This is a genomic window from Paralimibaculum aggregatum, assembly GCF_030270585.1.
In the GTDB taxonomy this organism is placed as follows: domain Bacteria; phylum Pseudomonadota; class Alphaproteobacteria; order Rhodobacterales; family Rhodobacteraceae; genus Thermohalobaculum; species Thermohalobaculum aggregatum.
This window is the reverse complement of record NZ_BSYI01000041.1, coordinates 1-49,757: the sequence shown is the minus strand read 5'-3', so window position 1 is coordinate 49,757 and position 49,757 is coordinate 1. Positions and strand designations below refer to the sequence as shown.

Annotated in this window: 37 protein-coding genes; 9 read left to right on the top strand and 28 right to left on the bottom strand. The window is 73.9% G+C overall.

All coding sequences use genetic code 11. From position 1 onward, the window contains the following. Positions 1-1,463 (bottom strand): hypothetical protein (locus QSJ97_RS19630; protein WP_285673827.1); only part of this gene is annotated, 1,463 nt, incomplete at its 3' end. A gap of 234 nt (positions 1,464-1,697) precedes the next feature. Between QSJ97_RS19630 and QSJ97_RS19625 the strand changes: the two genes are divergently transcribed. Beyond that, positions 1,698-5,165 carry a pyruvate carboxylase gene (locus QSJ97_RS19625; protein ID WP_285673825.1) on the top strand — a complete coding sequence of 1,156 codons (3,468 nt, stop codon included), beginning with the start codon at positions 1,698-1,700 and terminating at the stop codon, positions 5,163-5,165. Between the two features lie 21 nt (positions 5,166-5,186). Here QSJ97_RS19625 and QSJ97_RS19620 read toward each other — a convergent pair whose 3' ends face one another. The 6 genes from QSJ97_RS19620 to QSJ97_RS19595 all read right to left on the bottom strand — a co-directional run bounded on the left by QSJ97_RS19620 (position 5,187) and on the right by QSJ97_RS19595 (position 12,057). Beyond that, complete coding sequence (locus tag QSJ97_RS19620) at positions 5,187-6,479, bottom strand: MFS transporter (protein ID WP_285673824.1); 1,293 nt, start codon at positions 6,477-6,479, stop codon at positions 5,187-5,189. 63 nt (positions 6,480-6,542) lie between these two features. Next, a complete protein-coding gene (locus QSJ97_RS19615) occupies positions 6,543-7,043 on the bottom strand; it encodes a hypothetical protein (RefSeq protein ID WP_285673823.1) in 501 nt (166 codons plus the stop codon). An 83-nt stretch (positions 7,044-7,126) separates the two neighbouring features. Further along, positions 7,127-8,335 carry an SAM-dependent methyltransferase gene (locus tag QSJ97_RS19610; protein ID WP_285673822.1) on the bottom strand — a complete coding sequence of 403 codons (1,209 nt, stop codon included), beginning with the start codon at positions 8,333-8,335 and terminating at the stop codon, positions 7,127-7,129. A 51-nt stretch (positions 8,336-8,386) separates the two neighbouring features. Then, the gene (locus QSJ97_RS19605; RefSeq protein ID WP_285673820.1) at positions 8,387-9,238 is read right to left on the bottom strand and encodes a DUF1365 domain-containing protein; all 852 of its coding nucleotides are present in this window, start codon (positions 9,236-9,238) and stop codon (positions 8,387-8,389) included. Further along, the gene (locus QSJ97_RS19600) at positions 9,228-10,535 is read right to left on the bottom strand and encodes an NAD(P)/FAD-dependent oxidoreductase (protein WP_285673818.1); all 1,308 of its coding nucleotides are present in this window, start codon (positions 10,533-10,535) and stop codon (positions 9,228-9,230) included. Before QSJ97_RS19600 ends, QSJ97_RS19605 begins: the two co-directional genes overlap by 11 nt. Positions 10,536-10,620: 85 nt before the next feature. Next, positions 10,621-12,057, bottom strand: a complete 1,437-nt coding sequence (locus QSJ97_RS19595) for a cryptochrome/photolyase family protein (protein WP_285673816.1) — start codon at positions 12,055-12,057, stop codon at positions 10,621-10,623. A gap of 205 nt (positions 12,058-12,262) precedes the next feature. Between QSJ97_RS19595 and QSJ97_RS19590 the strand changes: the two genes are divergently transcribed. Continuing rightward, positions 12,263-13,693, top strand: a complete 1,431-nt coding sequence (locus tag QSJ97_RS19590; RefSeq protein WP_285673815.1) for a Glu/Leu/Phe/Val family dehydrogenase — start codon at positions 12,263-12,265, stop codon at positions 13,691-13,693. Positions 13,694-13,739: 46 nt separating this feature from the next. On the opposite strand, the gene QSJ97_RS19585 is transcribed toward QSJ97_RS19590, so the two are convergent. The 8 genes from QSJ97_RS19585 to QSJ97_RS19550 form a co-directional block, all read right to left on the bottom strand. Then, positions 13,740-14,930: a pyridoxal phosphate-dependent aminotransferase gene (locus QSJ97_RS19585; RefSeq protein WP_285673814.1), complete on the bottom strand. Its 1,191-nt coding sequence runs from the start codon at positions 14,928-14,930 to the stop codon at positions 13,740-13,742. 89 nt (positions 14,931-15,019) lie between these two features. After that, complete coding sequence (locus QSJ97_RS19580) at positions 15,020-16,501, bottom strand: DegQ family serine endoprotease (RefSeq protein WP_285673813.1); 1,482 nt, start codon at positions 16,499-16,501, stop codon at positions 15,020-15,022. A gap of 37 nt (positions 16,502-16,538) precedes the next feature. Next, on the bottom strand, positions 16,539-16,739 hold the full coding sequence (locus tag QSJ97_RS19575; protein ID WP_285673812.1) for a DUF2065 family protein: 201 nt from the start codon (positions 16,737-16,739) through the stop codon (positions 16,539-16,541). Positions 16,740-16,760: 21 nt separating this feature from the next. Next, positions 16,761-18,221 carry a protease modulator HflC gene (gene hflC, locus QSJ97_RS25180; protein ID WP_434220940.1) on the bottom strand — a complete coding sequence of 487 codons (1,461 nt, stop codon included), beginning with the start codon at positions 18,219-18,221 and terminating at the stop codon, positions 16,761-16,763. Next, a complete protein-coding gene (hflK, locus tag QSJ97_RS19565) occupies positions 18,221-19,408 on the bottom strand; it encodes an FtsH protease activity modulator HflK (RefSeq protein ID WP_285673811.1) in 1,188 nt (395 codons plus the stop codon). Before hflK ends, hflC begins: the two co-directional genes overlap by 1 nt. Positions 19,409-19,563: 155 nt before the next feature. Then, on the bottom strand, positions 19,564-20,958 hold the full coding sequence (gene gor / locus QSJ97_RS19560; protein ID WP_285673810.1) for a glutathione-disulfide reductase: 1,395 nt from the start codon (positions 20,956-20,958) through the stop codon (positions 19,564-19,566). A 192-nt stretch (positions 20,959-21,150) separates the two neighbouring features. Beyond that, positions 21,151-21,849, bottom strand: a complete 699-nt coding sequence (gene rpiA / locus QSJ97_RS19555) for a ribose-5-phosphate isomerase RpiA (protein ID WP_285673809.1) — start codon at positions 21,847-21,849, stop codon at positions 21,151-21,153. Beyond that, a complete protein-coding gene (locus QSJ97_RS19550) occupies positions 21,846-22,478 on the bottom strand; it encodes a class I SAM-dependent DNA methyltransferase (protein ID WP_285673808.1) in 633 nt (210 codons plus the stop codon). Before QSJ97_RS19550 ends, rpiA begins: the two co-directional genes overlap by 4 nt. 54 nt (positions 22,479-22,532) lie before the next feature. Here QSJ97_RS19550 and QSJ97_RS19545 point away from each other — a divergent pair, with 54 nt between their 5' ends. Then, positions 22,533-23,930 carry an L-serine ammonia-lyase gene (locus tag QSJ97_RS19545; protein WP_285673807.1) on the top strand — a complete coding sequence of 466 codons (1,398 nt, stop codon included), beginning with the start codon at positions 22,533-22,535 and terminating at the stop codon, positions 23,928-23,930. A 2,525-nt stretch (positions 23,931-26,455) separates the two neighbouring features. On the opposite strand, the gene QSJ97_RS19540 is transcribed toward QSJ97_RS19545, so the two are convergent. Next, entirely contained in the window at positions 26,456-27,079 is a 624-nt protein-coding gene (locus QSJ97_RS19540) for a peptidoglycan-binding domain-containing protein (protein WP_285673806.1), read from the bottom strand. A 513-nt stretch (positions 27,080-27,592) separates the two neighbouring features. Then, positions 27,593-28,258 carry a thiamine diphosphokinase gene (locus QSJ97_RS19535; protein WP_285673804.1) on the bottom strand — a complete coding sequence of 222 codons (666 nt, stop codon included), beginning with the start codon at positions 28,256-28,258 and terminating at the stop codon, positions 27,593-27,595. 140 nt (positions 28,259-28,398) lie between these two features. Here QSJ97_RS19535 and QSJ97_RS19530 point away from each other — a divergent pair, with 140 nt between their 5' ends. Next, positions 28,399-30,939, top strand: coding sequence for a hypothetical protein (locus QSJ97_RS19530; protein WP_285673803.1), 2,541 nt, complete (start codon positions 28,399-28,401; stop codon positions 30,937-30,939). A 54-nt stretch (positions 30,940-30,993) separates the two neighbouring features. Here the strand turns inward: QSJ97_RS19530 and QSJ97_RS19525 are convergent, their stop codons facing one another. Together QSJ97_RS19525 and QSJ97_RS19520 are read right to left on the bottom strand one after the other, a co-directional pair. Further along, complete coding sequence (locus QSJ97_RS19525) at positions 30,994-31,251, bottom strand: DUF2842 domain-containing protein (RefSeq protein ID WP_285673802.1); 258 nt, start codon at positions 31,249-31,251, stop codon at positions 30,994-30,996. Between the two features lie 2,792 nt (positions 31,252-34,043). Beyond that, positions 34,044-35,336: an adenylosuccinate synthase gene (locus tag QSJ97_RS19520; RefSeq protein ID WP_285673801.1), complete on the bottom strand. Its 1,293-nt coding sequence runs from the start codon at positions 35,334-35,336 to the stop codon at positions 34,044-34,046. A gap of 1,464 nt (positions 35,337-36,800) precedes the next feature. On the opposite strand from QSJ97_RS19520, the gene QSJ97_RS19515 reads away from it, so the two are divergent. After that, positions 36,801-37,397 carry a hypothetical protein gene (locus QSJ97_RS19515; protein ID WP_285673800.1) on the top strand — a complete coding sequence of 199 codons (597 nt, stop codon included), beginning with the start codon at positions 36,801-36,803 and terminating at the stop codon, positions 37,395-37,397. A 121-nt stretch (positions 37,398-37,518) separates the two neighbouring features. Here QSJ97_RS19515 and QSJ97_RS19510 read toward each other — a convergent pair whose 3' ends face one another. After that, the gene (locus tag QSJ97_RS19510) at positions 37,519-37,770 is read right to left on the bottom strand and encodes a CDGSH iron-sulfur domain-containing protein (RefSeq protein WP_285673799.1); all 252 of its coding nucleotides are present in this window, start codon (positions 37,768-37,770) and stop codon (positions 37,519-37,521) included. A 366-nt stretch (positions 37,771-38,136) separates the two neighbouring features. Between QSJ97_RS19510 and QSJ97_RS19505 the strand changes: the two genes are divergently transcribed. Next, positions 38,137-38,418 (top strand): hypothetical protein, encoded by a 282-nt coding sequence (locus QSJ97_RS19505; protein ID WP_285673798.1) that lies wholly within the window; start codon positions 38,137-38,139, stop codon positions 38,416-38,418. 45 nt (positions 38,419-38,463) lie between these two features. On the opposite strand, the gene QSJ97_RS19500 is transcribed toward QSJ97_RS19505, so the two are convergent. The 4 genes from QSJ97_RS19500 to QSJ97_RS19485 form a co-directional block, all read right to left on the bottom strand. Further along, the gene (locus QSJ97_RS19500) at positions 38,464-38,673 is read right to left on the bottom strand and encodes a hypothetical protein (protein ID WP_285673797.1); all 210 of its coding nucleotides are present in this window, start codon (positions 38,671-38,673) and stop codon (positions 38,464-38,466) included. Positions 38,674-38,771: 98 nt separating this feature from the next. Then, positions 38,772-39,050, bottom strand: coding sequence for a hypothetical protein (locus tag QSJ97_RS19495; protein WP_285673796.1), 279 nt, complete (start codon positions 39,048-39,050; stop codon positions 38,772-38,774). 495 nt (positions 39,051-39,545) lie between these two features. After that, positions 39,546-41,132, bottom strand: a complete 1,587-nt coding sequence (serA, locus tag QSJ97_RS19490) for a phosphoglycerate dehydrogenase (protein WP_285673795.1) — start codon at positions 41,130-41,132, stop codon at positions 39,546-39,548. A 116-nt stretch (positions 41,133-41,248) separates the two neighbouring features. Further along, positions 41,249-42,436, bottom strand: a complete 1,188-nt coding sequence (locus QSJ97_RS19485) for a phosphoserine transaminase (RefSeq protein WP_285673794.1) — start codon at positions 42,434-42,436, stop codon at positions 41,249-41,251. 203 nt (positions 42,437-42,639) lie between these two features. Between QSJ97_RS19485 and QSJ97_RS19480 the strand changes: the two genes are divergently transcribed. After that, the gene (locus QSJ97_RS19480; protein ID WP_285673793.1) at positions 42,640-43,575 is read left to right on the top strand and encodes a DMT family transporter; all 936 of its coding nucleotides are present in this window, start codon (positions 42,640-42,642) and stop codon (positions 43,573-43,575) included. A 499-nt stretch (positions 43,576-44,074) separates the two neighbouring features. Here QSJ97_RS19480 and QSJ97_RS19475 read toward each other — a convergent pair whose 3' ends face one another. Together QSJ97_RS19475 and QSJ97_RS19470 are read right to left on the bottom strand one after the other, a co-directional pair. Beyond that, positions 44,075-44,617, bottom strand: coding sequence for a hypothetical protein (locus QSJ97_RS19475; protein WP_285673792.1), 543 nt, complete (start codon positions 44,615-44,617; stop codon positions 44,075-44,077). After that, the gene (locus QSJ97_RS19470; protein WP_285673791.1) at positions 44,614-45,342 is read right to left on the bottom strand and encodes a 16S rRNA (uracil(1498)-N(3))-methyltransferase; all 729 of its coding nucleotides are present in this window, start codon (positions 45,340-45,342) and stop codon (positions 44,614-44,616) included. The genes QSJ97_RS19475 and QSJ97_RS19470 overlap by 4 nt, the downstream gene beginning before the upstream one ends. A 30-nt stretch (positions 45,343-45,372) precedes the next feature. On the opposite strand from QSJ97_RS19470, the gene ubiA reads away from it, so the two are divergent. Beyond that, entirely contained in the window at positions 45,373-46,323 is a 951-nt protein-coding gene (ubiA, locus tag QSJ97_RS19465; protein ID WP_285673789.1) for a 4-hydroxybenzoate octaprenyltransferase, read from the top strand. Next, the gene (locus QSJ97_RS19460) at positions 46,310-47,080 is read left to right on the top strand and encodes a glycine-rich domain-containing protein (protein WP_285673788.1); all 771 of its coding nucleotides are present in this window, start codon (positions 46,310-46,312) and stop codon (positions 47,078-47,080) included. The genes ubiA and QSJ97_RS19460 overlap by 14 nt, the downstream gene beginning before the upstream one ends. Positions 47,081-47,102: 22 nt before the next feature. Here the strand turns inward: QSJ97_RS19460 and QSJ97_RS19455 are convergent, their stop codons facing one another. Both QSJ97_RS19455 and QSJ97_RS19450 read right to left on the bottom strand, forming a co-directional pair. After that, on the bottom strand, positions 47,103-48,416 hold the full coding sequence (locus tag QSJ97_RS19455; protein WP_285673787.1) for a DUF3422 family protein: 1,314 nt from the start codon (positions 48,414-48,416) through the stop codon (positions 47,103-47,105). A 47-nt stretch (positions 48,417-48,463) separates the two neighbouring features. Beyond that, positions 48,464-49,492 (bottom strand): histone deacetylase family protein, encoded by a 1,029-nt coding sequence (locus QSJ97_RS19450; RefSeq protein ID WP_285673786.1) that lies wholly within the window; start codon positions 49,490-49,492, stop codon positions 48,464-48,466. Positions 49,493-49,757 lie beyond the last annotated feature (265 nt).

Genomic DNA, 49,757 nt, shown 5'->3' with positions numbered 1-49,757 from the left:
GCCCGCGACAGCGCCTGGCGCAGCGGCAGGGTGGCGGCCGCGGCGATGGCGCCCTCGGGCAGCGGCGTCGCGGTCAGCTCGGGCAGGGTGGAGAGATCGAGCCGCACGAACTCGGCCCCGAGGCACGGCGCGTCGGCGACCTCGGTCAGCGCCGCGGTGCCGGCGCGCTTGGCGGCGGCGGCCATCTGCAGATCGGCCAGCGAGTCGAGCATCCGCCGCTCGGCATTGATCCGGTCGGCGAGGTGCTGCCCGCTCGGCACCGCGCGCTGCAGCGGCGCGCGCAGGGTCTCGGCGAGGTTGCCGACGGCGAGCGCCAGCAGCCGCTCGTATTCGCCGCGCACCGAGAAATGCCAGTCGAGATAGCGCTCGATGCCGGCCTCGGTTTGCGCGTCGAGGCGCGCCGCGAGGCGGGAGATCCGGGCCTCCTGCATCGCCGCGACGTCGCTCGCCGCGGTGTCGATCTCGACGCTTGCCCGGGTCGCGAGGCTCGCCGGGGTGATCGGCGCCTGCCCGCAGGGGTTCACATAGGTCGCGAGGGTGCGCAGGGTCGCGGCACGCCCGGCCGCGTCGCCGGCGATCTCGGCGGAGAGCCGCGGCAGCAGCGCCACCAGCAGCATCGCGGCGCCGGCCACCAGCGCCGCCGGCAGCATCGCCGGGCGGCCGGCGGCGCGGCCGTCGGCCAGCGCCAGCGCCCCGACCAGCAGCCGCGTGTAGATCAGCGCGACGATCCCGGCGCCGCCCAGCACCAGCGCCCAGGAGGCCGCCCGCAGCGCGCCCTCGGGCAGCGTCGGGATCAGCGTCTGCGAGAGGTGCCAGGCCAGCGCATCGGCCGCCGAGAGCCCGCCGATCAGCCAGGCGGCGAGCGCCGTCTCGGCACCCTCGCCGGCGGCGAAGGCGCGGGTCGCGACATCGGTCCAGGCCTCGCCGCGGGTGTCCGGGGCGCCGAGCAGCGCGTAGTCGACCACGAAGAAGCCGGCCGCCAGCACCGCGATGCCGACGATGTGCAGCGGCCAGCGGCGCATCAGCGGCCGCGCCATGCCGGGCTGCGCGAGCCGCCGCGAGAGCCGCGCCAGCGGCCCGGCGGCCAGCGCCACCAGCGCCGCGCCGGCGCCGAGCACCATCCAGTGCTCGGGCTGCATCAGGTTCGCCAGCGCCAGCAGCAGCAGCGCATAGACCCCGGCCACCAGCGCCTCGACGATGGCGACCAGGTGCCCCGGCCAGAGGATGCGGAACAGCCAGCTGCGGCGCGCCACCATGCCCTCGACCAGCAGCCGCCGGTCCATCTGCGCCGCCTCGACCCGCGCCACCCAGATCGGCCAGGCGATCGCGATGGTGACGACGGCGAGCGCGAACGGCGGCAGCGCCGGCAGGACCTGCGCGCCGGCCCAGAGCGCGGCCAGCGCCAGCGCCGATACGAGGAGGCGGACGAACGGACCCCGCGTGCTGTCCTCGGTGAGCTCCATAGACGATCTCCGGTCACTATGCGTCGCCATAGATGCCTGCATTCGACCGCATGGGGCAAGCGTCATGCCAGCGCATGCGCGCGAAGCTCCGGGGTTGCCGCCGCGGCGGGCCGGGCCGGCCGGCACCCGGCACCGGGCACCCGGCAAGTGGAATTTTCGTCCGGCCGTTTGGGTATTGCGAAAATGTTGCGCTGCCGCGATGTTAACCCGCCCTCGACCATGCCGGAGACCGAAATGCCCACTTTCCAGAAGATCCTCGTTGCAAACAGGGGCGAGATCGCCATCCGCGTGATGCGGGCGGCGAACGAGCTCGGCAAGCGCACCGTGGCGATCTATGCCGAGGAGGACAAGCTCGGCCTGCACCGCTTCAAGGCGGACGAGGCCTATCAGGTGGGCGCGGGGCGCGGTCCGGTGGCCGCCTATCTCGACATCGACGACATCATGCGCATCGCGCGCGAGAGCGGCGCCGACGCGCTGCATCCGGGCTATGGCCTGCTGTCGGAGAACCCCGACCTGGTCGATGCCTGCACCGCCGCCGGGATCGCCTTCATCGGCCCCTCGGCGGATACCATGCGGATGCTCGGCGACAAGGCCTCGGCCCGGCAGGCGGCGATCGCGGCGGGCGTGCCGGTGATCCCGGCCTCCGACGTGCTGCCGGATGTCGATGCGGCCAGCCCGGCCGAGCTCGAGGCGATCCGGGCGCGGGCCGAGGAGATCGGCTATCCGCTGATGCTCAAGGCCTCCTGGGGCGGCGGCGGCCGCGGCATGCGCCCGATCCAGGGGCCGGACGAGCTGGTCGCCAAGCTGCGCGAGGGCCGCTCCGAGGCGACGCAGGCCTTCGGCAAGGGCGACGGCTATCTCGAGAAGCTGATCCAGCGCGCGCGCCATGTCGAGGTGCAGATCCTCGGCGACCGGCAGGGCGAGATCTATCACCTCTGGGAGCGCGACTGCACCGTGCAGCGCCGCAACCAGAAGGTCGTGGAGCGCGCGCCGGCGCCCTATCTCACCCGGGAGCGCCGCGAGGAGCTCTGCGGGCTGGCGCTGAAGATCGCCCGCCATGCCGGCTATGCCTGCGCCGGCACCGTCGAGTTCCTGATGGACATGGACAGCGGCGCCTTCTACTTCATCGAGGTCAACCCGCGCATCCAGGTCGAGCACACCGTCACCGAGGAGGTGACCGGCATCGACATCGTGCGCGCGCAGATCCGCATCACCGAGGGCGCCTCGATCGCCGAGGCCACCGGCGCCGCCTCGCAGGCGGATGTGGTGCTCAAGGGCCATGCCATCCAGTGCCGCGTGACCACCGAGGACCCGACCAACAACTTCGTGCCGGATTACGGCCGCATCACCGCCTATCGCGGCGCCACCGGCTTCGGCATCCGGCTCGACGGCGGCACCGCCTATTCCGGCGCGGTGATCACCCGCTACTACGATTCGCTGCTGGAGAAGGTGACCGCCTGGGCGCCGACCCCGGAGCAGGCGGTGGCGCGGATGGACCGGGCGCTGCGCGAGTTCCGCATCCGCGGCGTCGCGACCAACATCGTCTTCGTCGAGAACCTGCTCAAGCACCCGTCCTTCATCGACCAGTCCTACACCACGCGCTTCATCGACACGACGCCGGAGCTGTTCGTGTTTCCCAAGCGCCGCGACCGGGCGACCAAGCTGCTGCGCTACATCGCCGAGGTCACGGTGAACGGCAACCCGGAGGTGGCCGGCCGGCCCCGGCTGCCGGCCCATGCCCGCCCGCCGGTGGCGCCGCATGCGCGGGTCACGCCGCCGCTGTCCGGCACCCGCGAGCTGCTGCTCGCCGAGGGGCCGAAGGGCGTCGCCGACTGGATGCTGAAGCAGGACCGGCTGCTGATCACCGACACCACGATGCGCGACAGCCACCAGTCGCTGCTCGCCACCCGGATGCGCTCGGTCGACATGCTGCGGGTGGCGCCGGCCTATGCCGGCAACCTGCCCGGGCTGTTCTCGATGGAGTGCTGGGGCGGCGCGACCTTCGACGTCGCCTACCGCTTCCTGCAGGAATGCCCCTGGCAGCGCCTGCGCGAGCTGCGCGAGCGGATGCCCAACCTGCTGACCCAGATGCTGCTGCGCGCCTCCAACGCGGTCGGCTACACCAACTACCCCGACAACGTGGTGCAGCACTTCATCGACCGCGCCGCCAAGACCGGGATCGACGTGTTCCGCATCTTCGACCCGCTCAACTGGGTCGAGAGCATGCGCGTCGCGATGGACCAAGTGATCGAGACCGGCAAGATCTGCGAGGCCTCGATCTGCTACACCGGCGACATCCACGACCCGGACCGGGCGAAATACTCGCTGGCCTATTATGTCGGGCTGGCCAAGGAGCTCGAGGCGGCCGGCGCGCATATCCTCTGCATCAAGGACATGGGCGGGCTGGTGAAGCCGGCCGCCGCCGAGGCGCTGGTGCGCGCGCTCAAGAACGAGACCTCGCTGCCGGTGCATTTCCACACCCATGACACCAGCGGCATCTCGGCGGCCTCGATCCTCGCGGCCTCGGCGGCCGGGGTCGATGCGGTGGACCTCGCGATGGACGCGCTCTCCGGCGTCACCTCGCAGCCGCCGCTCGGCTCGGTGGTCGCGGCGCTGCGCAACCAGCCGCGCGACACCGGGCTCGATGCCGGCGCGATCCGCGAGATCAGCGCCTACTGGGAGGGCGTGCGCCGGCTCTATGCGGGCTTCGAGTCGGAGATGCGCAGCGGCACCGCCGAGGTCTATTCCCACGAGATGCCGGGCGGACAGGTGACCAACCTGCGCGCCCAGGCCCGCTCGATGGGGCTCGAGGAGCGCTGGGACGAGGTCGCCGCCGCCTATGCCGATGTCAACCGGCTGTTCGGCGACGTCATCAAGGTGACGCCGATCGCCAAGACCGTGGGCGACATGGCGCTGACGCTGGTCGCCGGCGGGCACAAGGCCGAGGACCTGCTCGACCCTGACATGGACATCTCGGTGCCGGATTCGGTGCTGGCCTTCTTCCGCGGCGAGGTCGGCCAGCCCCATGGCGGCTTCCCCGAGGCGCTGCAGAAGCGGCTGCTGAAGGGCGCCGCGCCGCTCACCGTGCGCCCCGGCAGCCTGATGGAGCCGGTCGATCTCGAGGCCAGGCGCGCCGAGGCGATGGCCGAGATGGAGGGCCACACCGTCGATGACGAGGATCTCGCGAGCTACCTGATCTATCCCAAGGTCTATCTCGACTACATGGGCCGGCGGCGCGATTTCGGCCCGGTGCGGGTGCTGCCGACGCCGACCTTCTTCTACGGCATGGAGCCGCGCGAGGAGATCCATGTCGACCTGCGCCCCGGCGTCACGCTGGTGATCCGGCTGCAGGCGATCTCCGAGCCCGACGAGAAGGGCGAGGTGAAGCTGTTCTTCGAGCTCAACGGCCAGCCGCGCACGGTGCGCGTCGCCGACCGCCGCTTCGAGGCGACCGCGCGCCGGGCCGAGCAGGCCGAGCCGGGCAACCCGCTGCACCTGCCGGCGCCGATGCCGGGCGTCGTCGGCTCGGTCGCCGTCACCCAGGGCCAGACCGTGCATGCCGGCGACGTGCTGATGACGCTGGAGGCGATGAAGATGGAGACCGCGATCATCGCCGAGCGCGACGGGGTGATCGAGCGGGTGGTGGCCGCCGCCGGCACCCAGGTCGATGCCAAGGACCTGCTGCTGACCTTCGCCGGCTAGGGCCGGGCCGGGGGCCGGGGCTCAGGCCGGCTGGGCGGCGCGCAGCGCCTCCAGCCGGTCGCGGTCCAGCGGGAAGCGCCACATCAGCCCGATGGCCACCAGCTTGAGCGCGATCGGCACGCCGGCATAGAGCCAGGTGAGCGCCGCCATCGCCTCCGGCGGGCTGGCGCCGACCGCCGCCGTCGGCACGAAGCCGGCGGCGCCGAGCAGGATCAGCGCGGTGCCCGAGGAGAGCGCCAGCGCCGCCTTGGTCGCGACCTGCCAGAGCGCGAAGAACAGCCCGGCCCGCGCCGCCCCGGTGGCCAGCCGGTCGGTCTCCACCACATCCGCCTGGATCGAGGGCGGCAGCGCGAGATCGGCCCCCAGCGCCAGCCCGGTCAGCACCGAGATCACCGCGAAGCCGGCGACATCCCCCGGTTCGAGCCAGAACACGCTGGCGAACACCGCGCAGGCATAGATCATCCCCCAGGCCCAGGCGCGGTGCTTCGGCATCCGCCCGGCGATCCGGACCCAGAGCGGCACCCCGCCGACCGCCGCGGCGAAATAGGCCAGCAGCAGCGCGCCGACCGCCTCCGGCGCCTGCAGCCGGTGGCCGACGAAGAACACGAAGAGCGTCACCGGCAGCCCGTTCGCCGCGCCGTTGACGAACCAGGCCAGCAGCAGCCGGCGGAACGGCGCGTTGGCCGCCATCGCCCGCGCCCCCTCGGCGAGCGAGAGCCGCCGCGCCGGCCGCCGCGGCTCGCCGGCCATCAGGCAGGCCGCGGCCACCGTGACCGGCAGCGCCAGCACCACCAGCAGCGCCACCGCCGCCAGCCCGGCGCCGCCCTCGCCGCCGAGCACGTAGAGCAGCGTCGCCGCCAGCGTGCCGAGCAGCACCAGGGCCTCGCGCCAGGCGGTGACCCGGGTGCGCCCGTCATAGCTGTCCTCGAGCTCGGCGCCCCAGGCGACATAGGGCGTCTGCGCCATGGTCCATCCCAGCGTCAGCGCGGCGAGCCAGAGCACCGCATGGGCCAGCCCGGCGCTCTCCGGCGGCACGAAGACGGCCCAGGTCGCGGCCATGATCAGCGGCACCGCGGCGACCAGCCAGAGCCGCCGCGCCCAGGCCCCCGGCGTGCGGTCCGAGAGCCAGCCGATCGCCGGGTCGCTGACCGCGTCGAACAGGCGGATCAGGATCAGCGCGGTGCCGAGCGCGCCGAGCGCCACGTCGCGCTCGGCGGCATAGAACGGCACGATGTAGCTGAACACCGGCAGGTAGAGCGCGGCGAGCGGCAGCGCGGGCAGGGCATAGCCGATATGGGCGAGGCGGCGGGACATGCCGGGCGAGATGGCCCGCGGCCGCCCCGCTTCAAGCGGAGTTCACGTGGAACGCGCCGCGGCTCAGTACATCGAGGGGCGATGGGCGCGGCGGTCGTTGCGCTCCTTGAGGCCCTTGCGCTTGCGCAGCTTGACCAGCGCCCAGTGGATCACCTCGGTGACCAGCCCGACCACCGCCGAGGCGCCGATGCAGAGCACCAGCAGCGGGAACGAGGCGAGGTTGTCGACCACCTCGGCGACGCTCTCGGAGATGATCTTGAAGACGAAATCGGTGTCGGTGTCGCCGACGCGGGCGGTCGAATCCGCCGCCCGGGTGAAGACGAAGATCACGCTGGTGATGACGATCGACAGGAAGCCGGCCCACATCCCGTTGGCCACCGCCACGATGCCGCCCCAACCCTGCCGCCGGGCCAGGTTGACGAAGCCGACAAGGGCGCCCGCGAAGGGGGCGATGGCTGCGAATTCAGGGATCTCGTTGCGCAGCAGCTCCGCTTCCGGCCGCGAGAACGACCAGTTCATCGCCCAGGCGACGAAGAGGGCGCAGAGCGCGCGGTAGAGCAGCATCCAGCAGCCTCCCGTTCATGGTCCCCGCCGCCAGCGGCCGCGCGTTCCATCCCATCGGGCGATGCGACCCCTGCCGCGCGCCCTCACGTACCCCGCCGCAACGCCACCTGTGACACATCCGTCGTTCCGGCAGCGAAACACGCCGCGCAACTGGCGAGATAGAAGTTCCACATCCGCCGGAACCGACCATCGAACCCCAACGCCGCGATGTCCTGCCACGCCCCGTTGAACCGCTCCCGCCACTCGCGCAAGGTGCGCGAATAATCTTTACCAAACTCCATAGACCCTATCAGATCCAGACCGGATCTCTCCACCTCGGCACGAAAAATCTGAGGTGAGGGCAACATGCCACCCGGAAAGATGAACTTCTGGATGAAGTCCGTGCCCTTCCGATAACCTGCAAACAGATCGTCGGCAATGGTGATTACCTGCATCGCCGCGAGCGAGCCGGGCTTCAGGCGCTCGCGCAGCGTGCCGAAGAAGGTCGGCCAGTACTTCTCGCCGACCGCCTCGAACATCTCGATCGAGGCGACGCCGTCATAGCGCCCGCGCTCGTCGCGATAGTCCTGCAGCCGGATCTCGGCGCGCTCGGCCAGCCCCGCCTCGAAGAGCCGGGCCCGCGCGAAATCGGCCTGCTCGCGCGACAGCGTGAGGCCGGTGACGCGGGCGCCGCGCTCGGCGATGGCGTATTCCGCGAAGCCGCCCCAGCCGCAGCCGATCTCCAGCACCTCGTGATCGGGCGCGAGCTGCATCCGGTCGCAGATCGCGGCATACTTGTTGCGCTGCGCATCCGTCAGATCGTCGCGCCCCGGGGCGAACAGCGCCGAGGAATAGGTCATCGAGCGGTCGAGCCAGGCGGCGTAGAAGGCATTGCCGAGATCGTAATGCGCCGAGATGTTCCGCTTCGCGCCCCGGCGCGAATTGCCGCGCAGCTGGTGGCGCAGCCGCTCATAGGCGCGCACCAGGCCCATGCCGGTGAAGTTGCGCCCGATCGCCCGGTTGTTGAGCAGCAGCACGTCGAGCAGCGGCTGCAGGTCGGGCGTGGTCCACCAGCCGTCGATGAACATCTCGGCAAAGCCGAGCTCGCCCTCGCGGATCAGCCGCGCGAACATCTCCGGGTTGACCACGTCGAAGCGGCCGGCGGGGCCGGGGGCCTCGCCCTCGGCGAGGAATACCCGACCGTCCGGCAGGCCGACCTCGACACTGCCGTGTTCGATCCGCTCGAGAATCGCGAAAAAGGGGTCGAACCGCCGAGGCAGGGCAGTCTGTCCCCTGGTGCTTTTCAGCGCCATTCACACCTCTCCCGTCGTCATGCGATGAATAAACCCTGGCCAACGTCTCGCCTAGCCCAAATTCGTCTGCCGCGCCGCGGCGTCGGCCTGCGGATAGGGGCCGCGATAGCGGTGGAAGCGCGCGCCCTTGCGCCACAGCCGCAGCGCCTGCCAGTGGATCGCGGCGAAGACCTTGACGGTCATCAGCGGGTGCGACAGCCAGCGCGCCAGCAGGCTGGCATCGCTGAGCGGGCGGCGCCGGCCGGTCTGCGCGGCGATCAGCCAGGGGCCGCTGCCGTCGCCCTGGCGGATGCGCAGCGCCAGCCGCTCGCCCGGCGCGCGGATGGTGAAGGCATAGCGCTGGTCCATGCCGATGAAGGGCGAGACGAAGAAGCCCTTGTCGGTCTCGTGGCGCACCGTGCCGTCGCGCCCGGGCCGGGCCGGCAGGGCATAGGCGTGCTGGTCGCCGAAGGTGTTCTTGACCTCGTAGACCACGCTTTCCAGCGCGCCGGCCTCGTCGTGGCAGAAATAGACCGAGAGCGGGTTGAAGGCATAGCCGAGGATGCGCGGGAAGCTCAGCAGCCAGATCCGCGCCGGCCGGGGCAGCCCGCGCTCGGCCAGCCGCGCCTCGACCCAGGGGCGCAGGTCGGTGCCGTCGCGGGGGCCGTGGTCGCGCCGCCAGAGGCTGAGCAGGCGGCGGCGCTCGAAGCCCAGCAGGCGCAGCGGCGCGCAGGTCTCCGCCATCCGGTCGGCATCGATCAGCAGGGTGAACACGCGGTAGCGGAAGCGGTGCGCGAAGGGGCTCAGGCGCATGTGCATCACATGGCCCGGATAGAGGCAGGCCGCCGGCGTCTCGGCCAGCGTCTCGGCCGGCGCCTCCGCCGGTGCCGGGGCGGCCGCCCGGATGCCCGGCTCAGGCCGCATCGGCGGCCACCATCGGCGGGCCGGGATCGGCCGCCCAGGCCGGGCGCGCGCCGAGCGCGTCGGCGACCCGCAGCCCGGCCCGCAGCCCGTCCTCGTGGAAGCCGTAGCCGAGCCAGGCGCCGGCATACCAGACCCCGCCGCGGCCCTGGATCGCATCCATCCCGCGCTGTGCCTCGAAGGCGGCGAGGTCGAAGAAGGGATGGGCATAGTCGTAGACGCCATGGGTCAGCGCCGGGTCGATCTCGTCGCGCGGGTTGAGGCTGACGAACAGCGGCCGGTGCTCGGGAATGCCCTGCAGCCGGTTCATCCAGTAGGTCACCTGCGCCGGGCGGGTGCCCTCGGCCTCGTGCCGGTCGGCGAGGAAGTTCCACGACGACCAGACCCGCCGGCGCCGCGGCATCAGCCGGGTGTCGGAATGCAGCACGGCGCGGTTCTCGGTGGTGCGGAAGCTGCCGAGCAGGCGCGCCTGCTGCGCGTCCGGGCGGGCCAGCAGCCGGCGCGCCTCGGGGCCGTGAACCGCCAGCACCACCTGGTCGAAGCGCTCCGCCGTGCCGTCCGCGAAGCGGATCCGCGGGCGCGCCCCGGCGCTCTCGACCCGCGCCGCGGCGCGGCCGAGCTGCACCCGCGGGCCGAGGCGGGCATGCACCCGGCGGACATATTCCCGCGAGCCGCCATCCACCGTGCGCCAGCGCTGCGCCGGGTCGAGCCCGGTCATCAGGTCGTGGTTGCAGAAGAAGTTGAGGAAGTTGCGCGCCGGGAAATCGAGCATCCGCGCCACCGAGGTCGACCAGATCGCCCCGCCCATCGGCAGCAGGAAGCGCTCGCGGAACCAGGGCGAGAAACGCCGACTCTCGAGCCATTCGCCGAGCGCCAGGTCGTTGGCCCGGCCGCCCGCCAGATCGGCCTGCCCGACCCTGGTGAAGCGCAGGATCTCGCGCGTCATCCGGATGAAGCGCGGGTCGAACACCCGCCAGCGCTGGGCGAACACCTTGTCGAGGTTGTCGCAGGCATATTCGCAGGCGCCGCCGCCGAGCGAGAAGCCGAACGACATGTCGGACCATTTCGTCGGCACGTCGAGATGCGCGAACAGCCCGCAGAGATTGGGGTAGTTGCGCTGGTTGTAGACGATGAAGCCGGTGTCCACCGGCTGCATCCCGTCCGGGAAGGCCGCCTCCACGGTGTTGGCATGGCCGCCCAGCCGGCCGGCCTGTTCGTAGATCCGCACATCGTGCCGCTCGGAGAGCGCCAGCGCCGCGCCGAGCCCGGAGATCCCGGCGCCCACAATTGCAATCTTCATGCTCGGTCCTGTGCCTTGGTCTGTTGATCTTGTCCGGTTGCCTGCAGACGATACCCGCCGGGGCGGGCTCCGGATGCAGCCGCGCTCATGCGGCGCGCAGTTTCTTGTAGGCGGCGAGCGCCCGTTCGCGCCCCTCCGCGAGACCCACCACGGGGGCGGGATAGGCATCGCCGGGAGAGAGCCCCCAGCCGCGCGGGATCGCGCCGAACCAGCTTAGCGCATCCTCGTGCGGTGCGGCGCGGCCCTCGGCGATCCAGCGGTCGCGATAGCGCCGGTCCGGGTCGAACTTCGCGGCCTGGGTCTCCGGGTTGAAGACGCGGAAGAACGGCGCGGCGTCCGGCCCGGTGCCGGCGGCCCATTGCCAGCCCATCGCGTTGCAGGCCGGGTCCCAGTCCACCAGGCAGTCGCGGAACCAGGCTTCGCCGGCGCGCCAGTCGACCATCAGGTGCTTGGTCAGGAAGCTCGCCACCAGCATCCGCGCGCGGTTGTGCATGGTGCCGGTGACATACATCTCGCGCATTCCCGCATCGACCGCCTCGATGCCGGTGCGGCCCTGGCGCCAGCGCTCGGCGGCGTCGCTGTCGGCGGCCCAGGGGAAGGCATCCCATTCCTGGCGCCAGTTGCGGTGCTCGATCTGCGGCGTGTGGTGCAGCAGGTGATAGGCGAACTCGCGCCAGACCAGCTCCGAGACGAAGCTCTCCGCCGCCGCCGAGGCGCCGCCGCCCAGCCGCCCGGCGGCGCGCCAGCCGGCATGCCAGACCGTGCGCGCCGAGATCTCGCCGAGCGAGAGCGCGGCCGAGAGCCGCGAGGTGGCGTCGCGGTCGAGCCGGTCGCGCTCCGCCCGGTAGCGCCCGATCGCCTCGCCGGTGAACCAGCCGAGCCGGCCGCGCGCCGCCGCCTCGCCGACCGCGGCATGGCGCGCCACGATCGCCGCGCCGCGGTCCATCGCCGCCTCGAGGCGCCAGTCGGCGAGATCCTCGGAGGCCGGCCAGCGCCCGGGCGGCGCGAGGTCCGGCGGGGTGACCAGCGGCTCGGCGAGATCGGCGCCGCGCACCGCCTTCCAGAACGGCGTGTAGACCTTGTAGAAGCTGCCGGTCTTGGTCGCCACCTCCCAGGGCTCGAAGAGGAGATGCGCGTTGACGCTCTCGGCGGCGATGCCGTCCGCCTTCAGCGCCGCCTTCACCGCGGTGTCGCGCTCGCGGCTGGCGCTGTCGTAGAGGCGCGACCAGACCACCCGGCGCGCGCCGGTCTCGGCGATCAGCGCCCGCAGCGTCTCCAGCGCGTCGCCGCGGCGCAGCACCAGCCGCGAGCCCTTGTCGCGGATGCTGCCGGCGAGATCGGCGAGGCTCTGCCCGAGCCGCCAGGCCGGCGCCGCGCCGAGCTGGCGCTCGGTCACCGGGTCGAGCAGGAAGACCGGGATCACCGGCCCGCCGCCGGCCAGCGCCGCGGCCCAGCCCGGGTGATCGGCCAGCCGCAGGTCGCGGCGGAGCCAGAGGATGGTGGCGGCGGGGCTGTCGGACATCGGCGCGGCGCTCTCGGGTCTGCTCCCGTGCGGCGGGCGGGAAATTCCGTGCCTTGGGGGTGAAAATGGAAGTAACGCAAACCCCGGAAGGTCAAGGCTGCGGGCACCGGCCTCGCGATTGACCGCCCGTGGCAATCGGCGCAGGATCGGCACCATAAACAGGCGATTGCCCAGACGAGGCGTCGCGAAAGAGGGGAGGAGCGTCATGGCCCAGACCGTCTATCAGGGCACCAACGAGCCGAGTTTCCGCGACAGCGTCGACATCATGTTCAACCAGGCGGCCGAGCGGATGGACCTGCCGAGGGGGCTGGCGCAGAAGATCCGGGTCTGCAACTCGACCTATACCGTGCGCTTCGGCGTGCGGCTGCGCGGCGAGATCCACACCTTCACCGGCTATCGCTCGGTGCATTCCGAGCACATGGAGCCGGTGAAGGGCGGCATCCGCTATGCGCTGGCGGTGCACCAGGACGAGGTCGAGGCGCTGGCGGCGCTGATGACCTACAAGTGCTCGCTGGTGGAGGTGCCCTTCGGCGGCTCCAAGGGCGGGCTCTGCATCGACCCGCGCGAATGGGACGCGCACGAGCTCGAGCAGATCACCCGGCGCTTCGCCTACGAGCTGATCAAGCGCGACCTGATCAACCCCTCGCAGAACGTGCCGGCACCCGACATGGGCACCGGCGAGCGCGAGATGGCCTGGATCGCCGACCAGTATGCCCGGATGCACACCACCGATATCGACAGCCGCGCCTGCGTCACCGGCAAGCCGCGCAACTCGGGCGGCATCGCCGGCCGCGTCGAGGCCACCGGGCGCGGCGTGCAATACGCGCTGCGCGAGTTCTTCCGCCACCCCGAGGACGTGAAGATCGCCAACCTCTCCCCCGGCCTCGGCGGCAAGCGGGTGATCATCCAGGGCCTCGGCAATGTGGGCTATCACGCCGCCAAGTTCCTCGAGGAGGAGGACGGCTGCAAGATCATCGGCATCATCGAGCGCGACGGCGCGATCTACAGCGAGAGCGGGCTCTCGGTCGAGGCGGTGCGGAGCCATATCGGCGCCACCGGCGGGGTCAAGGACTTCCCCGGCGCGGCCTATCGCGAGGACGGGCCGGTGCTGCTCGAGGAGGAATGCGACATCCTGGTGCCGGCGGCGCTGGAGGGCGTGATCAACCTCGCCAACGCGCACCGCATCAAGGCGCCGCTGATCATCGAGGCGGCGAACGGGCCGGTGACCGCGGGGGCCAACACGATCCTGCGCGAGAAGGGCTGCGTGATCATCCCCGATCTCTATGCCAATGCCGGCGGCGTCACGGTCTCCTATTTCGAATGGGTCAAGAACCTCAGCCATATCCGCTTCGGCCGGATGCAGCGGCGCGAGGAGGAGAGCCGCCAGCAGATCCTGATGGACGAACTCGAGCGGCTCACCGGGAAGACCGTGTCGGAGGAGTTCCGCCAGCGCTTCAGCCGCGGCGCCGACGAGCTGAACCTCGTGCGCTCGGGCCTCGACGACACCATGCGGGTGGCCTACCAGGCGATGCGCGAGGTCTGGCATGCGCGCGACGACGTGCCGGACCTGCGCATCGCCGGCTTCGTGATCGCCATCGACCGGGTGGCGCAGACCTACCAGGCCAAGGGGCTCTGAGCCGGCCGCCCCGGCCCGCGCGGGCCGGGGTTTCCCGGGCGCCGGCTCAGCCGGCGGAGCTGCCGGCGGCGGCCGGCATCGCCAGCCCGGCCGCCATCGCCGCGATCTCGCGCAGCGCCGGCAGCAGCAGCGGCTCGGCCACGGTGAGCGCGATGCGCACATGCCCCGCCGCCGCCGCGCCGAAGCTCTCCCCCGGCATCACCGCGATGCGGCAGCGCTCGAGCAGGCGCGCGGCGAAGGCGTCGCCGGTGAGCCCGGTCTCGCGGATGTCGAGCAGCAGATACATGCCGCCCGCCGGCGGCACCACGCGAAAGCCCGGCCCGCTGCCGAGCGCCGCCAGCGCCGCCGCGCGCCGGGCGCCGTAGCGGGCGCGGATCTCGGCGGCGGCCGCCTCGCCATGCCTGAGGGCATGGGCGGCGGCGTCCTGGATGAAGCCCGGCAGCCCGTAGGTGGTGGTCACGCCGAGCTCGCAGATCCGGTCCACCGCGGCACGCGGGCCGATCACCCAGCCGGTGCGGAAGCCGGTCATGCCGTGGGATTTCGACATCGAGCCGACCACCAGCGTGCGCGGCTCGCCGGCCGGCAGCGCGCGCGGGCTGCGATGGCTGCCCGCCCAGACCTGGCTGGCATAGACCTCGTCGGAGATCAGCCAGAGGCCGCGCTCCTCGGCCAGCGCCACCAGGGCTGCGATGCGCTCGGCGTCATAGACCGCGCCGCTCGGGTTGTTCGGCGTGTTCAGCAGCACCGCGCGGGTGTCGGGCCGCAGCGCCGCGCGGATCGCCCCGGCATCGGGCTGGAAGCCGTCGGCGGCGCGGCAGGGCACGATGATCGGGACGCCGCCGGCGGCGCGCACGGTCTGGGCATAGGTCGCGTAATAGGGGTCGAGCACGACGCAGCTCTCGCCCGGGTCGAGCACCGCCATCATCGCCGCGAACAGCCCGGCCTGGCCGCCGCAGGTGACCGCGACCTGCTCCGGCGCGGTCGGCTCCGGGCGGGTGGCGGCGATCGCGGCGCGCAGCTCGCCGGTGCCCTCCACGGGGGTGTAGCCGGTATGCCCGGCCGCGAGGCTGCGGGTCAGCGCCGCGACGATCCCGGCATCCGGGCCGATGTCATGGTCGCCGATCGAGAGCATGGTCACGGTCTCGCCGGCCTCCGCCATGGCGCGGGCGCGGTAGTAGATCTCCCAGCCGTCGTCGCCGCCGGGCACGACATGCTGGATGCGGGAGGAAAGGCGCATGGGAGAGGCTCCGGGCTCTGGCGGGGCGGGCAGGGGCTGCGGGGCCGGCGGACCGGCCCGGCAGGGCATGGGGCAGGGGGTGGGGGCGGTCAGCCGCCCACCGGCAGCGGCACGAAGCGCAGGTCCGGCCCCGACTGCACCAGCAGCAGCACCGAGTTGCGGCCCTGCTCGCGGGCCTCGACGATGCGCTGCGCGATCACCGCCGGGTCGCTCACCGGGTCCTGGCCGATCTCGAGGATCACGTCGCCCGCGGCGATCCCCTTGGCGGCGGCCGGGCCGCGCGGATCGACGCTGGTGACCACCACCCCGACCACGTCGTCGGCGATGCTGAAGCGGGCGCGGATCTCGGCGGTGAGCGCGGCCAGCGCCATGCCGGCGCCCGGCACCTCAGCGCCCTGGCTGCTGCCGCCGGGGTCGCCCTCGTCGCCCGTCGGGGCGGCGGCGGCGAGCGTGTCCTGGTTCTCCAGCCGGCCGAGCTTGACCTTCACCGTCACCGACTTGCCCTTGCGCCAGACCACCACGCGCACGGTCTTGCCGACCGGGGTCTCGGCCACCATCCGCGGCAGGTCGCGCATCTCCGAGACGTCGCGCCCGTCGAAGCGCAGGATCACGTCGCCGGGCTGGATGTTGGCGCCCTCGGCCGGGCCGTCCGGGGTGACGCTGGCGACCAGCGCGCCCGAGGCGGCCTCGAGATCGAGGGTCTCGGCGATGTCGGGGGTGACCTCCTGGATGCGCACGCCGAGCCAGCCGCGCCGGGTCTCGCCGAACTCGCGCAGCTGCGCGATCACGTTGCGGGCCAGCGCCGAGGGCACCGCGAAGCCGATGCCGATCGAGCCGCCCGAGGGCGAGATGATCGCGGTGTTCACGCCGATCACCTGGCCGGCGAGGTTGAACAGCGGGCCGCCGGAGTTGCCGCGGTTGATCGCGGCATCGGTCTGGATGAAGTCGTCATAGGGTCCGGCGCGGATGTCGCGGTTGCGCGCCGAGATGATGCCGGCCGAGACCGAGCCGCCGAGGCCGAAGGGGTTGCCGATCGCCAGCACCCAGTCGCCGACCCGGCTCTCGTTGCTGTCGCCCCAGGGCACGAAGGGCAGCGGCTTGCCGGCGTCGATCTTCAGCAGCGCGAGGTCGGTCTTGTCGTCGGAGCCGATCACATCGGCCTGGAACGACGCGCCGTCGGGGAAGTTCACCGTCACCTCGTCGGCGTCCTTGATGACGTGGTTGTTGGTCACCACGAAGCCGTCGGCCGAGATCACGAAGCCGGAGCCGAGCGACTGCACCGGCCCGCGCGGGCGGTTGCGGTCGAAGAAGTCGCGGAACAGGTCGTTGAACGGCCCGTCGGGCAGCGCCTCGGCCCCCGGGGGCTCGTCCACCGCCTGCTTGGTGGAGATGTTGACCACCGCCGGGCTCAGCTTGGCGGCGAGGTCGGCGAAGCTGCCCGGCGCGTCGCGGCCGAGCGCCTCCGGCGCCGGCAGGGCGATCAGGGCGAGCGCCAGGGACATGGCGGCGAAGAGGCCGAGAGCCGCCTTCGGCGCGCCGCGCTCCACTCTGCGAAAAATCATCAGGCTCATGCCTCCATCCTAGGACAGGCGCAGGGCAGCCCCTGCATCATTCGCGCACCAGAAGGTAGACGATCATGCCGCCGACCGCCATGGCAAGCCCGGCCCAGCGCAGGCGCTCGGAGCCGGCGGCCCGGAGCGCCTCGACGACCGCGCCGAGCCGGGGCCCGAGGAAGGCCAGCGCGAGCCCCTCGAGCACGAGCAGCAGCCCGAGGGCTGCCGCCAGATCCTCGAGCGCCGCGCCCGACATCGCCGAGCCGCGCCCCGCGCCCTACTCGGACGCCGCGCCGGCGGCCGCCTCGGAGGCCCCCGCGTCCGCCGCGGGCTCGGCACCGGCTGCCTCGGGCTCCGCAGCCTCTGCTTCCGCGGCCTCGGGCTCCGCAGCCTCTGCTTCCGCAGCCTCGGCTTCCGCTGCCTCGGGCTCGGCCGCCTCGGCCGCCACAGCCTCGGGCTCGGCCGCCGCGGGCGCGGCGAGCTCGGGCTCGGGCTCGACCGGCACGGGCGCGGCGAGCTCGGGCTCGGGCTCGACCGGCACGGGCTCGGCGGCCAGGGCCTCGGGCGCCGGCTGGATCTCGGCGCGCGGCGCCTCGGTCTCCTCGATCGCCCCGGCCGGTTCCGGGGCCGGCGCCGGCGCGCTGCCGTCGCCGCCGCTGCCGCCGCCCGGCACCGCCTGCGGCAGGCCGCCGGAGACAGCGCCCGAGACCGCGCCCATCACCGCACCCGGGACCGAGCCGGTGATGCCGCCGCCGCGAATGCCGCCATCGGACTTGAGATACTCGAAGAACTCGCTGTCCGGGGTGATCACCATGCTGGAATTGTGCCCCCCCAGCGCCCGCTCATAGGCCTTGAGCGAGCGGTAGAAGGCGAAGAATTCCGGGTCCCGCCCGAACGCCTCGGCATAGATGCTGTTGCGCTCGGCATCGGCCTCGCCGCGGATCTCCTCGGCCTGGCGCTGGGCGTCGGAGACCAGCACCACCGCCTCGCGCTCGGCGGTGGCGCGGACCTCCTGGGCCCGCTCCTGGCCGCGCGCCCGCTCGTCCGCCGCCTCGCGCTCGCGCTCGGCGTTCATGCGGCGATAGGTGGCCTCGAGGTTCTCCTCGGGCAGATCGGCGCGCTTGATGCGCACGTCAATCATCAGCACGCCGAGGGCCAGCGCGTTCTCGCGCACCACATCGGTGATCCGGCGCATCAGCTCGGTCCGCTCGGAGGACAGCACGGCATCGGAGGGCACCGAGCCGAGCACCTCGCGCAGCGCCGCGTTGAGGATCGATTCGAGCCGGGTCAGCGCCGAGCGCTCGTCGCGCACCGCGCGGCGGAACTGCACCGGGTCGGAGATCCGCCAGCGGGCGAAGGCGTCGACCACCAGCCGGCGGTCGTCGATCGGCGTCACCTCGAGCGGCGAGGTGTTGAGCGCCAGGATGCGGTCGTCGTAGTACACCACGTCCTGGATGATCGGGATCTTGAAGTAGAGCCCCGGGCCGCTGTCGTAGCTGACCTCGGCATTGGGATCGGCCGAGCCGACCACGCCGCCGCCCTCCAGCGGGGCCTCGGCGCCGGCCTCGGTGGCGGCGGTGATCTCGGCCTCGGTGGTGACCAGCCCGCGGATCTCGCGCTTGACCTCGCCGAACTGCAGCACCAGCGCCTGCTGGGTCTCGGTGACGATGAACACCGAGGAGAGCACGGTGACGACGATGACGCCGACGAGGGCGATCAGGATCGGAAGCTTGCGCATCACTTGTTCTCCCCGCCGGACTGGCGCCGGAGCTCGTTGAGCGGCAGATAGGGCACCACGCCCTGGCCGCCGGAGCCGTCGCCGCCGACCTTCTGGTCGATGATGATCTTGTCGACGCCGCCGAGCACGGTCTCCATGGTCTCGAGGAACATGCGCTTGCGGGTCACCTCGGGGGCCGCGGCATACTCGGCGAGGATCGCCTTGAAGCGGGCCGCCTCACCGCGGGCGTCGTTGACCACCTGGGCGCGGTAGGCCTCGGCGTCCTGGAAGATCCGGGCGGCCTCGCCGCGGGCCTCGGCGAGCGCCACGTTGGCGAAGCGGTCGGCCTCCTTCTCGGCGGTGTCGCGGTCCTGCGCCGCCGCCTGCACGTCGCGGAACGCCGCGATCACCTGGGCCGGCGGCTCGGCCTCCTCGAAGTTGACCTGGACGATGTTCACGCCCGAGGCGTAGCTGTCCATGGTGGACTGGATCAGCTCCTCGACCTGGGCCGAGATCACCGCGCGGTCGCGGTTGAGGATCGGTTTCATCTCGCGCTGGCCGATCACCTCGCGCATCGCCGATTCGGCGACCGCGCGGATGGTCTGCTCCGGCTCGGCGAGGTTGAAGACGAAATCGTCGGGCCGGGCGATGTTCCACTGCACCTGGAAGCCGATATCGACGATGTTCTCGTCGCCGGTCAGCATCAGCCCGCGGTCGCCGCGCCCGGCGGTCGGCCCGCCGAGGCCGATGTTCACCGTGTTGACGCGGGTCACCGGAACGATCTCGTAGGTCACCAGCGGCCAGGGCGCGAAGTTGAGGCCCTCCTCGCCGATGCCGGAGAACTTGCCGAGGAAGAGCTCGACCGACTGCTCCGAGGTATCGACCCGGTAGAACGACTGGAACAGCCAGACCAGCACCAGCACCGCCGGCAGCGCGATCGGCAGCAGCTTCTCGATGCCGGAGCTCGGGCCGCGCCCGCCGCCGCCGGGGCCGCGCGGGCCGCCGCCGCCGCCGCGGCCGCCGAGGATCACCTTGAGCTGGTCGCGCCCCTTGCGGATCAGGTCGTCGAGATCGGGGCCCTGGTCGCCGCCGCCGCCGCCGCCCGGGCCGCCGCCGCCGGGACCGCCGCCCCAGGGATTGCGGCCGCCGCCGCGATTGCCGCCGCCGCCACCCCAGGGGCCGCCGCCTTTGTCGCTGTTGAATGGCATGATGTGCTACCTCTCGTAAGCGCGGGAGGCCGCGATGCGCGCAGCCTCCGGCGACGGTCTGTTGCCGCCCGGTGTCCCAACTGAACTGGGACGCGGGCGGAGTGGTTCAACCCCCTGCGACGGGGCATGCGCCCCCGGCTGCGCGCTCCGGCCCGTCACGGGGCGGGCGCCGCCGTCCTGGTGCGGGCCGGCGGGGCGCCGACCGGGGTCTTCATGGTCACCAGCTCCTCCGCCGCGGTCGGATGCACCGCCACCGTGCGGTCGAAGTCCTCCTTGGTGGCGCCCATCTTCACCGCGACCCCGGCGAGCTGGATCATCTCGCCGGCGCCGTGCCCGACAATATGCACGCCCAGCACCCGGCGGCTATCCGCCGCGACGATCAGTTTCATCAGCATCCGCTCGTCGCGCCCGGCGAGGATCGTGTTCATCGGCCGGAAGGCGGCGCGGTAGACCTCGATCTCGCCCTCGGCGCGGGCCTGCTCCTCGGAGAGCCCGACGGTGCCGATCTCCGGCTGGGTGAACACCGCGGTCGGCACCAGCGCGTGATCGGCCCTGGTGGGATTGCCGCGGAACACCGTCTCGGCGAAGGCGGCGCCCTCGCGGATCGCCACCGGGGTCAGCGCCAGCCGGTCGGTGACGTCGCCGACGGCATAGATCGACGGCACCGAGGTCTGCGAGAAGGCATCCACCGCCACCTCGCCGCGCCGGCCGAGCCGGACGCCGGCGGCCTCGAGCCCGAGCCCGGCGGTGTTGGGGATGCGCCCGGTGGCATAGAGCACGGTGCCGGCCCGGCGCGTCTCGCCCGAGGCCAGCGTCACCGCGCAGCCGTCCGCGCCCTTGTCGATGGCGGCGACATCGGTCCCGGTCAGGATCTCGACGCCCTTGGCGCGCATCTCGTCGGCGACATGGGCGCGCACCTCGTCGTCGAAGCCGCGCAGGATCTGCGGCCCGCGATAGGCCAGCGTCACCGCCGCGCCGAGCCCGTTCAGGATGCCGGCGAACTCGCAGGCGATGTAGCCGCCGCCGACGATCACCACCGAGGCCGGCAGGTCGGGCAGGTCGAACACCTCGTTCGAGGTGATCGCGTGCTCGCTGCCCGGGAAGTCCGGCACGAAGGGGGTGCCGCCGGTGGCGACCAGGATGTGCCTGGCCCGGACCGGATGGGCATGGGTGGCGAGATGGACGGTATGCGGATCGGCCACCGTGGCGCGGCCGCGGAACACCTCGACCCCGGCGCTGCCGAGATTGCGCACGTAGATGCCCTCGAGCCGGGCGATCTCGGCATCCTTGGCGGCGATCAGGCTCGGCCAGTCGAACGAGGTCTCGCCGACGCTCCAGCCGAAACCGGCGGCATCGGCGAAGCTCTCGGAGAACTGCGAGGCATAGACCAGCAGCTTCTTCGGCACGCAGCCGCGGATCACGCAGGTGCCGCCATAGCGGAATTCCTCGGCGATGGCGACCCGCGCGCCGGCCTCCGCCGCCATCCGCGCCGCCCGGACACCGCCCGAGCCGCCGCCGATGACGAAGAGGTCAAAGTCGAATTCTGCCATGCGGCCACTCCCTTTGTCGGACCACGCTTATAAAGCGCGGCCTGCCACGGGGCTCAACCCCCGATCACGGAGTTTCGCCGCCTCGCCGCCCGCGCCCGCCGCTTCCGGCCCCCGCGCCGGCCCCGCCCGGGGGTGGGGGAGCGGGAGGGGAAGCGGGCCGGCCGGCCCCGCCTCAGCGCCGCCGCCGGCCGCTCACGCCGCGCCGAGCCGCGTCACGCTGCCATCCGGCGCGCCGAGGATCGCCGCCCCGGCGATGCCGGCGAAGATCCCGGTCTCCACCACCCCGGTCACCGCGTTCAGCGCGATGTCGAGCGCCGCCGGGTCGGGGATCGTGCCGAGCGCGCAATCGAGGATCAGGTGGCCCTCGTCGGTCAGGAAGGGCGCGCCGTGGCGCATCCTCAGCACCACCGAGGGCGCCGAGAAGCCGAGCCCGGCGAGCGCCGCATCGACCCGGTCGGCGGTGCTGCGCCAGCCGAAGCGCACGATCTCCACCGGCAGCGCGAAGGCGCCGAGGGCGGCGACCTGCTTCGAGCTGTCGGCGATCACCAGCATCCGCGCCGAGGAGGCGGCGACGATCTTCTCGCGCAGCAGCGCCCCGCCGCCGCCCTTGATCAGCGCCAGCCCGGGGCCGATCTCGTCGGCGCCGTCGACCGTGAGGTCGAGCCGCCCGGCCTCCTCGAGGCTGGTGAGCGGGATGCCGAGCGCCTCGGCCTGCGCCGCGGTGGCCGCCGAGGTCGGCACCCCGGTCACCCGCAGCCCGGCCTTCACCCGCGCCCCCAGCGCATCGACGAACAGCGCCGCCGTCGAGCCGGTGCCGAGGCCGAGCGCCATGCCGTCCTCCACCGCCTCGAGCGCGGCCAGCGCCGCCGCCTGTTTTCCCGGATCGCTCATGTCAGCACCTCGAAGACGAATACCCGGCAGAGCAGCTCAGGCTCGGTCAGCAGGAACGCCCGGAACGCCGGCGAGCGTTCCGCCTCGCGCCACCGCCCGGCCGCCGCCAGCCGCTCCATCACCGCCGGAAAGCCCTGCGCCTCATAGCTCGCCTCGACGAGGTTGAACAGCACGTGCCCGCCCGGCCGCACCACCCGCGCCAGCTCGTCGAGGCTCTCGGGCGGCGCATGGCCGGGGCCGAACGAGCCGAAGCAACTCGCCGCGCGGAAGGCGCCGTCGGCGAACGGCAGCGGCGTGCCGAGCCGGTGCTCGGTGAGGCTCTCGTAGACCCCGCGCGCTTCCGCCGCAGCCAGCATCCGCGGCGACAGGTCGAGCCCGTGCAGCGGCCCGAACCCGAAGACCGTCAGCGCCTCGCCGACCAGCCCGGTGCCGCAGCCGGCATCGAGGATCGGCCCGCTGCCCCTCGGCACATGGCGCGCCGCGAAGCCGGCCGCGACGCCGGGCAGCCGGAAGCCGCCGGCGAGGTTGTCGCCGTCATAGCGCTCGGCCCAGCCGTCATAGGCGGCGCGCGCCTCTTCCGGCGTGCGGGCGCCGTAGACATGCTCCAGATCTTCGGTATTGAGCGGCATGGGTCGCGCCTCCCGGTGGTAACCTGTCCATTCGCGACCAAGGGAAAGGCAGCGATGTTCCTCAGCCTCTTCGACATCTTCAAGATCGGCATCGGCCCGTCAAGCTCGCACACCATGGGGCCCATGGTGGCGGCGGCGCGCTTCCTCGAACGGCTGCGCGGCGGCGAGCGCATCCCCGGCGCGGGGGATGCCGCGCGGCTCGGCTGCCGCCTGCATGGCAGCCTCGCCTTCACCGGCCGGGGCCATGCCACCGACCGCGCGGTGATCCTCGGGCTGGCCGGCTTCGAGCCGGCCACCATCGACGCCGCCAGGGCCGAGGCGGCGTTGGCCCGCATCGCCGCGGAGGCCGCCATCGAGGTGCCCGGGCTCGGCCGGCTCGGCTTCGACCCGGCGGCGGACCTGGTGTTCGACTATGGCCCGGCGCTCGAGCGCCATGCCAACGCGCTGGTGCTCTCGGCCTGGGACGGCGAGGGCAACCTCCATGCCCGCGAGACCTACTATTCCATCGGCGGCGGCTTCGTGCTGACCGAGGCGGAGATGGATGCCGACCCGCAGCTGGCGCCGGTCGACGGCCTGCCGGGCGTGCCCTATCCCTTCGCCAGCGCCGCCGAGATGCTCGAGATGGCGGCGCGCTCGGGCCTCTCGATCGCCGAGATGAAGCGGGCCAACGAGGCGACCCGGATCCCGGCGGCCGAGCTCGACGCCCGCATCGACCGGGTGATCGCGGTGATGATGGCCTGCATCGACCGCGGGCTGGCCGCCGAGGGCATCCTGCCCGGCGGGCTCAAGGTGCGCCGGCGCGCCAGGCGCATCCACGACCAGCTCGTCGAGGAGCGCGGCCGCAACCTCAGCCCGCCGCATATCTGCAACGACTGGCTCTCGGCCTATGCCATGGCGGTCAACGAGGAGAACGCCGCCGGCGGCCAGGTGGTGACCTCGCCGACCAACGGCGCCGCCGGGGTGTTCCCCTCGGTGCTGCGCTATTTCCAGGACCACATGGTCGGCGCCACCCGCGCGGGCATGCGCGACATGCTGCTGACCGGCGCCGCGATCGGCGGGCTGGTGAAGCACAACGCCTCGATCTCGGGCGCCGAATGCGGCTGCCAGGCCGAGGTCGGCTCGGCCAGCGCGATGGCCGCGGCCGGGCTCTGCGCCGCCATGGGCGGCTCGCCGGAGCAGGTCGAGAACGCCGCCGAGATCGCCCTTGAGCACCATCTCGGCATGACCTGCGACCCGGTGAAGGGGCTGGTCCAGGTGCCCTGCATCGAGCGCAACGGCCTCGGCGCGATCAAGGCGGTCTCGGCCGCCTCGCTGGCGCTGCGCGGCGATGGCGGGCACATCGTCAGCCTCGATGCCTGCATCGCCACCCTGCGCGACACCGGCCGCGACATGTCGGAGAAGTACAAGGAGACCTCGCTCGGCGGCCTCGCGGTGAACGTGCCCGACTGCTGAGCCGCGCGCCCCGGCGCCCGCTCGCCCCCCCGGCCGGGCCCGGCCCCACACCACCCCTCCCGCGGGACATGGCGCACGCCACCCCTCCCGCGGGGCCGCGCGCAAAGCGCCCCTCCCGCGGAACCGCACGCACGGCGCCGTCCCCGCGGCGCCCTCCGCACCGGGCCCTCCGAACGGGGCCATCCGCTCGAAACCGTGCGCGCGGCACCACCCGCACGGCGCCGAGCGCGCAGCGCTTCCTCGCGGCGCCCTCCGCTCAGGGCCATCAGCGCGAGGGCCATCCTCTCGAGACCAGGCGCGCGGCGCCACTTGCGCGGAACCGCACGCACGGCGCCGTCCCCGCGGCGCAACCTACGAAGGCCAACCGCCCGGAACCGGCGCGCGGCGCCACCTGCGCGGGACCGGGCTCACGGCGCTTCCTCGCGGCGCCCTCCGCAAAGAGAGCATCCCTGCATGGCGATCTGTGCGAGGGCCGTCCGCGCGGGGCATCCGTTCGGGACCGGGCGCGCCGCGGCACTTGCAGAGACCGCGCGCACGGCGCCTTCCCCGCGGCGCCATCTACGCGGGTCCATCCGCTCAGGGCCATCTGCGCGAGAGCCATTCTCTCGAAACCAGGCCCGCGGCACCACTTCGCGGGACCGCGCGCACGGCGCCGTCCCCGCGGCGCAACCTACGAAGGCCAACCGCCCGGAACCGGCCCGCGGCACCACTTCGCGGGACCGTGCACACGGCGCTTCCTCGCGGCGCCCTCCGCATAGAGAGCATCCCTGCGTGGCGATCTGTGCGAGGGCCATCCGCGCGGGGCCATCCGTTCGGGACCGGGCGCGCCGCGGCACCTGCGCGGGGCCGCGTGCGCAGCGTTTCCTCGCGGCTCGATCTACGCGGCGCCCTCCGCTCAGGGCCATCTGCGCGAGAGCCATCCTCTCGAGGCCAGGCCCGCGGCGCCACTTGCGCGGGGCCGTGCGCAAGGCGCTTCCTCGCGGCGCCATCCGCATAGAGAGCATCCCTGCGTGGCGATCTGTGCGAGGGCCATCCGCGCGGGGCCATCCGTTCGGGACCGGGCGCGCCGCGGCACTTGCAGGGACCGCGCGCACGGCGCCTTCCCCGCTGCGTCTTCTACGCGGGTCCATCCGCTCAGGGCGATCCGCTCGAGACCAGGCCCGCGGCGCCACTTGCGCGGGATCGTGCGCACGGCGCCGTCCCCGCGGCGCCATCTGCGCGTGGCCAGCCCTACGGGAGGCATCCGCACGGGGCATCCGCTCGGAACCGGCACGCGGCGCCAATTTCGCGGAGGCCCGACGCACCGCGCCTTCTCCACGGCGCCATCCAATCGGGACCGTGCGCGCGGCGGCACTTGCGCGGGGCCGCGCGCGCAGCGCTTCCTCGCGGCCCGATCCGCACAGGGACCATCCGCACGGCGCCATCTGTGCGAGGGTCATCTGATCGGGACCGAGCGCGCGGCGCCACCTGCGCGGGACCAAGCGCACGGCGCTTCCTCGCGGCGGCATCCGCGCGTGGCCTTCCGCACGGACCATCCGCTCGGGAACGGGCGCACGGCGGCACTTGCGCGGAGCCGTAGGCAGGGCGTTTCCAGCGGCACCATCCGCATAGGGAACATCCGCGTGCGGCCATCCGTGCGAGCGCCATCCGCGCGGAGGCCATCCGTTCGGAACCGGGTGCGCGGCGGCACTTGTGCGGGGCCGGGCGCACGGCGCCTTCCCCACGGTGCCTTCTGCGCGTGGCCATCCGTGCGAGGGTCATCCGCTCGGGGGCCGTCCGTTCGGGAGCGGACGCGCGGCGCCACTTGCGTTGGGCCGTTCGCAGGGCGTTTCTTCGCGGTGCTACCCGCATAGGGAACATCTGGGTGTGGCCATCTGTGCGAGCGCCATCCGCGCGGAGGCCATCCGTTCGGAACCGGGTGCGCGGCGGCACTTGCACGGGGGCCGGGTGCACGGCGCCTTCCCCACGGTGCCTTCTGCGCGGGGAACATCTGCGCGTGGCCATCCGTGCGAGAGTCATCGGCTCGGGGGCATCGGTTCGGAACCGGACGTGCGGCGCCACTTGCGCGGCGCCATCCGCACAGAGGCCATCCGCTCGGGGGCCGTCCGATCGGAACCGGGCGTGCGGCGGCACTTGCGCGGCGCCCTTCGCACCGGGGCATCCGCTGGGGGGCATCCGCTCGGGCTGCATCCGCTCGGGGCAGGGCGCGCCGCGGTACGTGTGCGGGACCGGGCGGGGGGCGCCTTCCTCGCGGCGCGATCCGCATAGGGAACATCCGCGTGCGGCCACCTGTGCGAGGGCCATCCGCGCGGGGCCATCCGTTCGGGACCTTGCGCGGCGGCACTTGCGCGGGACCGTTCGTACGGAGCCTTCCCCGCGGCACTGGCGCGGGACCAACGCACGGCGCCCTTCTCGCGGTGCCATCCGCGCGGGGGCGATCCGCACCGGGCGATCCGCGCGGTGCCATCCGCGCGGGGCGGGGAAGCGGCGGGCCGGCGCCCGGGCGATCCGCGCGGGCCGGGGGGTCAGCGGGCGAGCTCGGCCAGCATCCCCTTGACCTTGGGGTCGGCCATCTTCTTGAACTCCGCCGCGCCGTCGCGGGCGTTGTTGGCGGCGCTGGCCTTCCTGTGGAAGTCCCGGCAGCGCTTGACGTGCTCGCGCGCGCTCCAGGGATCGGTGTCGATGGTCTTGTCGTAGCCGGCCTGCTCGATCCCCACCTTCTTGGCGAACTTGCGCCAGTCGCCGTGCTGCTTCTCGAACAGCGTGAAGTAGTAGCGGTACTCGTCGCCGAGGAGGTTGAGCACCGGGTTGTCGTGGCGCTTCACCATGGCCAGGGTCTTCATCCAGTCCTTGCGGACCTTCTCGTAGCTCTGCTCGGTGTGCTTCATGATCGGCGCGTAGTCCGGCACCGACATCTGGATCGGCCGGCGCGCCTGCTCGACCGCGGCGCGGATGCGGGCGGCGGTCTTGGTGCCGACCTTACCGTCGCGCTTCATCCTGTGGGTCTTCTGGAAGGCGCGCACGGCGTCCTCGGTCACCGTGTCGAAGGTGCCGGTGGCCTTCGGGCGCGGCCGGATCTTCAGGTCGATCAGCGCCTTCTGCAGGTTGAGGACGGGCTGGCCCTTCGAGCCGATCTTCAGGATGCTCATCTGGTGTCTCCATATCTCTCATTGCCGGGTCCGGACGGTGCGCCGCGGCGCTGCATCCGGGATGGGAGCGATATGGAGGGGCCGGTTTTCAGCGACGTTTCGCTGCCGCCTCGGCCGTGTTTCAAATGTTTGTCCGCCGGGGCGGGGCTGGCGCGGCTGCCCGGGGGGACGCCGCGCCGCCGTGCGAGGGCGCCGGGGCGCGGCTGCGCAAGGGGGGCGGCATGCCGCTGTACGGGGGGCAGGGCGCCGCTGCGAAGGGGGACGGGGCGCCGCTGTGCGAAGGCGACGGGGCGCCGCTGCGCGGGGAGGACTCGGCGGCGCTGCGCGGAGGCGACGGGGAGCCGCTGTCGAGGTGCGACCGGGCGCGGCCGCGTGGGGGAAGGGGCGCCGCTGTACGGGGGCGACATGGCACCGCTTTGCCGGGGCGACGGGGCACCGCCGTCGGGTGGGCCGGGGCACGGCTCTGCGGGCGCAGCCGGCCGCGCGGGCGGCGGTGCGCAGGGGCGCGGGCGCCTATGCCGCGGCCAGCGCCGCCAGCAGGGTGCCGAGCGCCGCCTCCGGCAGGATCAGCAGCGCCCCGCCCCGGTCGACGCCGAGCGCCACGGTCTCCGCCACCGCCCGGTTCGAGGTGCCGGATTGCCGCCCCGGCGCGAAGGTCAGCCCCGCCACCGGCCATTCCAGCCCCTCGGAGAGGATGCCGGTGGTCTCGGCGAAGGGAAAGACCGAGACCCGCATCCCCGGCCGCGCCGCCAGCCGCAGGCCCCGCCCCGGCGGCAGGAAGGTCATCGCCTCGCCCTCGCCGAGCACCACGACGCGCTTGCCGGGCCGCGCCAGCAGCGCGTGGAACACCGCCAGCGTGTGGTCCATCCGCCCGCCGGTGAAGCCGAGCGCCAGATAGAGCGGCGCCTCGGTCGCATAGAGGCATTTCTCGAAATCGGTGGTGTCCTGCTCGGCCAGGTGCAGCACCTCGGTGGGGCCGGCCTGCCAGGCCGCGAGATCGGAGATCGAGTCCATGTCGCCGATCACCAGCGCCGGGCGGCGGCCGAGTTCCAGCAGCCGGTCGGCGCCGCGGTCGGCGGCGACCAGCACCGGGGCCAGCCGCTCGGCGCGGGCCAGCAGCCCGGCATCGAGCGGTCCGCCGCCGATCAGGCACACCGCCTCGTCGAAGCGTTTCGCCATGGTTTCGCCCTTCCTCTGCCGGCTGCGCCGCCCGCCCGCGGGGGGCCGGCACAACCGGGGCGTGCCTTGACCGGGCGCGGCAAATCGTTCACGCTCCGGCTCAACGCAAGGCACTAGCATATTGAGCTGCGAGGGGAACCATGCCGGAGCCGGCCAGGCGTATCGATCTGCGTTACGGAGAGTTCGCGATTTCCGCACAGGGCTTCGAGAACCCTGTCGCTCCGATCAAGCAGGTTTTGCGCTTTCTCCAGCGCCTCGTCGAGGAGACGCCGGAGATCGCCGAGACCGGCCTGGCCTTCGACGACGAGCGCATCGAGGAGATGATCGCCGAGACGGCGCGCCGTCTGCGCCTGCCGCGCGAGGATATCGAGGCGGTGCCCGGCCTGATCCTGTCGCTGAAATCCGGCGAGACGCTGGCGGCGGAGCCCGCGCCGGCCGCGGCTGAGGCCGCCGGGGCGGCATCTGCGGCGGCTTCCGCGGTGGCCCCGGCGGCGACCGCGGCAACCGCGGCGGCGATGGCCCAGATGGCGGCGGAGGCGGCGCTGGCCGACAGCGCCGCGGAGCGTCTGCCGGCCGATGCTGACGATGCCGGGGATGCCGCGGAGACCGCGGCGGAGGATGCCGCGCCGGAGCCCGAAGCCGACACGGCAGGGGACCCGCCGGAGGACGCGGCAGAAGACACTGCGGCCGATAGCGCAGCCGATGCCACGCCCGCTACCCCGGTGCTGCCGCCCGATGCCGGCGCGCCGCTCGAGGCGGCCGCGATGCCGGAGGCGCCCGCCGCCCCGGCGGCCGGTGCCGAGGATATCCCCGGGGCCATTGCCGAAGACGGCCCCGAAGATGGTCCCGAAGAGGCCGCCGAAGCACCCCCCGCGGCGCCGGCGGCGAGCCTCGCCGATGTGATGCGCCATCCGCTCTCCTTCCTGCGCGGCAGGGGCGAGCCGGCTGAGGCGCCGCGGCCCGATGCCGCCGCGAGCCCCGGGCCCGAGAGCCCCGAGACCGAAAGCGCCGAGACCGAGAGCGCCGAGACCGAGGGGTCCGATCCGGCGCCATCCGCCGCGATGGAGGACATGGCCGGCGATGCCGCGGTGGCGGTGGACCCGCCCGAGGCCGCGGATACGGTCGCGCCTGCAGGCGCCGATGCCGATGCCGGCGATGCCGGGGTGATCCCGCTGCGCGGCGAGATCCTCGGCCCCGAGGGCGCGGCAGGGGACGACGCCGCCGCGGCGGAGCCCGAGGCCGAGGATGCCGAGACTGCCGAGGCGGCGCCGTTCGAGGCGGACCCCGCCGGGGCGTCCGCGCCCTGGGGCACTGCCGCCGGGCCTTCCCCTGTGGAGTCCGAGCCTGCCGAGGCCGCGCCCGCCGAGCCGGAAATTTCCGCCGCTGGCGATCCCTTCCCGTCCGCGGAGGCGGATGCCGCAGACCCCGCCGCCCCGGCCCCGCAGCCGAGCGTCGAGGAGCTCTTTGCCGATGCCGATGTGGCGCCCGGCGCGGCCACCAGCATCTTCGGCGCCGAGAGCGCCCCCGCCGAGCCCGAGGCCGAACCCGAGCCCGGGGCCGAGGCCCCTGCGGCCGCCTCCGGGGGCGAGCCGGCAGAGGGTGCCGCGGAGGCGCCGCCGCAGCCCGCCGCGCCGGGCCTCGTCGGCGGTGCCGGCGAGCCCGCATCGCCGCCCTGGGCCGATGCCGCGCCGCCGCCCGAGGAGCCGAACATCTTCGGCGGCCCCGGCGAGCCCGCGCCGCCGCCCGCCGCTCCGGCCGCGGAGGAGACCAACATCTTCGGCGCATCCGCGCCGCCCGCCGCATCCCCCGCCGCGGCACCCCCCGCGGCATCGGAGGAGACCAACATCTTCGGCGGCCCCGGCGAACCGGCGCCGGCGCCCGCCGCAGCGGCCGACGAGACCAACATCTTCGGCGCGCCGGATGCCGCCGAGGTCGCCGCCGCCGCCCCCGAACCGGCGGAGCCGAACATCTTTGGCGCTCCCGGGGGACCGCCAGCGCCCGCGGCGGCGGACCCCGCGCCGGCCCGGCCCGCAGAACCCCAGGCCGTGCCCCCGTCCGAGCCTCCGGTGGCCGAGGTCAACATCTTCGGCGGCATGGGCGGCGCCGATGCACCGCCGGCCGAGCCCAACCTCTTCGCGGCGCCCGAAACCGGGGTGCCGGGCGGCGAGCCCGAACCTGCCGCCACCGCCGAGCCCGGCCCCGAGCCTGCTGCGCCGCGCCCGCGCTGGATCGACGACCCGAACGAGCCGGCGGAGCCCGGCGTCTCGGAGCGCTTCGGCTCGCTGATGTCGCGGCTGCGCGCGGGGAGCCGCGCCGAGGCGGATGCCGCGGCGGAGGGCACGGCCGATGGCGGCGCCGACGGCCCCGGCGCGGCGGCGCCCGAGCCCCGCAGCTCGGTCTCGCCCGAGGAGCTGGCCGACCGGGCCGGCGCCGCCTCGGTGCCGGAGCTGCTCACCGCCGCCGCGGCCTGGCTGACCCTCGTCGACCGGCGCAGCAATTTCGGCCGCCGCGAGGTGATGGAGATCTTCGACCAGCTCCCCGGCGACCACCCGCGCACGCTGGAGGCCCGCATCAAGGGCTATGGCAAGCTGGTGCGCAACGGCGTGCTGGTGCTGGTGGACGACGGCAAGTTCGCGCTCAGCCAGGAGGAGCGCGCGCGCTTCCGCGGCCTGCTCGGCTGAGCGGCACGGGCGCGCCGTCAGGCCTGGCGACCCGTCAGGCCGGAAGGCGCCCCGTCAGGCCGGCGGGCGCGGCTCGCCGGATCGCGGCGCGGCAGCGTCCGGAGCGGCGTCCGGGTCGGGCTTGCCGATGCCGCGGAACAGCCGCCGGAACGGCAGCGCCCAGAGGATGCCGAGCCCGACATAGACCGCGAGCTCGACCCAGACCGGCGGCCTGTCGAACCAGCCCACCACGGTGAGCGCGACCACGATATAGAGCGGCAGCCCCACCAGGAGCACCACCGCCGACCAGAACCTGCGTGCCTTGTAGCTCATGACGCTCCAGATAGGCTGCCGCGGCGCCCGCGTCGCGCGGCCAAAGGGTCGCAGCCCCCATCCCGGCCCCCATCCCGGCCCGGCGGCCGGGCGCCCACGGCCCGGTCCCGGGGACAGTCTCCCGCCCGGCCCGGCGGGCAGACACCCACGGCTCGTTCCAACGCGCAGGCCCGCCCCGCCCCGGCTCGGTGGACAGGCCCCCGGCCCGGCTCTCCGGACAGATCCCGACCGGCCCGATGGGCAGCCCCCTCGGCCCGGTTCGAGGAACCGGCTCCCGCCCGGTCCGGCGGGGGAAGACCCTCCCGGCTCGTTCCAACGCGCAGGCCCGCCCCGCCCCGGCTCGGTGGACAGGCCCCCGGCCCGGCTCTCCGGACAGATCCCGACCGGCCCGGTGGGCAGCACCCTCGGCCCGGTTCGAGGAACCGGCTCCCGCCCGGTCCGGCGGGGGAAAACCCTCCCGGCTCGTTCCAACGCGCAGGCCCGCCCCGCCCCGGCTCGGTGGACAGGCCCCCGGCCCGGCTCTCCGGACAGATCCCGACCGGCCCGGTGGGCAGCCCCATCGGCCCGGTTCGAGGAACCGGCTCCCGCCCGGTCCGGCGGGGGGAGGCCCTCCCGGCTCATTCCAACGCGCAGGCCCCGCCCCAGCCCGGCGGGCAGGCCCTCGGCCCGGCCCTATGGACTGGCCCCGCCCCGGTTCGGTGGACTGGCCTTCTGGCCCGGTCCTGTACACAAACCACCGCCCGGCCGGGTGGGCAGATCCTCGACCGGCTCCACGGAAGGGTCCCGCCCCGGTTCCGTGGGGGGCCTCCGGGCGCGGTCCTGCGCACAGCCCCCCGCCCGGTCGGTGGGCAGGCCATCGACCGGCCCTATGGACTGGCCCCGCCCCGGCTTGGTGGCAGGCCTCCGGGCCCGGTCCTGTTCACAGGCCACCGCCAGTCTGGTGGGCAGACCCTCGGCCCGGCCCTATGGACTGGCCTCGTCCCGGTTCGGTGGACTGGCCTCCCGGCCCGGTCCTGTTCACAGACCACCGCCCGGCCGGGTGGGCAGACCCTCGGCCCGGCCCTGCGAACAGGTCCCGCCCCGGTTCCGTGGGGGGCCTCCGGGCGCGGTCCTGCGCACAGCCCCCCGCCCGGTCGGTGGGCAGGCCATCGACCGGCCCTATGGACTGGCCCCGCCCCGGCTTGGTGGCAGGCCTCCGGGCCCGGTCCTGCGCACAGGCCCCCGCCCGGTCCGGAGGGCAGGCCCCTCGGCCTGGGCCGACGCACAGGCCCCGCCTGATCCGGAGGGCAGGCCTCCCGGACCGGCCTAACGCAGAGGCCCCGCGCTGTCGCGGCGGGTGGGCCGCTCGGTCCGGTCCCAGACACAAGGCCCCTCCCGGTCCTGTGGGCGGGCCTCCCGGCTTGGTCCCACGCACTGGCCGGGCCCGGCTTGGTGGTCAGGCGTTTTGCCCCGGTCCTGCGCGAAGGCCCCACCCTGGCCCAGCGGAAAGGCCCTGCGGCCCGGTCCCATGCTCAGGCTCTGCACGGTTCCTGTGCCAGTTCTCGTCCCGATCCGATGAACGGCCCCCGCCCCGGTCCGCCGGGCATGCTCCCCGTCCGCAAGGCAGACCTCCGGCCGACCCATGGACAGCCCCCCCTTTGCCGGGCAGCCCCCCGGCCGCTGGGCAGATCTTCAACCCGGACCGATGGGGAGCCCCCGGGTCCGGTCCGGCCGGGCCGGAGCGCCGGGGCAGGCCGGTTGGCGGACCGGCCAACGGGCCCCGCCTCGCGATGATCCCGCCTCGCAATAGCCCTGCCTTGCGATAGCCCGGCCCTTCGATCTCCCCGCTCCGCGATTGCCCCGCCTTGTGATGCCCCGCCTTGTGATGCCCCGCCTTGTGATGCCCCGCCTTGTGATGCCCCGCCTTGTGATGCCCCGCCTTGTGATGCCCCGCCTTGTGATGTCCCGCACTGCGATTGCCCCGCCCTGTGATGTCCCGCCCTGCGATGGTCCCGCCCTGCGATGGTCCCGCCCTGCGGAGGCCGTCCATCCGGTGGATCGGCGTGCGCGGGGGGCGAGCGGTTGCCGCCCGGCCGCCGGCGCTGCGCTGGCCGGCGCGCATCCCGCAGGCGGGTGGGCCGCGATGCCGGCGACGCCGCCGCGACGGTGCAGGGGTGGGGCCTGCGGGATGCGCGCCCTCGCGCCCCCGGTTCCGCAGGCCGGCCCGCCGGTTGCGGCCGGTCATGGCAGGGTGCGGTGGCGACAGGGTCCGGCGGTGACAGGGTCTGGTCGAGACTGGGACCGACAGCGACAGGGTCCGGCCACGGCAGAGTTCGGCCGCGACGGTGTTCGATCGCGACAGGGTCCGGCGGCGACAGGGTCTGGTCGAGACTGGGACCGACAGCGACAGGGTCCGGCCCCGACAGAGTTCGGCCGCGACGGCGTTCGGTCGCGACAGGGTCCGGCGGTGACAGGGACTGGTCGAGACACGGACCGATAGCGACAGGAGTCCGGCCGTGGCAGGAGTCCGGCCGTGGCAGGGGTCCGGCCGTGGCAGGGGTCCGGCCGTGGCAGGGGTCCGGCCGTGGCAGGGGGCTGGCCGTGGCAGGGGGCCGGCCGCGGCAGGGGGTTGGCCGTGGCAGGGGGCTGGCCGTGGCAGGGGGCCGGCCGTGGCAGGAGGCCGGTCGTGGCAGGAGGGCGGCCGTGACAGGGGTCCGGCCGCGGCAGGGGGCTGGCCGTGGCAGGGGGCCGGCCGTGACAGGGGGCTGGCCGCGGAAGGAGCCGGCCGCGACCGGGACCGGCGGGGGCGGGGGTCAGTCGCGGTAGGGGTCGGTGACCAGGATGGTGTCGTCGCGCTCGGGGCTGGTGGAGAGCAGCGCCACCGGGGTCTCGATCAGCTCCTCGATGCGCTTGACATACTTGATCGCCTCGGCCGGCAGGTCGAGCCAGCGGCGGGCGCCGTGGGTGCTCCCGGACCAGCCCTGCAGGGTCTCGTAGACCGGCTCGACGCGGGCCTGCTGCGCCGCCGCCATCGGCAGGTGGTCGATCTCGGCGCCGTCGAGCCGGTAGCCGGTGCAGATCTTCAGCTCCGCCATGCCGTCGAGCACGTCGAGCTTGGTCAGCGCGATGCCGGAGACCCCGCCGACCCGGCAGGTCTGGCGCACCAGCGCCGCGTCGAACCAGCCGCAGCGACGCTCGCGCCCGGTCACCGTGCCGAACTCGCGGCCGCGCTCGCCGAGATGCCGGCCCACCGCATCGGTCAGCTCGGTCGGGAACGGGCCGGAGCCGACCCGCGTGGTGTAGGCCTTGACGATGCCGAGGGTGAAGTCGATCGCGTCGAGCCCCATGCCGGAGCCGACCGCCGCCATCCCGGCCATGGTGTTCGAGGAGGTCACATAGGGATAGGTGCCGAAATCGACATCGAGCAGCGCCCCCTGCGCGCCCTCGAAGAGGATCCGCCGCCCGGCCGCCCGCGCCGCCGCCAGGTCGCGCCAGACCGGCCCGGCATAGGGCAGGATCTTCGGCGCCACCTCGAGCAGCCGCTCGGTCAGCCCGGCGCGGTCGATCGGCGCGGCGCCGAGGCCGCGGCGCAGCGCGTCGTGATGCGCCAGCAGCCGGTCGAGCCGCGCCTCCAGCGTCGCCGCATCGCCGAGATCGGCGACCCGCAGCGCGCGCCGGCCGACCTTGTCCTCGTAGGCCGGGCCGATGCCGCGGCCGGTGGTGCCGATCTTGGCATCGCCCGCCGCCTCCTCGCGGATCCGGTCGAGATCCTGGTGCACCGGCAGGATCAGCGGCGCGTTCTCGGCGATGCGCAGGCGCTCCGGCGTCACCGCGACGCCCTGCGCGCCGAGCCGCTCGATCTCCGCCAGCAGCGCCCAGGGGTCGAGCACCACGCCGTTGCCGATCACCGAGAGCTTGCCCTCGCGCACGATCCCCGAGGGCAGCAGCGAGAGCTTGTAGGTGGTGTCGCCGATCACCAGGGTATGCCCGGCATTGTGCCCGCCCTGGAAGCGCACGATCACGTCGGCCCGCTCCGAGAGCCAGTCGACGAGCTTGCCCTTGCCTTCGTCGCCCCACTGGGCGCCCACAACCGCTACATTCGCCATCTGCCCCTCCCAAGGCTCAAACCGCGCGTGTATATGCCAGCTTGCCGGGCGGCGAAAGCCCCAGCGTCGCCCCTCTTCGCCGCGCCCCTGGCGCGCCCCTGCCGCGCCGTCGCCGCGCCATAGCCGCCCGTCGCCCTCGCCGGGAGCACGGGCGGGAGCGCGGCCGTGATCCATTGACGCGGCCGCCGCCGGGCCACGGCGGGCGCCGGCCGGGGGCGGGGGCTGCGGCGCGCAATGCATTTCCCTTGCGACATCCCGGGGGGCTGTCCGGCCTCGCCGCGCAACCGGGTGGGAGTGGGCACATGACGCGGGGTTTCCTTGCCGCGCCTGCGGCGGCCCTGTCGGGCACGGTCCCGACAGCGGCGGCCGGGTTCGTCGGGGCCAGCATCGGCTGCACGCCCAGGGATGCCGGCGGGCCGCGCCGCCGCAGCGCCGCCAGCGTCACTGTCACCGTCACCGTCACCGCGACCGGCGGCCGCCCCGAAGCCGCGATCGCGCCGATCGACGGCACCGGCCGGCTCGACATCGCCGTCTTCGATGGCCAGGTCGACACCACCGCCGCGCCGGCCTCGCCGGTGCTCCCGGGCATCGTCGGCCCGGCCTCGATATCGCGGCGCCGCTGCCGGCCCCGGCGCTGCTGCCGCTCATCTGTCTTGGCGGTCTCGGCGGTCTCGGTGGTCTCGGCCTTGCCGGGCACCGCCGGGCCGGCCGGGCGGCCCGCCCGGCGCGTGGCCTCGATCCGGGGGCGTTCCGGGCGCCGCTGCGTCACCGGCTTGCAGGGCGCCGGGATCGTCCCGATCCGTCGAGACCCGGCCGGCGCGCGCGTGGCCCGGCCGGCCGGCGCTGGCCGGCAGCGCGCCGGGCGCATCGCCGGCCGGCGCCACGCCGGCGGGCGTGCAGGCCGCCCCGGCGGTCCGCGCCATCGGCGGCGCCACCGGCACCTTGCCGGGCCGGGCGGAGACATGTCTTCGGGCCTTCGGGCCTTCGGGCCTGCGACGGCCGGTTCCCCGTCATCGACGCCGCGGACCGCCGGGGGGCCGCGACCCGGGACCGTGCCGGCGCCAATGCCTTCCCCGCGATGCCCGGCGGCGACCCGGAGTGCATCCTCCCGATCACCGGCCCCGGCGCGCCGTCCCGGCCCGTCGCCGCGATCCGTCGCTTGCGGAATGCCGGCATGCCCGGTCGCGGCGCCTCGATGCGCTCCCTCGCCGGTAGCGGCCTGACGACCGGTCTCCGCAGCACCGCCATCGCGCCGGACCGCAATCGCCCCGGGCGACGGGCTCGGCTTCGGCATCGCCGGCGTGCCGCTGCCGGCGCCGGTGCTGCTGCTGTTTATCGGTCTCGCCGGGCTCGGCCGCGCCGGGCGCCGCCGGGCCGGCCGGGCGGCGCCCGGCGGGGCAGTGGGCGCGGCGTGTAAATTCTTTATCGAAACGAAAAATCGACTACCGTGCCGGCATTCTCTTCATGGAAAGGGGAGCGGATACCCTGTCGTTCCGTCAGAGCGTGACGGGCGCGGTCACGGACCTCGGGCTGCTGGCCCTGGCCCTGGCCGGCAGCGCGCAGGGCGCGTCGCCGGTCGGCTTCACGCTCGCCTGCGCCGCGACCGGCGGGCTGGGCGGCATCGTCCACGGCGCCATCGACAACCCGACGGGCACGCCGGAAATCGCCGGCCTTTCCACCGCGGCCCGGTTCCTCGCCATCGACCTATCGGACCGCGCGGTGACCGAGAGCCGGGACAACGGCGGCGGCGCCAGCACGGGCATCGGGTTCTTCTCCGCGCCGGCATGCATGCGCACGATCACCGGCCTCGGCCTGCCATCGCAGCCGCTTCCCGGGATCGACGATCTCGCGGGCGCCGGCATCACGAATATCGGCGCCGCCGAGATCGCCTTCGCCGGCAACGGCCTGAGGGTCGACGTCCGCGGCATCCACCTCACCGCGGGCGACAGCTTCAGCTGCACGGTATCCGGTACCGCGGCCGACATGCCGCTGCCGGCGCCGGCGGCGCTGCTGCTGGCCGGGCTGGCCGGGCTCGACCTCGCCGGACGCCGGGCCGGCTGAGGCCCGCGGCGCGGCGGGCAGGCGCCCCGGGGCCGGCTGCCGCCACTCCGGACCGCGTATCGGGGCGCCGCTCCGGGATGCGTTGCGGGGGCGGGTTTCGGGCGGCGTTTCCGGGGCGGGCTCAGAGCGCCTTGTGGCTGCCGTCGCAGAGCGGGGCGTTGCCGGTCTGCTTGCAGCCGCAGAGGAAGACGCGGCCGTCCTTCTCCGGCACGTGCTTCACCGGGGTCAGCCCGGTGCCCTTGTGGCCGCCATCGCAGAACGGCTGGTTCGCCGAGCGCCCGCAGGCGCACCAGAACAGGGGCTTGCCGGCCTCGACCTCGACCGGGTAGGGCGCCGTCTGCGCCACCACCGGGGCGGCTTTCTCCTCGCTCATCGTCTGTCCTCCGACTGGCTGGGGCTGCGCGGAGAGGCTAGCACCGCTGGCCGCGGCGTCCAGCGCGGAGGGCCGGCCCGGGGTTCGTGCGGAGGTTCGTGCGAGGTTCGTTCGGGGTTCGTGCGGAGGTTCGCGGGCCGATGGTTCGCCGGAACTTTCCCTGCCGGGGCGAACATCGGAAGCGAACATCTGTCCGCCCGCGAAACCGGCCCGCGAAACCCGGCCGCAGGCGCCCGGTCCGGGCGCTGCCCGGCGCGCGCCTGCGGCAGGCTGTCGCACCCCTTTTCGCGGGCCCCGGCGCCGCCCATTTCCGCGCTGCGCCAGGGGCCGGATGGTCCGGCCGGAGCGCCCCGGAGACCGTTGCCGATGCGCCGCATCGCCCTTCTCGCCGCCCTCGTGGCCGCCCTGCCTGCCCTCACCGTCCTGCCCGCCGCCAATGCCGCGAGCGCCGTGGTGACCGATGCGAAGAGCTGCACCCGCGCCCTCGCCGATGCCGGTGAGGCCGCTGCCGCCGCCTCGGTCAGCGACAAGGCGCGCACCGCCGGCGAGGAGCTGATCGCGCTGGCCGAGAGCCGCTGCGCCGACCGGAACTTCACCGCGGCCGACGAGCTCCTGGCCATCGCGCGCGGGATTTTCGCCGAGGAATGAAGGGCTTGCAGCGCCCGGTGGTGAGCCCGCCGGGCGCGCGGCCGGTCAGCCGAGCCCGGCTCGGAAGCCGGCCGGCCCGGCGTTGAACGGCTCCGGATCTTTCCGGAAGCCGACATGCGCGGCGCGGCTGGCCCAGACCATGGCCGAGACCGTGACGGTGGCCGCGGCCGAGACCGTGGCCGAAGGCGTGTGCCCGGCGGCCCGGGACGGGACCAGCGCGCGCCATTCGCCGCGCCCCAGATGGGGCAGCGGCACCGGTCCCGCGCGCCCGGTGCGCCGCGCGCCGTGACCCTCATGCGCCCCGGCGGCGTTCCGCGGCGCGCTCGTCGCGGCGTCGGTCGCTTCCGGAATTATTACAATATAATCAATGGCTTTCTAGGTCTGGTCCGCCAGCATCCACCCGGCGAAGCCGGTGATCCTTCCGGCCCGGCCGAGCAGCGGCCCGATGTGAAGCAGGCGGCGAAGCCGTCGGCGGCGTCGCGGCGATACCAGACCCACAAGGCGGCGTTGCCGGTGCCGGTGCGCTCTGGCGCGGCGCCGGGCATCGCGAAGCCCCCGAACCGCCCGGCGTCGGCCAGCGCGATGCAGGACAGCGCCTCGCTGCCGCCGAGGGCCCGGCCGGCCAGCACCATCCCGGCGCGCTCCGCCGCGCGGATGGAGGCGGCGGGACCGCCCCCGTGCTGCCGGCGGAAATCCCCGGCCCCGGTCTTGGCGCCGAGCCCTGGCCGCGCGGGCTCTGGGCGGCGCGGCGCTGCGAGGCCGCGCCCGCAGGGGCGGCGGACGCTCCCCCAACACCGCGGTGCCGATGCGCCGGCCGGGCACCGGGAGCGCCGCCTGCGGGCCGTTCCCGGCGGCCTCGTGGTGGCTGGCGAGATCACCGCAGGCGCCGAGGAATTCCGCCGCGGCGGGGGATGCGCCCGGCCCGCCGGCAAGGGCCGGCGCGGCGGCGATGCGGGTGCAGTGGGTCATCTCCGCCTCCGTGAACGGCCTGGGGCCCCTGACGGAGACGAAAACGGCACCGCGGCGGGCGGAGCGCCCAGGGGGATGGGCGCGGTGCCCGCCCCGCCGGGCAGGCACCGCTAGGGGCAGGGGGGCGGGCATCGGGGCGGCCGCCCCGGCGGGCCGGCTCAGAACACCAGCGCGCGGGCCTCGTGCACCTGCGGCAGGGCGGCGATCTCCTCCAGCACCTTCGCGGAGAGCGGCTCGTCGACGCCGAGCAGGGTGATCGCCTCGCCGCCCTTGGCCGCGCGGCCGAGATGGAAGGTGGCGATGTTGACGCCGATCTCGCCGGTCTTCATGCCGAGCGCGCCGATGAAGCCGGGCTCGTCGGTGTTGACGGTGTAGAGCATGTAGGGCATCGGCTCGGCCTCCATGCCGATCCCCTTGATCTGGATGAAGCGCGGCCGGCCGTCGGAGAACAGCGTCGCCGCCACCGAGCGGGTCTTGGCCGGGGTGGTGATCAGCAGCCGGATATAGGTGCCGTAGGCGCCCTGGGCGTCGCGGCGGGTCTCGGCGATCTGCATCCCCCGCTCGCGCGCCAGCACCGGGGCGGAGACCATGTTGACGCCGGCGCCGAGCTGCGGCGTGAGCAGCGCCGCGGTGAGCGCCGCGGTCAGCGGCTTCAGGTTGAGATCGGCGACCTTGCCGACATACTCGATCTCCAGCGCCGAGATCGGCTCCTCGGTGAGCTGCCCGGCGAAGGCGCCGAGCACCTCGGCGACCCGCACCCAGGGCTTGAGCAGTGGCGCCTCCTCGGCGGTGATCGAGGGCGCGTTGATCGCGTTGGAGATCGCGCCCTTGAGCAGATAGTCCGACATCTGCTCGGCGACCTGCAGCGCCACGTTCTCCTGCGCCTCCGCCGTCGCCGCGCCGAGATGCGGGGTGACCACCACGTTGGGCAGGCCGAAGAGCGGGTTCTCCCTGGCCGGCTCCCTGGCGAAGACGTCGAAGGCGGCGCCGGCGAGGCGGCCCTCCTTCAGCGCCTCGGCCACCGCGTCCTCGTCGACCAGCCCGCCGCGGGCGCAGTTGATCAGCCGGGCGCCGGGCTTCATCAGCCGGATGCGCTCGGCCGAGAGGATGTTGGCGGTCTTCTCGGTCTTCGGCAGGTGCAGCGTCACCACGTCGGCGCGGGCCAGCAGATCGACCAGCTCGACCTTCTCGACGCCGAGATCGCGGGCCCGGTCCTCGCTGAGGAAGGGGTCGTAGGCGATCACCTTCATCTTCAGCCCGATGCCGCGGCTGGCCACCACCGAGCCGATATTGCCGCAGCCGATCACGCCGAGGGTCTTGCCGGTGATCTCGGTGCCCATGAAGCGGGACTTCTCCCACTTGCCGGCATGGGTCGAGGCGTTGGCCTCCGGGATCTGGCGGCACAGCGACATCATCATCGCGATGGCGTGCTCGGCGGTGGTGATCGAGTTGCCGAACGGGGTGTTCATCACCACGATGCCGCGGGCCGAGGCGGCGGGGATGTCGATGTTGTCGACGCCGATCCCGGCGCGGCCGATCACCCGGAGATTGTCGGCGGCGGCGATGATCTCGGCGGTCGCCTTGGTGGCGGAGCGCACGGCGAGCCCGTCATAGGCGCCGATGCGCGCCTTCAGGGCGGCGGGGTCCTTGCCGAGATCGGGCTCGAAATCGGTCTCGATCCCGTGGTCGCGGAAGATCGCGACGGCGGCGTCGGACAGCTTGTCGGAAATCAGAACCTTGGGCATGGGGAACGTCTCCTGTGCGCCCGCGGGCGCGGTCGATGCGAGGGGAACAGGCTGCGGGCGCCGGCTGCCCGGCGCGCGCGGCATCTGGAAGGGGCGCGGCGCGGCCGCGGGCCGGCTCAGGCGGCGGCGAGCTCGGCGCGGGCGGCGGCGAAGGCCCAGTCGAGCCAGGGCGTCAGCCGGGCGACATCGGCGGTGTCCACCGTCGCGCCGCACCAGATCCGCAGGCCCGGAGGCGCATCGCGGTAGCCGCCGATGTCATAGGCCACGTCCTCGGCCTCGAGCGCCGCCACCATCCGCTTGGCGAAGGCGCGCTGGCCGGCCTCGTCGAGCGCCGCCACCGCCGGGTCGACGATCTTCAGGCAGACCGAGGTGTTCGAGCGATACGCCGGCTCGGCCACCAGGTTCTCGACCCAGGGGGTCTCCTCGACCCAGCCCTGCAGCGCCGCGAAATTGGCGTCGGCGCGGCTGGTCAGCGCCGCCAGCCCGCCGATCTCCTCGGCCCAGTCGAGCGCGTCGGTATAGTCCGCCACCGCGAGCATCGAGGGGGTGTTGATGGTCTCGCCGCGGAACACGCCCTCGATCAGCTTGCCGCCCTTGGTGAGGCGGAACACCTTGGGCAGCGGCCGGTCCGGCACGAAGCTCTCCAGCCGCGCCACCGCGCGGGGCGAGAGCACCAGCATGCCATGCGCCGCCTCGCCGCCCATCACCTTCTGCCAGGAGAAGGTGGCGACGTCGATCTTCGGCCAGTCGATCGCCTGCGCGAAGGCGGCGGAGGTGGCGTCGCAGAAGGTCAGCCCCTGCCGGTCGGCGGGAATCCAGTCGGCATCCGGCACCCGGGCGCCGGAGGTGGTGCCGTTCCAGGTGAAGGCGATATCGGCATCGGGGCGCACCGCGGCGAGGTCCGGCAGCGCGCCATAGGGCGCCTCGAGAGTGCGGCAGTCGGCCAGCCGGAGCTGCTTCACCGCATCGGTGATCCAGCCCTTGCCGAAGCTCTCCCAGGCCAGCATGTCGACCGGGGCGGCGCCCATCATCGTCCACATCGCCATCTCGAAGGCGCCGGTATCGGAGGCCGGCACGATGCCGATGCGGTAGTCCTCGGGCAGGCCGAGCAGCCGGTGGGTGCGCTCGATGGCGGCGGCGAGCTGCGCCTTCGGCGCCTTGGCCCGGTGCGAGCGGCCGAGCATCGCCAGCTCGGCGATGCGGGCGGCGGACCAGCCGGGACGCTTGGCACAGGGACCGGAGGAAAACTCGGGACGCGCAGGTTTCTGCGCAGGCCGCGCGGCGGCCTTCTCGGGGAACGTCATGAGACGCGCTCCATCGTCAGGGCAAGATCGCTGAGCCCGCCGCCGCTTGCCCATACCCGGCGACGCGCCCACCGCTCAGCTAGCAGGCGGCGCGGGCTTGCGCAAGCGGGTGATGTCGGCTAGCGCCGACAGTGTGTCGCATCCCTCCCGTGGCCGCTGCCGGTGCGCCGCGCTGCGGCGGGGGGGCAGCCCCAGGAGTACCGATGTCCGCCACCCGCCGCGACTGGGCCTTCCTGCTGTGCCTCGGAATGATCTGGGGCGCGGCCTTCATGGCGACCACGGTGGCGGCGCGGGAATTCACGCCGCTGACCATCGCCGGGGTGCGGCTGGCGCTCGGCGCGGCGATGCTGCTCGGGGTGATGCGGGCCACCGGGCGCCGGCTGCCGGGCTTCGCCACCGCCGAGCAGCGCGGCTTCTGGCTCGCCGCCGCGGCGGTCGCCTTCCTCGCCAACGCGATGCCCTTCACCAGCCTCGCCTGGGCGCAGCGCCACATTCCCTCGGGGCTGGCCGGGGTGCTGATGGCGACGGTGCCGCTCTTCGTGCTGCCGCTGGCGCATGTCTTCGTGCCGGGAGACCGGATCACGCCGCGCAAGGTGGCCGGCTTCGGCCTCGGCTTCTGCGGCGTGCTGGTGCTGATCGGCCCGGCCGCCTTCGCCGCGCCCGATCCGGCCGGCTCCGATTCGCCGGTGGCGCTGGCGATCGGCGCCTGCCTGCTGACCGCGCTGGGCTATGCCTCGGGCTCGATCGTCTCGAAGCGCGCGCCGCAGCTCGGGCTGCTGCCCTTCGCCGCCGCGGCGCTGATGATCGCCGCGATCATGGTGCTGCCGCTGGCCTTCCTGCTCGAGGACCCGCTGGCGGCGGAGGCGAGCCCGGAGGGGCTGGCGGCGCTGGTCTATCTCGGCATCGCGCCGACCGCGCTGGCCACGGTGATGCTGCTGCAGGTGATCCGCTCGGCCGGGCCGGGGTTCCTGTCCAACGTGAACTACCAGGTGCCGATCTGGGCGGTGCTGTTCGGCTGGGCGGTGCTGGGCGAGACGCCCTCGCCGCGGCTGGCGGTGGCGGCGGTGCTGATCCTCGCCGGGCTCGGGCTGGCGCAGAACCTGATCGGGCTGCGCCGCGGCGCCGTCCCGCGGGGCTGATCCGCCTTCCGCCGCCCTCTGCCGCCCTTTACCGCGGCGGGTCGCCCTCAGCCGCTCCGGGCCGCCCTCTGCTGCCACGGATCGCCCATTGCCGCGATGGGCCGCCCTTTGCCGCGATGGGCCGCCCATTGCCGCCGTGGGCTACCCATTGCCACCGCGGGCCGCCCTTTGCCGCCATGGGCCGCCCGTTGCCACCGCGGGCCGCCCTTCGGCTGCCGTGGGCCGCCCTTAGCCGCTCCGGGCCGCCCTCAGCCGCCGCGGGCCGCCCTTTGCCGCCACGGGCTGCCCTCTGCTGCCACGGGTCGCCCATTGCCACCGCGGGCTACCCTTTGCCACCGCGGGCTACCCTTTGCCGCCGCGGGCTACCCATTGCCACCGCGGGCCGCCCTTTGCCGCCATGGGCCGCCCTTTGCCGCCGTGGGTCGCCCTTTGCTGCCTTGGGCTGCCCTCTGCCGCCGCGGGTCGCCCTTGGCTGGCCCTCAGCCGCTCCGGGCCGGCCTCAGCCGCGCACGATCCGCGGGCCGGTTGCCGGGCGGCGCCAGACCGGGGCGGCCCGCCCCTCGGCGCGTGCCGTGGCCAGGGCCCGCAGCACCGCGTCCGGGGCGAAGCCGGGCAGGGCGCCGAAGAGGTCGGGCAGCCGCTCGGCCCGGAGCGCGCCGCCGGGGATCTCGAGCCGCCCGCCGCGCTCGTCCTCGAGCACCCAGCGCGCCACACCGCCCTCGGCATCCGCCACCACGAGGATCGCCGAGAGCAGGTCGAGCGCCGCGACGCCGCCGGTCTCGGGGCCGAAATAGATCACCCGGCCCTCCTCGATCTGCACCAGGCCGGGGCCGAGCCCGGCCTGGCGCAGCCGCAGCCTGAGCCGCCGCGCCGAGGCCCAGGCCCAGGTCCCGGCCGCCGCCGCGCCGAGCAGCGGCAGCAGCGCGAACACGTTGCCCGCCGCGGCGTGCCCGGCCCCGATCCAGCCGAGCCAGAGCGCCGCGAGCCCGGTGGCCAGCGGCTCCGCCCAGGGCAGGAGCCGGGCGAGCTTCTCCGGGATCATCGCCAGTCGCCCGCGGCGGCCTGCAGCAGCGCCAGCGCCGCCACCGCCGCGGTGTCGGCGCGCAGGATGCGCGGCCCGAGGCTGGCGGCATGGGCGAAGGGCAGGGCGCGCAGCCGCTCCGCCTCGGCCTCGGAGAAGCCGCCCTCGGGCCCGACCAGCACCGCCCAGGGGCCGGGGCCGGCGGCCTGCACCGCCGCGAAGGCCGGCACGCCGCCGCCGCGCTCGTCGCAGAACAGCAGCCGGCGCGCCGGGTCCCAGCCCGCCAGCGCCGCCGCGAGCGGGCAGGGCTCGGCGACCTCGGGCACCGCGAGCAGGCCGCATTGCTCGGCCGCCTCCACGGCATGGGCGCGCAGCCGGTCCGGGCGCACCCGCTCGGCATTGGTGTGCTGCGTGAACACCGGCCAGAGCCGCGCGCAGCCCATCTCGCAGGCCTTCTCGGCGACGAAATCGGTCCGCGCCTTCTTGAGCGGCGCGAACAGCAGCCAGAGATCGGGCAGCACGGTCTGCTGCCGCAGCCGCTCGCGGCAGGCCAGCACCCCGGCGCGCTTGCCGGCGGAGACCACCTCGGCGGCCCATTCGCCGTCCCGCCCGTTGAACAGCGCGACCCGGTCGCCGGCCGCGAGGCGCATCACCGAGAACAGGTAGTGGGCCTGTTCGCGGGCCAGCCCGACCTCGGCCTCCGCAGCCAGCGGAAGATCGACATGGAGGCGTATTTTCGGCTGCATTCTTCTGCCTCTCGTGCGATATCCGGGGCCATGGAGGAGCTGCCAATAAACCGCGTCGCCCTGCCCGAGGGAAGGGTCAAGGACGCCACCGCCCGCAACTGGGTCGACGCCTTCGCGCCGGAGCGCTGGCGACCGTTCATGCGGCTCAGCCGGATGGACCGGCCGATCGGCACCTGGCTGCTGCTGCTGCCCTGCTGGTGGGGCATCCTGCTGGCGGCGAACGCCGAGGGCTGGGCCTGGGTCGATCTCTGGCTGTTCCCGGCCTGCACCATCGGCGCGCTGCTGATGCGCGGCGCCGGCTGCACCTGGAACGACCTGGTGGACCGCGACATCGACGCCAAGGTCGACCGCACCCGCTCGCGCCCGCTGCCGAGCGGCCAGGTCTCGGCCGCCAATGCCGTGCTCTGGGCGGTGGCGCAGTCGCTGGTCTCGTTCCTGATCCTGCTCACCTTCAACGACCTCGCGGTGGCGCTCGGCGTGCTCGCGCTGGTGCCGGTGGCGGTCTATCCCTTCGCCAAGCGCTTCACCTGGTGGCCGCAGGTGTTCCTCGGCATCGCCTTCAACTGGGGCGCGCTGCTGCTCTATGCGGCGCATGGCGGCAGCCTCGGGCTGGCGGCGATCCTGGCCTATCTCGCCGGCATCGCCTGGACGCTGCACTACGACACGATCTATGCGCATCAGGACCGCGAGGACGACGCGCTGATCGGCGTCAAGTCCACCGCCCGCCTGTTCGAGGACGACACCGTCACATGGCTGCAGATCTTCTCGGCCGCGGTGGCGCTGCTGGGGGCGCTGGCGGTGCTGGTGGCGGGCGGCGGGCTGTTCGGGCTGCTGGGCCTTGCCGGGCTGGTCGGCCAGATGGTCTCGCAGCTCCGCCGGCTCGACACCGAGGACCCCGAGCTCTGCCTGCAGCTGTTCCGGCAGACGCGCTATGGCGGGCTCGCCTTCGCCGCGGGGCTGTTCCTGGATGCGCTCTTCTAGCCGCAGCCAGCCGGCGCTGCCGGACCCCGCCCTCTGGGAGCGGGTCGCCGGCTATGATTTCGACCACGATCCCGAGCCCGGGGCGCGGCCTCCCGAGCGCGGCTTCGCCGAGCGGCTGGCGGCGCTGTGCCGCTGGCGCCGCAGCACCGCCGAGGCGGCGATCGCGGAGTACCGCCGCTTCGCCTATCTCGCGGTGCTGGTGCCGCACCGGGCGGTGCCCTCGGTGGCGGTGGATCTGGTCTGGCATGCCCATCTGGCCGACACCCGGGGCTACTGGGAGCGCTTCTGCGGCGATGTGCTCGGCCGGCCGCTGCACCACCGCCCCTCCGGCGGCGGCAGGGCGGAGGCGGCGCGGCTGAAGGCCGACTATGCCAGGACCCTGACGAGCTACCGCCGGGTCTTCGGCGAGGACCCGCCGCTGCGCTTCTGGCCGCATCCCGAGGGGCGCTTCGCCGCGGGGAGCGAGCCGAGGCTGTTCGCGCCGCACGGCGAGCGGGCGATGCCGCGGCGCCTGATCGCGGCGCCGGCGATGATGTCGGCCGGCAGCCTGCTCTTCGCCGGCGGGATCGGCGCCGGCTGGTCGCTGCCCCTCGGCTTCGGCGCCTTCCTGATGCTGGTCGGCGGAGCGATGACCCTCGGCGCGCTGCTCGGGCTCGGCGGCGCGCAGGCCTTTGCGGTCGAGGTCGGCGTCGGATCCGATGCTTCGGATGGCGGCGACGGCGGCGATGGCGACGGCGGCGGCTGCGGCGGCGACTGAGCCGCCCGGCCCGGCGGCGCGTTCACTCGCCGCCGTGCTCGATCCCCTTGCGGATGCGGCGCACGAAGGCCCAGACCCCGGCGATCACCGGCACCGCCACGGCGGCGGTCAGCAGCTCCTTCGAGATCCCCGCCGCCTTGGCCAGCGGCACCAGCAGATAGCTCGCCAGGCTGACGGCGTAGTAGCTGATGGCCACCACCGACAGCCCCTCCACGGTCTGCTGCAGGCGCAGCTGCAGCGCGGCGCGCCGGTCCATCGATTCGAGCAGCTGCTGGTTCTGCGCCTCCACGGCGAAGTTGACCCGGGTGCGCAGCAGCTCGGAGATCCGGCTGGTGCGCACCGCCAGCTCCGAGAGCCGCCGCTCCGCCGCCTCGCAGGTGCGCTGCGCCGGGGCGAAGCGCCGCGCCATGAACTCCGAGAAGAGCTGCGAGCCGCCATAGCGCTCCTCGCGCAGCGAGGCGATCCGGTCCTCGACGATCGCCGCATAGGCCCGGCCGGCGCCGAAGCGGAAGGCGCTGCGCGCCGACAGCGCCTCGAGCTCGGCGGCGAGCGCGGTCAGCTCGGTCAGGATCGTCGCCTCCGGGCGCTCGCCGGTCTCGCGCGCCACCTGCTCGATCAGCCGGGTCAGCTGGGTCTCGATCTCGTTCAGGCGGTGCGCGGTGCGGCGCGCCAGCGGCAGCGCCAGCATGGCGACGCTGCGATAGGTCTCGATCTCGATCAGCCGCTGGATCAGCCGGCCGGTCCGCCGCGGCCCGACATCGCCGTAGACCACCACGGCGAAGCGGGTGAAGCCCTCCTGGTCGATGCGGAAATCGCCGAGCGCGCAGGCATTGCCGTCGAGCACGTCGGCGATCGCGAGGCTCTCGAGGTTGAACCGGCGCAGCAGGCTGGCCTCGATGCGCTGGCGCGCCTGCTCGCGGGTCGCGGCCTCGATGATCTCGATCTCGGTGGCGGCGACCACCCGGCCCGGCGCGGCGGCCAGCCAGTCCTCGGGAAACAGCTCGACCAGCTCGCCGCCGAACAGCTCGTCGCCCGGGCCGCGCTCCCAGAGCGCATAGGAGACGAACTCGGTATGCCGCTCCCAGGTGAAGCGGAAGCGGCCGAAATCGTTGGCATAGTGATTGGCGCCGGGGGCCGGATGCGGGCCGCCGTGGCGGTCGATCAGGTCGATCAGATGGGCGCGGTCGATCTCCGGGTCGCGGTCGGCGGCCTTCTCGGGCATCTTGAACGCCAGATGCGTCACGCGGCCCGGCGCCGGCATCGGCTGGAACGGCCGGGCGTGGAGCTCGTTGGTCAGCGCATAGCGCTTCGGGTGATGGCTCAGCAGCCTCGGCATCGTCTTCGGTTCCCCTCCGCTTGGCGGCGCGCCGGCGCCGGCCGGCCTCAGCGCCCGAGGAAGCCCCCGAGCACCCCGGCCACGTTGCGCCCGAGGGCAGCTATGGCATAACCGCCCTCCATCACGAAGACCGTCGGCAGCCGCAGCCTGGCGATGCGCGCGCCGATGCCGGGGAAGTCCCCCTCCGCGAGGCGGAAGCGGCTGATCGGGTCGCCCTCGTAGGTGTCGACCCCGAGCGAGACCACGAGCGCCTCGGCGCCGTGCCCGGCGATGCGCCGGCAGGCGGTGTCGAGCGCCGCGCGCCAGGCCGCGATCGCGGTGCCCTCGGGCAGCGGCAGGTTCATGTTGCAGCCCTCGCCCGCGCCGGTGCCGCCCTCGTCGGCATGGCCGAGGAAATACGGGAAGGCCTGCACCGGGTCGGCATGGATCGAGACGGTGAGCACATCGCCGCGGCCATAGAAGATCGCCTGCGTGCCGTTGCCGTGGTGGTAGTCGATGTCGAGCACCGCGACGCGGGCGGCACCGGCCTCCAGCAGCGTCTCGGCGGCGATGGCGGCGTTGTTGAGGTAGCAGTAGCCGCCGAAGAGATCGCCATGCGCGTGGTGCCCCGGCGGGCGGGCCAGCGCGAAGGCCGGGCCTTCGGCGGCGGCGAGCGCGGCGGCCCGGGCGCAGGCAGCGGCCGAGCGGGCGGCGCCCCAGCTCCCCTCGGTGATGCAGGTGTCGACGGAGAAGCTCCAGTAGCCGAGCGCCGCGGCGATCGGGGCCGGCGGCGCGGTGCGGCGCAGCCCCGGCACCGGATAGGTGAAGGCGATCGCGTCCGGCGTGCGATACGCCGCGACCCAGCGGGCATGGGCGGTCTCGAGGAAATCCAGATAGGCTGGCGCATGCACCCGCTCGAGCAGCGCCCGCGGCACCGGGGCGGGCGGCGGCGCGGGCGGCGCGAAGCCGGCGGCGGCGAGCGCATCGCGGATCACCGCCATGCGCTCGGGGCATTCGAAGCTGCGCCCGAGCTGGCCGTCATGCAGCTCGGAGCGGCTGTCGTGCCGGTCGTGGTCGGGGTTGTGGAAGATACGCATGGGCCGCCCTCGCTCGCGCGAGAGTGGCAGCGGCCGGCAGGCGATGCAATGTCCGACCTGCCGCAGCCCGAAGCCGTGTCGGCCCCCGCACCGCCAGCCCCGCCCGGCAAGGCCCGCCACTTGGTAAAGCCCGCCGCCCGGCCAGGCCCGCCGCCCGGCCAGGCCCCGCGCCCGCAGCCTGCAGCCAGCCACCCGCATCCCGGCGCCTGCGCCCCGGTGCCGGCGGCCCGGTGCCGCCCGGCGAGGCCCGCCACCCGGCCAGGCC

Bases quoted from the DNA above. Each gene is read 5' to 3' on its own strand.
- ubiA (WP_285673789.1), top strand. From the start codon at position 45,373: ATGGAGGAGCTGCCAATAAACCGCGTCGCCCTGCCCGAGGGAAGGGTC.
- hflC (WP_434220940.1), bottom strand. From the start codon at position 18,221: ATGCGCAAGCTTCCGATCCTGATCGCCCTCGTCGGCGTCATCGTCGTC.
- QSJ97_RS19625 (WP_285673825.1), top strand. From the start codon at position 1,698: ATGCCCACTTTCCAGAAGATCCTCGTTGCAAACAGGGGCGAGATCGCC.
- QSJ97_RS19525 (WP_285673802.1), bottom strand. From the start codon at position 31,251: ATGAGCTACAAGGCACGCAGGTTCTGGTCGGCGGTGGTGCTCCTGGTG.
- QSJ97_RS19510 (WP_285673799.1), bottom strand. From the start codon at position 37,770: ATGAGCGAGGAGAAAGCCGCCCCGGTGGTGGCGCAGACGGCGCCCTAC.
- QSJ97_RS19460 (WP_285673788.1), top strand. From the start codon at position 46,310: ATGCGCTCTTCTAGCCGCAGCCAGCCGGCGCTGCCGGACCCCGCCCTC.
- QSJ97_RS19545 (WP_285673807.1), top strand. From the start codon at position 22,533: ATGTTCCTCAGCCTCTTCGACATCTTCAAGATCGGCATCGGCCCGTCA.
- hflK (WP_285673811.1), bottom strand. From the start codon at position 19,408: ATGCCATTCAACAGCGACAAAGGCGGCGGCCCCTGGGGTGGCGGCGGC.
- QSJ97_RS19615 (WP_285673823.1), bottom strand. From the start codon at position 7,043: ATGCTGCTCTACCGCGCGCTCTGCGCCCTCTTCGTCGCCTGGGCGATG.
- QSJ97_RS19550 (WP_285673808.1), bottom strand. From the start codon at position 22,478: ATGCCGCTCAATACCGAAGATCTGGAGCATGTCTACGGCGCCCGCACG.
- QSJ97_RS19600 (WP_285673818.1), bottom strand. From the start codon at position 10,535: ATGAAGATTGCAATTGTGGGCGCCGGGATCTCCGGGCTCGGCGCGGCG.
- QSJ97_RS19540 (WP_285673806.1), bottom strand. From the start codon at position 27,079: ATGAGCATCCTGAAGATCGGCTCGAAGGGCCAGCCCGTCCTCAACCTG.
- QSJ97_RS19450 (WP_285673786.1), bottom strand. From the start codon at position 49,492: ATGCGTATCTTCCACAACCCCGACCACGACCGGCACGACAGCCGCTCC.
- QSJ97_RS19575 (WP_285673812.1), bottom strand. From the start codon at position 16,739: ATGTCGGGCGCGGCGCTCGAGGATCTGGCGGCAGCCCTCGGGCTGCTG.
- QSJ97_RS19515 (WP_285673800.1), top strand. From the start codon at position 36,801: ATGGAAAGGGGAGCGGATACCCTGTCGTTCCGTCAGAGCGTGACGGGC.
- QSJ97_RS19585 (WP_285673814.1), bottom strand. From the start codon at position 14,930: ATGCGCCTTTCCTCCCGCATCCAGCATGTCGTGCCCGGCGGCGACGAC.
- QSJ97_RS19610 (WP_285673822.1), bottom strand. From the start codon at position 8,335: ATGGCGCTGAAAAGCACCAGGGGACAGACTGCCCTGCCTCGGCGGTTC.
- serA (WP_285673795.1), bottom strand. From the start codon at position 41,132: ATGCCCAAGGTTCTGATTTCCGACAAGCTGTCCGACGCCGCCGTCGCG.
- QSJ97_RS19520 (WP_285673801.1), bottom strand. From the start codon at position 35,336: ATGGCGAATGTAGCGGTTGTGGGCGCCCAGTGGGGCGACGAAGGCAAG.
- QSJ97_RS19590 (WP_285673815.1), top strand. From the start codon at position 12,263: ATGGCCCAGACCGTCTATCAGGGCACCAACGAGCCGAGTTTCCGCGAC.
- gor (WP_285673810.1), bottom strand. From the start codon at position 20,958: ATGGCAGAATTCGACTTTGACCTCTTCGTCATCGGCGGCGGCTCGGGC.
- QSJ97_RS19620 (WP_285673824.1), bottom strand. From the start codon at position 6,479: ATGTCCCGCCGCCTCGCCCATATCGGCTATGCCCTGCCCGCGCTGCCG.
- rpiA (WP_285673809.1), bottom strand. From the start codon at position 21,849: ATGAGCGATCCGGGAAAACAGGCGGCGGCGCTGGCCGCGCTCGAGGCG.
- QSJ97_RS19580 (WP_285673813.1), bottom strand. From the start codon at position 16,501: ATGAGCCTGATGATTTTTCGCAGAGTGGAGCGCGGCGCGCCGAAGGCG.
- QSJ97_RS19470 (WP_285673791.1), bottom strand. From the start codon at position 45,342: ATGCAGCCGAAAATACGCCTCCATGTCGATCTTCCGCTGGCTGCGGAG.
- QSJ97_RS19595 (WP_285673816.1), bottom strand. From the start codon at position 12,057: ATGTCCGACAGCCCCGCCGCCACCATCCTCTGGCTCCGCCGCGACCTG.
- QSJ97_RS19535 (WP_285673804.1), bottom strand. From the start codon at position 28,258: ATGGCGAAACGCTTCGACGAGGCGGTGTGCCTGATCGGCGGCGGACCG.
- QSJ97_RS19475 (WP_285673792.1), bottom strand. From the start codon at position 44,617: ATGATCCCGGAGAAGCTCGCCCGGCTCCTGCCCTGGGCGGAGCCGCTG.
- QSJ97_RS19530 (WP_285673803.1), top strand. From the start codon at position 28,399: ATGCCGGAGCCGGCCAGGCGTATCGATCTGCGTTACGGAGAGTTCGCG.
- QSJ97_RS19505 (WP_285673798.1), top strand. From the start codon at position 38,137: ATGCGCCGCATCGCCCTTCTCGCCGCCCTCGTGGCCGCCCTGCCTGCC.
- QSJ97_RS19485 (WP_285673794.1), bottom strand. From the start codon at position 42,436: ATGACGTTCCCCGAGAAGGCCGCCGCGCGGCCTGCGCAGAAACCTGCG.
- QSJ97_RS19480 (WP_285673793.1), top strand. From the start codon at position 42,640: ATGTCCGCCACCCGCCGCGACTGGGCCTTCCTGCTGTGCCTCGGAATG.
- QSJ97_RS19455 (WP_285673787.1), bottom strand. From the start codon at position 48,416: ATGCCGAGGCTGCTGAGCCATCACCCGAAGCGCTATGCGCTGACCAAC.
- QSJ97_RS19495 (WP_285673796.1), bottom strand. From the start codon at position 39,050: ATGGTGCTGGCCGGCCGGGCCCTCGGCGGCAGCGAGGCGCTGTCCTGC.
- QSJ97_RS19605 (WP_285673820.1), bottom strand. From the start codon at position 9,238: ATGCGGCCTGAGCCGGGCATCCGGGCGGCCGCCCCGGCACCGGCGGAG.